This window comes from Borreliella japonica, assembly GCF_030438115.2.
Taxonomy (GTDB): domain Bacteria; phylum Spirochaetota; class Spirochaetia; order Borreliales; family Borreliaceae; genus Borreliella; species Borreliella japonica.
Genome location: NZ_CP179507.1, coordinates 55,622 through 111,347, shown reverse-complemented (window position 1 = coordinate 111,347; position 55,726 = coordinate 55,622). Strand labels below are relative to the sequence as shown.

The window sequence follows — 55,726 nt, the reverse complement described above, 5'->3', positions numbered from 1 at the left end:
TAAAAGCATAAATTGAATGATCATAGCCTTTGGGAAGTGAGTTGAATACTAAAGCCTTTTTAGATGCAGCGTATCCTTTTTTCTTTTCTCTAATTAGTATCTTTTTAGGCCTTTTCCCTTTTGCAGTACTGGGTGTAATGAATGCAGTAAAGTTTGTCTTTATTGCCCCTTTTAAAGAGATATCAATAACACCAGCTTCAGGTGTAGTAACTGAAATATCCACATTCAAAAAAGCCTTAAAAATCAGTCTAAATGACTCGTCAGTGCCAATATGTCGTAAAGCAAAAATAACACTATTGATATTGCTTGTAATACTTTGTAGAGTTTGAGTTTTTGCATAAAAAATTGATAAGACTTGAGATATCCATATGGCAATATATCTTGATTTTATATTTTCTTTTGCATCAATGGATATGAAATTGGAATTAAGTGCTTTAAGCTCATTAAGAAGTTTTTGTGCGTACTCAGTTTCTGTACTTATAAATTTTTGAACTTCAGTGGTTTTTAAAAAATTAGGTATTTTCATACTTTTTAAGTATCAATGTCAATAAGTAGTCGATCAGTTGTATTGAAAAGCAGCATTGTATCATCAGTGATAGCAATATCTTGATTTGTTTGAAAATCGCCATCACTGATTTTTGAGATACTTTCAGTGTCTGTATCTTTAACACAAACTTTAATTTCCATAAACTTAATCCCTTTTACTTCATTGACTGGAGCAAAAAAGTCTTGATATTCAAAGCTAATGCCCATATCAGAATAGTTATTTGAAATAATCCTAGAATATATGTTTCTAATTTGAGAGTCTATGTTTAAGTAGAGATAGTTTTTAAGATCAAGTTTGTACTTTACTTTCATATAAACATATTTTCTTTTTCCCAGTGATATTTTGTAGGATTTAAGTTGCCCGGTTGGGTTGAGTCCATCAATTTCTATGTCTCCATCAAGTAAAGTACCACTAGGAGTTGTTAGATATAATGTTTTCCAAAGTTTAGCTTTAAATTCAGGATTGTTAATATTAGTCTTAGCAGTGTCTAATAAATCTTCTTTAAGAATTAGATATATATTAGCTTTACCAGCTGAACTTTTAATATTAGCGTGTTCCACTCCATTAAGATTAAGTAAAGCAGCTCGAACTGCGTTGTAAGTTGTGCTTTTAGAGGAAATATGTTCTTCAATTGCAGTCCAATAAGTACCACCCGGTTTCATTTTAGAAAAAAAGAGATTAAGCTCATTAATTATTTCTTCTTCAATTAATGCTAAAGAAGATGCAATAATGTTGTAAATCGAGCTATTACTATCATCAATGTTAATTCCATAATTTATGCGTAAGTATTCTCTTTTGGATCGTACTATATCCCCAATTGTGCGCTTTAGAATACCAAAATCAGAATCAAAAACAATACTCATAAAGTAAACTCCATATTCAAAACATCACCAGAGAAAAAAAAGGATATATTTGCTTTACGGTCTTGTATTGCAATTGAAATATTGATTATATCTAAGTTAAGATCTTTAGATATTTCATAAAAATAGTTTTTTACAGCTTGAAGATTATTAATTTTTAAAAGTTTCAAAAGCAAGAAATAGTCCAGGCCCCAATTAGGAGCATAGCTTAAACTACCCCTTAAGGTTTTTAGGAATATAAATAATTTTTGTTTTTGCTCGTCAATTCCATCAACAAGCGAAAAATCATTATTAAATACCAATTCAAAATTATTTCCAATTCTTAAATCCATACTAATAATTATACCATATTTAGCAAAAATTACTTAAACAAACTGTTGATATTAGCAGAAATTCTAGCGGTCACCGCTTGTAATGCTGGATAGTTAATAGTTGTTTTTTCGTCTCCTATGATAGTTATACCGTTGATAGCACTTACAATACTTTCCAGGATTTCTTTCAAGCTAGTTGTTTGGTTGACTATTTCAATTCTACTATTCGCTTTTATCTTAACAGTATCGGAAATTAAATTTAAAGTTTTTGGACTAATTGCGCTAAGTATGTAAAAATGATGTTTGTCGAAATGAATATCGTCATTTTTATCAAAAATATTGATGCTTGATTGAAGTAGTAAAACAGCATCGCCTTTTGATAGTTCAAAATTGATATTAGAAATATTTTTTGTGTGAATTTCTAAGTCTTCAAATTCTGGTATTATAACTACAGCTTCTTGTGTTTGCTGTTTAAATTCCTTTACAGTGCCAAGTCGAGTTATGAAAATATTTGAATAAATCCAATTTTTTACGTCTTCTTGTGTTAATGTATTTCCATAAATACGCTTGTTCATTTTGTAAATTATATGCTCTAAGTCCATTTTACCCCCTTTATTATCTCATTGGTGCAAAATTAGAGGCGTCATATAGCTTAAGTGATAATGAACAATCTCCTGTATTGCTAAGCCCCGCACTTGTTTCTTGTATGGTATTTTTTATAATGTTCCCTAGTCCGTCTATAAATGAAACTTTATCACCAACTCTTAGTTTATGTGTATAAAATATTTTAGCGTTCCAATATATACGCCTTGTCTTAAATTCATGCTCGATATCAACTTCTTGTTGTGGTATAAATTCAAGCCCATAATCTTCTAATGCCTCATAGTGGGTATTTTCACCTTCCTGTTCGTAATTAGTAAATACGAAATTGCATTCAATTTCGTAATCATGATAGCCAGTATCAGTTATTACGTTATGAACGTATTTTCCTTTTATTATTTTTTCAATAAACTCTTTTGGAGTTGAGGCATAAATATTTTTGTCGATTACTTTAAGTTTATCTTTATCATTCATGTTAATGATATTGCGATTAGGAAATACAGACTCTATCGCATCTTGCACCGTCATGCCCTTAAAGTTTTTACCCACTTTTCCCTCTTTGTCCTTCAATTTGCGATTGAAGAAGTTGCTATTAGTTAATAATTTAACTTCGAGCTCGACACTAAAATCTCCACCAGGATAATCAGTGCTCATGGGGTGCTCTAAAGTGCCCGCCATTATAAAATCAAATTTTTTCTCATGAGCAAATTTCTTATAATATATTTTTACTATATCTCCAAATTTTATGTGGTCGGTAAAGTCTAGTGGCAAGTTCCAAAGTACAATTTTTGCTTGTTTGGAACTTACAGTATTTAAGTCTGCTGATAATCTATTAAATATGGAAATATCAACATGAATTCTGTCTTGTGTATTGATTATAATTTTAGGAATTTTTTTCGGAAAAGGAGTTCCATCAGTTGATTTTTTTGATTCATCTACATTGTAAAACTCAATTTTAAAATCATAACTTAGTAGTACTGTTTTAGAATCATGAGTTACTAACATATATTATCCTTTATATTTTTCTAATTTAAATGTTTTCACTACCTCCATTGACAGACTAACTTCAACTTCATCGATGAAGGGAGTGTCCTTAAACGAAAGATTTGTAATTATAGCTAATTCTTTAAATCCAAAAGTTGGACTGTAGATAGTAAAAGGAACTTGAGCCTGCAGTCTATTGGATAGTTGTTCTTTTACAAGGTGAGAGTCAAAGCGGAACAAAAAATTCTCAAAAACAGTGGTTTTAAATATTGAAAGCATATGTTTGTACATAGAAGTTAATATCCCACCACTTAATGAGATATGTTCTCCTGTCATTACGGGGTTGTAGCTTACATATTGCGCTTTTCTATCATAATAGTTGATAACTGGTCGTTTAGAATAACTAGTATTATAAGACCGTGAGATTAGCTGGGTTTTTGGTTTTATAAAAAACAATTGTGGCACATATCCAAAACCTCTAAAATCTGGTCGTGGGTATAGCAATAAAAAGTTATCTGCTCCAAAAAGAGCAAGTAGTTGAGTCCCTATATCTTTTATTAATTGAGAAGTCTCTTCACACGACATTTCCCCTTCTTTTTTATTTTCGCAATTGTCACTATTTGCATTTATAATACCCGTAGAATCCTCTTTTTCTGCAGGCGATATTGTTTTATTATTAATAATATTTTTATTGTTAATGTCCATAAGTAATTACCTTTTACTACAACTTAATTCCAACAAGCCCTGCCAATAACTTCAGAGCGGCATATGCGACTTTTGCCGCCCCTGAAGATAATCCAGATAATGAGCCTATTGCACTTTGGAACGCATTGGAAATTGCAGAACCTATAGAACTTGCAACACTTGTAGCCATTTTGCTTATAATTCCGGTAATGCCCCCTGTATTATATGTTTTTATTAAGTCTTCGACCCAATCAATTATTCTTGAAGCACCCTCAAGCACCGGTTGCATACCCGCAGCAGTCACATTCATAAGAGATTGTTCAAGTTTGGTTAAATTGCTATCAATCTTTTCTTTCTCATCAGAAAATTTTGTAAGGCCGTAACTTGCGTAATCATTTTTTATTTCTTCTAATTTCTTAAATCTAAAGTTAAAATCTGTGCCCCGAACGTTCTCTTCATAGTTATCTTTGGCTTGTACCGTATATTTTTCGCCTTTTATTGTGCCCTCCATTGTATTATAAAGGTTCCCATATCCTCTAATATGCGCGTCAACAAGTGCTGCAGCCTCTTTCATGCTAGCATGACCGCTAGATACAAGATCGGCCATCATTTCCCCCGTAAGTTTTAATCTCTCTGGAGTCAATTGTTTCATACTTGTTAGAGTGCCCTTAATAAGAGAAAATTGCCGCAGAAACTCTTCTTTTTCTAAGTCACGCTCAAATCCTTTCCTATTATTAAGAATTCCCCCGGTAATATTCCCTTCCTTATCTTTAGTTCCCATAAATAATGCCCGTTGTTTTTCTGTATAAAATGCGCTATTGAGGTGTTGTGCTTTTTTCTGTTGAGAAATTGCTTCAACTGATTTTTTAATCCAGCCGAACACAAAACCAAAAATCCCACCACTTACTCTACTAACAGCGTTGCCAATAACAGTTCCTAGAGCGCTACCTATAGCAATTTTGGCAACAAGTCCTTTCCCTTGAGAAGCCGCTAGCATTTTACTTTTTGCTTTTGATTCTTTTGCAAGCTCTTTATACTCAAGGCGCCTTTTATCTCTATCAGACATTAAAGACCTTTTGAAAGCTTCTTTTCGAGCTTTTTCAAAACCCATGCCTTGTTTCATAAGCTTTTTAGTTTGTGTAAGTCTATATTTCTCAACACGCTCTCTTAAGCTTTCAAATTTAGTTTGTTTGCTTAATTCTTTTTTCTTATCCGACAAATTACTTTTTACAATATCTTTAGTACTACCCAAACTAGATTTTTTAGGCTTAAGATATTTTTCCATTTTGGTAATATCTTGTTCGATAGCTTTTTTTGTTGCTGCATGATCAAGAACGCCCTTAAATTTAATGGTGAATTTGTCGCTCATTAATCCCTCATTTACTTAAAATTAATTCATACAATTCTTTTTCTAATTTAAGATCAGCAATACGGTTAACTTCTAAAAGCTCATCATAAGGCATTTTCTTAACATCATCGTATGAGCAAATATTCATAATTACTGGAAAATAGTATTTATCGTTTTTTATCTCTTCAATCAAGTTGAAATACTTTTTTCTAGTCTCATTAAGACTTGCAATAGCTTTGTCAATATCTTTATTTATTTTCCTCATTTAGCAACTAGTTCATTAGAATTTGATGTAAGTGAAGCAGCTACTTTTTCATAATCAAAATTATCATCGATATAATCAAAAGTAACAAAATCGCCAACATTATTTTCGTATTCACTCAAATATGCTAAAGCGGGTTTTTTAAGGTCATTATCTGCGTGAAAAGTATTGAATTGCGCGGTGTAGATAATAGCAACAAGATAGTCCTTATAATAAGAGATAAATTCTCTATTTGCATCTAGAATTACATAAAATTCGTCTAAAAACTTTGGACTTATCATTAAGCTTGTAATTTCTCTTAAGTATTTAACTTCATTAAGCTTATAAATAGCGTCGCTTTGATTAAATCCTAGTACTCTATCCCATTCGTAGACTGGTAATACTCTAAGTGGGTATTCATAGGTTTTATTTTTGGTTAAAATTTTCATTTTATATCTCATTATCATGGAAAGATTCTCCTTTTAGCTTTTATTTGGGTGTGTTTTTTGGCAATTAATAGCCCTAATCTCAAAAGTCACTTTTTCAGCTTCTGCTGAATAACTTCTTGAGGGTTCTTCAGTGAAAATTGCATGGTTAGAAATAATTTTGGTAGCAATTCTATCATTGAATGCTAAATCAAGCATTTTATCATATTTGCTAACATCCATGTTATAAAACTGATCGTCTGCAATTTCAGTTAACGCAATATAGTCATGACTGCCTAGAGTGACTTCAATGTTGAAAATATAAGTTATAGTTTTAGGGTCACGTAAGCTTATTACAGGAAATCCTTTGTCTTCAGTACTAACAACTGCTCTTGTAGTAGGCTCGCTTGTAAGCTCTAGTTTACCACTGTGCAGTTGTATACCACCGATTGAAAAGTAAACTTCCCTTAAATCATAAAATTGCATAATTTTTAACTCCTTATACGTTTAAACTATTTTGATAATCAACTATATCTTGAGAAGTAATCACTAAAGTAGCTGCATTAATACTAAAGTTGTAAGTAATATTCACGCTAAGTTCCAATTTAAGCTGTTTGGTGCCTGATAGGGTAAGCTTTAAGTCCTTGTATTCTACAAGTAGTCCCCTATCAATAAACCGTTTGAGTAGGCATTCAATTGCTGAAGTATAGGCATTATCTCTAGCGCCACTAAGTTGTAGTGCAGATAATTTACTATTTTGTCTATTGTTTTTATTCCAAATTCGAATAAGCTCAACAATAGCCTCATTTTTTATGTAGTGGTAAGTAAAAATCTCGTCTATTGCTTTACCAGAAAGATCAACACCCTCCTTAAAAGCAGATATACCGTCAAGACCAGTCTCGTTAAGAAGTGAGTAAAAGTTAATTTTTGCATCCCTTAACTTTTTAATTACAGCATCGTCAAGAAGTGGCGTAGTAGCTAATGGCATACCATATGGATTAACAGAGTGGAAAATGCTTGCTTGATGCAAATATGCACTTATAAATTTAAGGTGTAAATTATCTCTATTATTGCTATAAACAACAATATTTCTTTCTTTCTCAAGATTGCTTTTATCCTTAAATAGTTCTTTTATCTCTTGCTCTTTAGTTGAGAATACAAAAAAAGTTGAAGACATTTTAAACTTGGCATAGTCATCTTTATAAACAGTTAGTCCATCATCTGAATTGTCCCCTTCAGTATTAATAAGCACAACAAAAGAGTGCCTATACGCTTTAAGATAGTTTTTAAGTTCCTCGGGCTTATCCTTATAAATGAAAAGAACAACTGATTTTAAGGACTCTTCAGTTGAATTGAAAAAATTTGACATTGCGGTTTTCAATAGTGTTTTTTCTTTTCCAAACTGATCTTGTCCATTTCCATTATCTTTTTCTAAAGTTTCAATTTCTTTTTCATAGTTATTAACAGTCAAACTCAATGTTTTATAGTTAGCAGCATCTTTGTTAACTTTAATTTTGGCTGTTTTGTAGACCAAAAGTGGATTGTAATAGTTGGGTGTATTAGCTTGAATGCTAGAGTCTACCAAACTTACACTAATTGTATTTTCAGGCAATTACGTACTCCTCCTTTAAAATTTCAATTGCTTTTACACTAGCATTAAATGCTACAGATGCACTGTATGCATGATTGCTATATTTTGTACCTAAATTTATTAGTCCAACTGTTTGCATATTAGATGTTGGATAAATGTAAAAGTTGATTTTATTTACATACTCGGGTTGAGATTGATTTTCTAAAGCATACTTATGGACTCTATTATGTAGAAACTCGCTAAGCATACCATAAAGTATTAGCATACGCGAATTAGCATCAAAATCTTTAGCATTTAATACTACTGCAATAATATATATTTGGAAATTCACACTAAATTCCAAAGCATTTTCATAAAATGCACCAGTTTTGCAGTCATGATCAAATAGATGTTCTGTACCATCAAATTTCAATGCTATTATATTGGGGCTAGCAGCTGTAATTTTTGAAAGGTACGGATGATTGTAAGTATTTATAATATCGCATTCAAAATTATTTTCAGTTGCATAGACCTTAAAGCCTTTAAATATTTGGATTAAATGATTTAAAATCGAATCTAAAGTTACAATCATTCAAGCACCTTATAAGTTAGTTCTGATAACATTTTTGATGTATCAACAAGTGGGATTGATGCAGTGCTGCTACCTTTTCTTAATTTGCTTTTGATTGTACTATCCTTTAAACCCGGTGTAACTTGCCCTGAGAGTACATAATTCTTATAGTATCTTACAAAAGCTTCTCCAATAGCACTCATTCCTAATTTAGGCTCAATATTGAACTTAGAATTTATATAACTATTGTTGATATATTCTCTAAATTCAGAACTACCAGCAATTTTAGTTAAATGTTTTCTTACTGGCAATTTAGCGCCGCCTTTTTCGTGCATTCTAGCAATATTAGAACGACCGCCAAACCAACCAATTTCCAATTCAATTGTAAAGTCTAGTCCGTCCATATAAATTCCTTTAAAACCAGCGTAAAGTATCCTATTGAAGAGTCAATGCTAAATATTTCAAAGTAAATCAAATCTGAAATTGATATTCGGTCTTTTAGTTCAAAGTTAAGATCTTGATATGTGTAAAGTTTAGAATATCCTTGAATATCAGATATATTGGAGTCATAAAGCATTGCAAGTTCTTGTGGTTTTATGTCAATAATTACTCCAGCAAATTCGGTGTACTTATTCTTATCAAATACTCTTTGATAAGAATCGTCATTTTCAAGTTTTACAACAGTGCCTTTATAAAATCTTAAAGGGCTAGGATCCTTAAAAACGTTGATCATACGTGTAGACATATCTGAGAGTCTTTTTCTAACGCCACTCACTATACAACTCCCACACAAGAGGGTGTTGAAGTTTCTCTTTTTAGTTTTTCTAAAAATGCATCAAGTTGTGAACAAAAGTTCTTATTTGACCCACAACTTTCTCCACCACCTTCTTCGCCTCCACCACTGCTAGGATAATAATCAAGTTCAAGCTCATTGAATTTCTCTTTTTTAATCCTCTCAAATTCAAATTCTCGAACAACCCCTTGCTTTCTTAATTGACAACCCATATGATAAAAGGTAAGTAAAAATATTTGTTCATATGTAAGTGAACTAGCGTCAATACCACGTGTTACCAAAATAGCTTGAAGTAAAGATAAGTGAAGTAGAAAATTTTGCCTACTTAGTGCTAGTTGATCTATTCCTAATAGCAATAACACTTGAGAATGAAGTTTTGTTGTTAAGAGTTCTTCTTCATTTTCAGCTTGTACTTGCAAGTCCTTTTGTTCGCTCATTTTATTTGCCTTATCTTATTAACTTTGTTTAATGTTCACTTGCAAAATAGTCTTCTTGGTAGCAAGTAGACCTCCTAAAACAAAATCAATGTATGAATGCGCAATATCAGTTGAATCCTTATCAACTTGTTCATTTGGTGTAGGCAACATGTACTTGCTAGGCTTAAATTTAATAAGCGCTGAGTTTAACGGATAAATGAGTATTTGATGTTTTAGCAAATTTGAAGTTTCAATATAAACATCTTCTCGATTATTAATAGCTTTAATAGTTTGGATCAAAACATCTTCCCATTTTTCACAACTTGATGTAACAGCTTGGCCTACTGCATATGGTTTTACCAATTTCAATGAAGTTGCGGGGTCAACTATCACCATCATGGGTGTAGAAAATTCGTCGCCTAACTCTAATTTTGAAAGTCCTGCTTCAATTTTTTCAAATATTTTATCCATCTTATCCTTATCACCTTGTGCAACTTCTTCTTTTATCTGTTCCGGCATATTAAGTAGTCCGTACATATTAGGAAGTAAACGTTTTTGATTTTTTCCGTCCTTTTGAATTGAAACAGTTCCTGTTAGTACAAAGTGATTAATAAGTTTGATAATTTCACTACTTGCAAGCTTATAAGCTTGAGCAAAAGGCAATAAATTATTATTAATGTCGCCAATATATGAGTCTGAAGTGTAAAATTTTTCAGAAGTCTGCTTTAAATGTCTAAATTTATATTGTAATTTTAAATAGTTCAGTCTAACTACTTCAGAACTAAACCCAATAGTTGAGATAGTATTAACCTCATTAGCAATTGTTGTAGGATTAGCATTTAAAAACGCGTCCCATTTTACAGTTCTTTGATATCCCATTTTAAGATCAACATCTTCAATCTGATCAGGTAAAAACCATTTATACATAATGGGGTCTTTAACTTCTCCTATAATATTAGCTACAGATTTTGCATAATAATTTTCATCGTAAAGTTCCATTTAAAACCTCCTTAATTTTTTTAATTTTTACTTACAGCTTTATTTCCAAACACTGCTACTTTTATTAAATAAACATCATTACTAATTTGCTTTGCATCAGATAGCGCTATTGCATTAACAGTTGTCTTATTTTGTCCCGTGGGCTTTTCTAGAGCGCCGTCTTTATTAAAAATAAGCTTGTCTTTTGCTTTAGGTGTAGAATCTTTTGCAACCAGGTAACCCTCAAAATTATTTGTAATTGGAACAATAGTAGCTGTTTTGCTAAACTCGTCTACATCAATGCATATTCCGTATAAGTCTTCACCGCCTCCGGCCTCAACATGGGGCTCATAGTGAATTTCATCCTTTTTTTCTTCTTGAATAACTCTTTTTACTCCGCGCTTATAGGGATACCCCGAATATGGATGATTTTCCAACTTATCAAAACTACTAGTTCTAATGCCTCCAGAAGCAAAAAATTGTACGTTTTTGTCCCTAAACTCAATAGAATTACCTAGTAAACTAGTATAATGTTGTGGATTTTTCATAAACTTTTCTAGTTTACTGCGCTTTTCTTGATACTCTTTTACTAATTGCGTTGTATCTGCCATTAACTTTCCTCCTTTTAACTTCTTTAGTCTTAACCACCAGCAGCAACTACTGTTTTCTCAAGGCCTCTATTGCCAAAAATTGTAACTTTTATTAAATTAATTGAATAATCTTGTCTTATGTTTTCAGCTTGTTTATCCTTATCTTCTGATGCAAACTTGATTGTAAATGAATCAGAAAGTGCATAAGCATTAATTAATGTTGGGGGCCCACCATCAGCCTTGATAATAACTCCATCTGAATTAATGTCTAATATTTGACCCGATTTTATACTAGGATTTCTTGTAACAAGGTACCCCTCAAAGTTATTTGTAATTGGCAAAACATACGCAGTACAACTAAATTCGCATACATCAACACATATGCCATACATATCATTATCAGCACCAACCTCAACATATACGGAGTTCTCTTTTGGAACAAGTTTAACCCCACGCTTATATGGAAAACTCTTTTTTGGATCGTAGAAATATTCTTCTATTTTGTCCGTATAACTTGAACATGCAAATGTATAAGCATCAACTAGCTCATTCTTAGACTGAAAACAACCACTTGAACTGCTAAAAACCTTATTTTCAACAGAACTCATTGATTTTGCATATTTTTTGAATTTCAAAAGAATATCATCAAGTTCTTTAACCGACTCAAGATATGGATCCATTACTACATCATCTTCAGCTTGTCTTGCTTGACGCCTAGCTCTAGGAGCAGCTGGAATTTCTGCCTGCAGACCTAATTGTGGATTATCATCAACACCATCCGGAACTTGCTCTTTACCTTTTAAAGCCATTTAATTACCCTTTTAAAGCTCTATTTCCAAAAACGCTAGCAAGTCCTATATATAATTCTTCGGTTAATTTATGGACTTTTGAAAGTGCTATGGCATTAATAGTTTTATCAGAACCACTAGTCTTTTCAAGTTCTCCCTGCGCATTAAAATGCAGCTTCTCACCCGGCTTTATATCAGTTCCTGGTTTCTTAAATACTAAATATCCTGTAAAGTTGTTTGTAATTGGAATTACAGTTGCCATACCAGTAAACTCGTCTATATCAGTGCATACTCCATACAAATCATCACCACCTCCAGCCTCAACTTCAAGTTCTGATGTACCATCAGCACTAAAACTAAACTTTACTCCGCGCTTGTAGGGATACCCTTTAGCAGGATAATTTTCTATTTTGTCTTTACTACTAGTCCAAACTCCATCAGAATTAGAGTAAATTAAATTTTTATCCCTAAACTCAATAGAATTGCTAAGTAAGCTAGCATTTTGCTGGGGATTTTTCATTAATGCTTTAATTTCCTCAACTTTTTTATCAAACTCTTGTTTAATTTTTGTAATATCACTCATTAAAAACTCCTTTAAGCAATGTTTCTTCTGTTATCTCTTTTTAGATTTTCATAAAATTGAACTCGTCTTTGCTTGTAAGTATTGCTTAAAGCTTGCACAAACTCTGTGAAATTAATTGGTACAAAATTAGGATCAAGCAAACTTACTCTCTCTTCTGATTTAGCAATAATATTTCCTTTAATAACCTCAACAGAAGATGAATTGCTATTAGCATTTTTTCTTAATTTGATATTCACTTTAGCCAAAGAAACAAGTTGTTCTAGTATCTCTCCATCAATATGGCTTATGTCTGATACTTTGGAAATAGCTTTAACTTGCTCAATTGGAACAAACTTGCGAACAAGTTCTCTGCGTTGCGCCTGCATAATGTCTTTTAGAGTATATCCTTTTGCAAGTAGTACCTCTTTATTGAAATGACTGCTAAGATGCGCTTTTGCAAGTGTATCAATTTCATTAATGCGCTCTGCCTCCAGTAATAATTGCTTTTCAACACGCTCTCTCTCTTCAACTTCAGCAAGTTCTTTTGTTATTCGCTCATTTATACTTAAATCACGAGTTGTTTCTTTAGGTTTTGCATTACTTGCTTGTTCTTTTAAGCTCATATACTCTTCAAATTCCTGGGTGCTTATAACTTTAGTATCAGATTTAACTTGATGTTCTTCTTTAACTTGATCCTCAATTATTTCTTTCTTTTCATTTTCAATCACTTCTTAACTCCTTTTCTCAAAATGAGAATAATTTTTCTTTTAAAAAAGCTCGTTCCTCGTTATTGAAAGAACTGCTCTGTATAAGATCGTTATATTTGCTATAAAGCTCAATTAGCTTAATATCTCTTTCCACCTTTTGATCATCACTCAACATCACTAATGAATTGAACTTCATATCAAGTCCAAAATACTTATTAAGCTTTAAATTACAAGCATTCTGGATTTGTTCTTGTACACCTTTTAGAAAATCATAATAATTGCTCCTATCACCTTTACCATCATTTCCAAGTCCTTTAGCTTGCTCGTTGAAACTTCTTGTTAAAGGCTCCTTAGTATCAGCACCAATTTTTGCTTTAATTAATGCTAAGGCCTCTTTTAAATAGGTAAGATCGTATTTAATAACTTCTAAACTAGCACTCGGAGTAGCTGTGTAAAACATCCCCTCATTACTTAGATTGCTCTTAAGCCTAGCAAGTTCACTTGCCAATGAGTCATTAAGACTGCGTAAATTAGAAATATCTTTACTATGATTATTTGAGTTTTGTTTTCTTAGAAAGGATGATAAAAAGCTATTGCCTTTTTTATTATTACTACTCTGAGTTAGCGCACTCAAAGACGTTGTTGCGCTAGAAAGCGCGTCTTGTAGCTGCACTAAAGACTCGTCTTTGTAAAACAAAAAATTGTGGTTTTCAATACGTTTTTCTATTTCAACGTATATCTTCTCAAATAGGTAAATATCTAGCAAAAAACTTTCCGTATAACACGGAACATATCTTTTTAAGATATAATCAAAGTTTTCGTATATTATAAGTCGATTTTTGTGTATTTTGACCGTATCAAAAGAATTGCTTCCATTATTAGTTCTTACTTTGTAAGTTACATAATCAAAGTCAACCCCCAAGTCTCTTACAGATTCATAATCAAGGTATTCAAATCCAATAGGTAGCTCTATATTAACAGGTCTTTCAAGGTCTACTAGTGTATCTTTAGTTTTTACTAAAATGTATCCAATTCCATGAAAACGGAAGCTTATAATACAATTTAGTAAAGCATTTTTAAGTTGCACTTTTAATCTAGCAAGCTCGAGCTCACTAACATGACTAGTAGTATACTCAAGAATAATTCCGTTCTTAAGACAATCTTCTGCTACATTTTCTATGTAATTTCTAAAAAATATTGAATATCTATATAGTTCCAGTGAACTTATTTTATCTATCAGTTTTGCTTTTCTTAAATCATACATTTTTTACTTCTTATTCTTAATTTTCTTAATTAAATTAAATGTATAATAGCAAAAACTAATATTTTTGTCAATAAAATTTACAAAAATCTTTGATTGCCAAAATGAACACTTCTATCTCTATATCCTAAAGACAACATCAAATATGCAGCAGATATTGCATCAAGCGCGTCATCGGGAGTTTTATTATCCCCTTTATAAGCGTAAATATCGCTAAATACAGTAGAACTACTATACTTTGCAATATAAAGTTTTTTGTAGGTAAAAGGTGTAATTAACAATGCTATTCTACTAAACTTATTAGACTTTGGCTTTACTGGGGCAATTCTAAAATATTGACTCATATTCTTTCTAAGAGTCATATATTCACGCGTCAATCCTCCAGCGCCTTTAGTATTGTCTCTATCTTCTATGTAAAGCGTGTGTACATTGAAATTTTGTAAAACAGTCTTGACCATATTCATAATATAAGGGTCAATAGCCGGTCGTTGATCTTGAAATACAAAAGCATAGTACTTATCATCGACTCTCTCCATAACACATAACGCAGTATTATCACCTCCAATACTAAACGCTGGGTCTAAATATGCTATCGGGCTAGTAAATACATAGTCTTGCATAATATTAATTTGTGTGAAAATTGAGTCGGTGCTTGCTATCCACTCTCCTAGCAAAACTCTTGCCTTGTATGCTGGTATATCTTTATAGAGTTTCTCTTGAGTTTTGATAAATTCTTTACTTAGGAGAACATTATCGTAAGTTGTAAAATTATATGTCTTAAAAGTAGCTGTATTATTGATATAATCAGTTTTGAAATAATGTTCTGGATGATCTGGATTGGTATCAAAAATAATAGTTTCTTGCGCGCACCTAAGTCTTTTTAATACTTCCTCTAAAGTTTGCTTATGTAAAGTAGTAGCCTCATTTACAAAAATGAGTGCTGAATTACTACCCCTAAACCTTTCAAAATCACTTGCCTTGTCCCCTCCATATAAATTAATCCGTAGTGAATCAATCAGTATATATGAATTATTCCTATGTCTTGGAATATATGAAATATTAAGAAGTTTGCATAGCTTTTCAAATTGCCCCAAAACATTAACTTCAACTGAACGTTGAGAATTGCCTATGATGAAATTATTAGTATCACTGGAATATAACTTTTTATTTGCAATTAAACTTTTAATAAACAGATAACACGCAAGATACGTTTTGCCGCTAGCTATACCGCCACTGAGTATAATTTTCTTTTCGTTGTTCTTTTGGATACTTTTTATAACCCTATTTTGCTTTACGGTTAAATATTTCTCTTCAAACTGAGCAAAATTAACCAAAGAGTTTGTTGTTCCAAAAAATTTAGATATATCAACTCCAAACTGATTTTTGTATTCCTTTTGAAGTGTTGTAAAAAATTTTGTTTGATATAAATTCACTTGTACCCTTTACTACTTTTGTAGTTACTTTTACTCTCAACTTCATGAGCAGAAGTTAGCTTTTTCATACATTCATAGTAAAGCTCCATTTCCCTTATTGAACACTCCTTTATCAGGTCATTAAGCTCACTCTTTAACAAACTAATTTTTTCATTAACATTATTTTTCTTGTTACATTTTTTATTCAAAAAGGCAATTTCGGATTGTAAATCTTCTATTTTTAAATGCATTTTGGCTAGTTCAATGCTTGCATATTGTTTAAATGCTCGTATAAATCCTAATTCTAAATTAGAGCGCTCTAAATCTAATTCTCCCTTAATTTTTCTAGCTTTAGCTTCTGATTTAAAAGTTTGGGCTACAAGATGTTCAAAAGTATCTTCACTAATTATTACTCTAGAATTATCACCAACAGAAGTTTCCCCACTCTCCCATTTTTGTCTCATTCTCCATACATTTACTCTAGAAACTCCAAGTTTAGCTGCTATTTCTTTATCATCCAATAATCCTTCTCTAAAGTACGCAACATAATCATCAAAAGAACGTTTAACTTTTTTCAAAAAATTTCTCTAAAGTAACAAAATTAACAAATTGTTACTCTAAATAGTAAAGCAATTTAACAAATTGTTAACATAAACTGATAACTTCTTTATACCTATTGACGGGTGTTTAATATTTATTGGCTTTTATTGATTTAGCTCGCTGCTATTTCTAAATCAAAGATTATGAAAATAGCAGTTCACTAATTTATCGCATTTTAATAAAACCTGGCTCCATATGTTTTAAAATTTTTTTTATTCTTTTTATAAGATTATTACTTGTAAAAATTCCCTTGTCATAGTAGTGCATACTGGTGAATAATGTATCTATAAATGGGTTAATCACATGCAATGATTCTGGGTTTAATATTTCTTGATTAAGATTATCAAGAATAATATGAACATAAAGCAAAAAATTGGCGGATTTATCTTCTCCTAATTTCACCAAACATTCTTCTAGCATTTCTTCCCTGTAGCTAAAATCAACCTTAATATTTTGAGAATCTTTATGTTTGTCTATTACATTGTCTATTACACATTTATCCTTCAGAACGTCTTTAATAAATTTTTTTGTAGGCTTTACAATGTCATTTACTATTTCATTAATACTTTTACCAGTTTTTCTTTTGTATTCTTCTATTGCTTCATAAGTGCTATATATTCGTTTTTTTTGCCCCAAGGTTGGTTGGGTAGTTCTATAGAGCTTATGTATTTCCTTTTTTGTTTCCTTATCTAAATTATCATAAAAATCTGAAACTTTATTAGCATGCATATTGTCTATAATAATAGAGCAAAAACATAATATCTTAAACAATAATTTTTGTTATTTTTAGTTAAAAAAATCTTAAAAAAGAAAACAAGACTGGTTATTAGTCTTGTTTTTAATAATTTATGCTTTTAAAACCATTTTTTATTATTTTTTATATTCTAAACTTTTAAAATTTTTTTCAATATTTTTTGATAAATTCTTTCACTTTACTATTTACAATCATCACTTTCTGGATCAATAACACATTTTACAAGTTTCTGAATTTCCTCTTTATTAGCATTACTTTGAAGATATTCTTTTAGCTCTTTTAGCTTATCTTTTATTTTTTCTAAATCTTCTTTAATATCACTAACTTTTACAATATCTTTGTTTTTTTCAATATTACCTTCTTTTATTTTTATTTTAGCCCTTAGGCCTTTCCTAACACTTTCTAATTCCTCCTTAAGGAGATTGTGTAGCTTCTCACCATCTTCTAAAAAATTATCCCATTCATAATAAAGAGAATGCCAGTGTGAAGAACTATAATAAGTGTGGTTACCACTTGCCGTATTAGCAGTAAAATCGTCATAAATAGCGCCTGTAACTTTATCTTCAACTTCTTTTCCAGATATTTCTGTTCTCTCTTCAAAATATGATTTTGGACTTATGCTATCAATATCACTAGTTATCTTATCTATCTTTCTTGTAATTTCTAAAATTTTATTTTTAGTTACTCCCTCAAGAAAACTTTCGCCTGATTCTGATTCTCTTAATTTTCTTCTTTCTTCTCTTTGTTTTTTTCTTTCTAATCTTTTTTCTTCGTCTTTTCGATATTGCTCAATTCTTCTTCTTTTTAAGTCCTCTTCCCTTTTTTCTTTAGCTTTTTCTTCTTCTGTTTTTTCTTTAACTACTGGTTTTACTACTACTGGTAATTTTGGAATTTCTGGTAATTTTGGCTTTAATGTTTCTGCTATTTCTAATTTTGGGTCTTTATTTTCTAAAGTTATAGGTTCGGGTTTTAAAACTTTAGCATCTTCATTATCTTTTAAATCATTCTTATTAGAATCTTCTTTTTTTTCTTTATTTTCTTTTTTATCCTTTAATTCTTCTTCTTTTAATTTTTCTGCTATTTCATCTACTGTTGGATCATCACCCAGCATTAATTCTTTATTTACTTTATCTAAAAATCCATTAACTTTTTTTTCTACACCTTTTTTAATTCCCTTAGCTTGTTCTTTTAAATCTTCACTACTTGCATAATGCTTGCAAGAACTTATCAGTGCAAAAACAACACAAATAATAAACATTCTCATTTTTTTATTCATATTTTTATTCATAAGTTACTCCATAAGTCTTAAAGATAATGCAATGCCTTATAATTACAATTTTTTCAAAGATTTAACTAATTAATTTTGTTACATTTTGCGTTACAAAGTAACAAAATTCAAATGTAATTTTAACCAACTCCCAAAAATCTCTCCATTGCAAATGTTATACTCATTACAAATGACTACAAAACACATACAAATCAAATTTCAGAGTCTTTGCTATATATCACACAAAGTATTATATCTTTCTTGTGTGCACCCCTTTAAAATTGCCACTTCTGTTTACTACAGCTATTCTACAGCACGGATTTTGCTTGCAATGAGAGACACCAAAATTTGACTAAAATTTTACGTTTTTGATAAAATATAAATTGCAACTTTTATCTATTTTTATTACTTTTACTTAATTTAAAAGTAACACTTAAAAGGAGAGGATTCTATGGACTTTAATAATTATCTTAATTTAAATAAAGACACTTCGGATTTTTTCCTCAAACTCATAAAAGATCATCAAAAATTAATGGATGAAAACAAAATTCTAAAAAATTCTCTAAAAAACTCGGCTAAAAGTAAAAAAGAAAATTTAAAACCTACTCCAAAGTTCTACGTAACTCCAAAAACTAGCAAAATAATCGAAAAATGCATCAAACAATTAAAACAAATTGATCCAATATCAGGATGGTTTGTACATGTACTTTTAATAAGTGGATGTAGGGGCACTGAAATTCAAAAAGTAAAAATAGAAGATATTACCCAGTTATCAAGCAAAACCGGGGAAATTCTTTACAATATAAAAGTAAATGTAGCAAAAAAAAGAAGTATCGCCTGCATTAGAGAAATTGTTATTGACTCTAAGGAGTTTGATGCTATTCAAACAGCTCATAAAAATCATTTCGAAGAAAAAAATCTTGATACTAGAAGAACTTATCTTTTCCAAAAATCCAAACATAAGTTTAAAGATAATCAAATTGACATTATTCATATTTCTAAAAAATTCAAAAATCTTCTTAAAAAATCAGGCTTTAAAGTAAATAAATCACTTCATTTATGTAGAAATTTGTTTGTTTCAAATTTAAAATCTAATGGCTACAATTCTTTCCAAATTAAAGAACTTATGAAATATTCTTCAACCCACGAAATTGATAATATCTACGGACTCTCTTCTGCTAACAAAATTCAAGCTTATAAGTGCATCAAAAATAGCTTTAAGCTGTAGCAAGACTATCTAAGCTTAAATATGCGCTTTGAAGTTACTTTAAATAGTTTTCCATTAAGCTTTAAATCAAGTGAATCATATAATATTTCTTTCTCTTTTGTAGCAATAAAGTGTGACCCATTAACACCCTCAATTTTAACTTCACTTATTTCAAATTCATTCGCAGCCACAAAGTAATTGGAAGATTCATACCTAACACTAGTTCTAATTCCATAATAATTAAGTATCATACAAGGATCATTAATAAAACAATTTTTCTTGATGTACCCAAGTCCTAAAAATCTGCGATACGCCACATTTATTCCAAAAGCATTAAATTCAATATTCTTCAACAAACTTGTATAATAATGCAAGCATAAAAAATAACACCCCCATCTTTGTATCTCTCCAAGTAAACTCCTATTTTTTTGTTTTATTTTACTAATAAGCATTAATTAATCCTCCAATGTTAAATATTTTTTTTAATTTTTTTAGTGCCCCCATTCAAAATGGGACACTATTTGCATACGACATATTGCTTATATTGCTCGGCAAGTAAAATTTATTATTTGTTGTCGAAAGTTCCGTAAATCTATCTGCTATTGCCCTTTTCTTAGGATCGTAATTGAACACAAATTGCTTGAATCTGTAATTTACATGATTCATTAGTGGATATTTATCTAAAATTTCATTAATTTTAATTTTGAGTAGTTCTTTAATGGGTTTTTCTCTCCTTTTGTTTTCATTTTGAATTTTATCTAGTTCTGATTTTAGATTGTCAATCTCAATCAGCTTACACTCAAGATTAGCAGCAGACTCTTCGGTTTTAATCTCAAGGTCAGTGCACTCAACATACTCTACAAATTCATTTATCCAATCAAACTCAACTCCAGATTGATAAAAATCACTCTTTACTACCAATTCCTCAATCTCTTCAATGAACTTAATAAACGCATCATTATCATAATCACTTGAGATTAATAAATTAGACCCATTCTTTTCAATAATTTCGTTTCTTACGTTGAAAACTTCCCATTCACATTTTTGAACAAATTCTAAAACTTTTGATATCAAAGAGTTACTTCTTTTTATCTTACAGTTAACCGGTGCAGCGTCTATTAAGAAGAATAAATTACAATACTCAAGTCCAGTACATGCTAGCTGCATTTGTGCTTGCACATAGTACTTGAAAAAATACTTACTACTTAAAAAATTGCCATTTTTATTGTACTCGGCTATAGCACTACTCATATAATTAGAATCACTACTCTTAATCTCTAAAAGCTCTAAATCACCACCATTATTTATAAACCATCCATCAATTGTTGAGCCTACTAAAGTTGTAAAACCATCCATTTTTTTGAAATAATTATATTTATCAACACCGTTGGCATATTTATTTTTATACAAAACATCAATATTATCACCGTGAGCTTTAACAAACTCTCTAAATCCTAGATTTTCCAACTCTTTACCCTTGAGCATATACAAATTCTCTTCAAAAGGCATACTCATACCAAAATATTTAAGCACTCGATTTATCATCAAGTCTTTAAGTCCAACTCCACCAATCAGAACAGTACCCACTTCACTAGCTCCATATTTATTGAGTTTGTTTCTCTGCACGCTAAAATCAATATTTCGATTAAACTTAAAACATTCTTGACTACTTATTCCTGGTAATTTTTTGCCTATCTTGCTTAATTTGCTTTTTTCTTTAATGGGAGAGGATTTTTCCTCAAATATTTCACAACCAATAAAACTTTGTTGCTCAGTATGTATCATGTGGAATCCTCCATTTTGCATATCTTGAATATTTAAATTATTATTTTTTGAAACTTCTGTCATTTTAAGTTTCCTCCTACTTTTGTTTATAAAAAATTATATAGCAAAAACTATTTTTACCAAGTTTTTTACAAAAATTTTTGCAAAAAAAAGTGGGACTTAACGAAATTCTTTTATTAGAAAATCTGTTAAGTCCCAACCTAATTAAATTGATTTTTGATTTATGATACTAACATTTTTTTAGCTATACCTATTATATAACAATATATGTTTTTGTCAACTTTTACACAAAATTTCTTGTAAATAAAAATATGGAGAACTTATAGAATTTCTTTCGTAAGAGATTTTCTATAAATTCCCACTAATGATTTTTGGAAAATTCTAAATAATTAACCTTCGTTGGTGTTTATGCAATCAACGTTATTTGACAAATAATATAACAAAAATAGTTGTTGTCAATTTATTTGTAAAACTTTTTGTAAAAAAACAGTGGGGACTTTATTAAAATCTCTTGTTAAAAGAATTTAATAAAGTCAAGGGCTTAGCAGAATTTATTATAAAAATAATTCTACTAATTAATCATAATTCAATTTAGAATTAAAATCAAATTTGTCTTTTTACCAAAAAAAGAACTTATTTAGATTCTTTTGTTATAAAATTCAAATAAGTTCTAATTTGGAATAGATTAAAAATAAAACGTTATTTTCCAATAAAATTCATTGGTTTTAATGATATAATACTTGGAAAAGTCACATTATATAATTTTTCATTATTTGAAGCCTTGTATATATTGCATTAAAAACGAATGTATAAACGGTCCAAAAATTGCTGCTGCGATTATCATAAAATGTACTAGTCTGTTCCCCATATTAAGATCTTTACGTAAATTCTTTACTTCATTGTCTATCTTAGTATCTAAATTAGATATATCCTTTTGTAAATTCTTTACTTCATTTTCAATCTTATTAGTAAGTTCGCTTTTAACACTATCTATCTTAGTATTTAAATTCTTTTCTACATTATCTATTTTAACGTCTAAATTAGATATATCTTTTTGTAAATTTTTTTCTACAAAATCTATCTTGGTATTTACACTATCTATCTTGGTATTTACACTATCTATCTTGGTATTTAAATTCTTTTCTACAAAATCTATCTTGGTATTTAAATTCTTTTCTACATTATCTATTTTAACGTCTAAATTAGATATATCTTTTCGTAAATTCTTTTCTACACCATCTATCTTGGTATTTAAATTCTTTTCTACATTATCTATTTTAACGTCTAAATTAGATATATCTTTTCGTAAATTCTTTTCTACATCAATTATTTTCTCTTTTAAATATTCAAAGTTGTAATTATCATTATGAAGAAAAACAAAATCTATTGCCTCCTCACTAAACCCTATATTTAAAAACTCATTTTTTATGCTTTCTATATTGTATGTTCTGTGCACTAAATTGTTCATAAAATCTCCGTATTATCCTTTTAATTGTTTATATTCTTTCATAATTCTTTTAATTATTTCTTTTTCATTATTAAATAATTTGTCTAATAAAAATCCCGTGAACTTAGCATTACTTTTGTAAAAATCGTAACTTTCTTTACTTTTAAGTTGAAATCTTAACGGCTTTATTGGATTTTGTTTTGATTTTTTTATTATTGAAGTTTCTTGACCCTCTATTAAATCAAGAGAATCGTAAATACCATTCTCAATTATATAATCTTCATTAAGGATTCCTGCTTGTAATGCTTTTGCTAATTTTAAATATATGTAAACTTGAGTTCTTGCTAATTTATAATCTCTTATAAAAGCATCAAAACTTTTATATCCATCTAATTTATAGTATTCATTATCCTTAATTTCTTTTAAAATCCTAATACTTTCTACTTTATAAAAAATTTTCTTTTTTATATTGGTCTTTAGCCTATTTTTTAAATCATTGTAATGAGCAAATATCTCCTCTTTGGTAATTAATTTTTTTTCACCGTCAGGATCGGACACCCCTGGTAAAACCCTCTTATTTAATTCTATTTCCATAATAAACCTCTTTTATTTATAATCCGTACGGATCCGCACGGATTTATTTAACATATTTATCATACATAATGAAAAATCTTGACAACACTTCTTTATATTCATAAATATAATCTTTGGTCATATCAAATTCATCATTTCTAGCAATTTTTTTATTTAAATCTTCTCGTTCATGGATAAACCCCAAAAATCCTGTCTTAGAACCAACATGCTGTAACAATTGCTTATGAGTATTGTTTTTCTTAAATCGTGTTATAATCAAAAATATTGGAATTTTTATTTTTAAATTGTTCATGTGGAATTCCAATAATTCTAAACTCTCAACTGCCCATTTTTCCGCAGTCATTGGAACTATTATACAATTACTAGTCATTAAAGCATTTGACAAAGTGAAATCTAAACTAGGATTAGTATCTATTATTACATAATGATACTTCTGCTTTAAAAATTCTAAATTGTTTTGCAACCTTAACTCTTTTAACGGGATGGATTCACTTAAAAATTTATTTAAAGTTAAATAACTGGGAATTAAGTCTAAATTTTCTTTAATATTTACAATTGCATCATTTATGTCTAATTTTTCTTTTAACACTCTATAAACATTGATATTCATAATATCAATGTTTTGATTTGAAATTTTTTTATAAAAATAACTTGTAGTGGATGCTTGTGTATCCATATCTATCAAAAGCACTTTATTATCTTTTGCAAGCAATGTTGCAAGTATAATAGCACTTGTACTTTTACCAACACCGCCTTTAATTGACGCGATTGTAATTATTTTAGGTTTTTTATTATCCATTTCGTTAGTGGTCCTTGTTCTGGGTATTTTTTCCCATAAAATTCATATATCTGTTTTTCTAAATCTGTAAACATACTAAATAATATCTTATTGTAGTGATTATTCATTCTTTCTTTATATAATAAGCGGTATAATCCCTTGAAATAAAAAAACACGCTGCCTGCTTTAAATCTAACTTCCATATAATATGCCCTTGCAAAGCCGTAGGATTTTCTAGTTCCGTTTTTTTCATACTTTATAATTGCCTTTTTTATTGGTTTTCTAAAGCCGTAATAAATTCCTAAAAATTTATCTCCTTCTTTAATAGGGTATAAATGTGTTTCTTCAACAATTCTTTCTCCATTAAATAAGACCCTCAGTGATACTCGGAATTCATTTTTTTTCTTTTTTTTATTCTCATAAACTCCAAATTTATAAACGTCCATCATTATTTTTGTATGGTACATTGCTTTACCATTTTCTTTTTGAATCAAAATAAACCGTTCTTTATTTTTGCACTCAACTTTACATTTACCTTTTTTTATTGGCTCAGGTGCAGTTTCCATATTTAATCCTTATATAACCTTTTTACTAAATTCTTCTATCGTTAAAGAATTTCTTATTATCTCTAATAAATCATTATAATACGTGTTAAATACTTTATTGTATTCTAATTTCTTTTTACTACTTAAATAGGCTTTTACAATTGGTTTTAGGGCTTCAATATCTGTCGTATTGTTTAGTCGCTCAATAAGTATATTGAAAGTGTTTATCTTCAAATTCTCATAATTTTTTGAAGAATTTTCTTTTTTTATCTCAATTATTTTTTCTAATTTGAGAGTTATTTTGCTTAAATCGTTATATTTTTGATGTTCAATTATAAAATGGGGCTTATTTTTGTAATTTTCATATATTTTTTTAAATTCTGTTTCCAATTGTTTTGGATTATATCCTTTTTTTTCCAATTCTTTTTGAGTATTGTTTAAAGTTTCTTTCAATTTGTTTTGCTTTTCTTTGAAAGAAATTTTGTTAAAATGTATATTTTTACTTTTTGTTGTTTTAATTTCAAATCTTTTTAAAGCTTTAATTAGTTCAATTTTTTTATCTTTACTAATATCTAATTTTATTAAAATTAGAAGAAATTCTTTATTTTTAAAGTTACATTTATTGTAATAGTTTATTACTTGAAAATTTTCTATCTGTTTATTTCTTTCTTCTTTTTTATTATTATTTTTATTACTTAAACACTCCTTAAAATTTACACTCCCATTTTTAGTAAATTTCTCTTTAAGGCCTATTTCAACCCTTTTTTCAAATCTTGATTGTTTTTTTTCTTGAAAGTATTGGTTGATTTTAAAGTGGCACTCATTTTTTTTAAAATTAAGTTGATAGTATATTTCAGTCCCAAAATTCACCCCTAAGTGTTTGTGATAATTAGTTGTGACTTTAAATTTTTTTTCTAATTCGTAAAGATAATTTTGCAGAGTTTTTAGTTTAACGGGCGCCAGACCATTTCGTTTTAGATTTTTATTAAAGTAATAAAGTATGTTTTGTTGAGTGTATTTTTTATATTTTTTGTTTATGTAGTCTAATGTTGAGATAAGAACTATTAATTTATGTTGATGTTTGTTGTGGCAATTTGGATTTTTTGTGTTATTTAGAAAATCTTTCATATTTTCTCTCCTACTTTTGTTTAATAATAATTATAATTAATAATGCATAATTTAGATTTAAAAGTAAATACTTTTCTAAAAAAATATTAAATTTTAATTATTAATTACATTAATTTAATACACTTTTTGTAATTTAAAGAAAGTAAATTGATTTTAATTTTAAAATGGGCTAGACTACAAATAGCGTAGTTATTTGAATGAATTTCAGTTTGACTACCTACTTTTGTTAATTTGCAAAAATGATAATATGGGAACCGAACTAAGTTCTTTAAGTAGAGGATTTAGCTAAGTTCCCACTTTTTTTGCAAAAAATACAAATTGTTTTTAATGATAAGTTAGACTATACTACAAGTATCGTAGTTATTAAAACATTTTCATGTATTTAAACTACCGATTATAAGATAATTTGCAAGAAATGCAATGTAAGGGTTTAGCTTAGTTCTTTAACAAGAGAATCTAGCTAAGCCCTCATTTTTTGTTGTAAGGCTTAAAATTGATTTTAAGTTTAAGTTAGACTATACTACAAATAACGTAGGGAAACTTTTTTATAGGTTGCCTACCTTGTTTGTTAATTTGCAAAAAAATAAAAGAAAGAGCTTAGCTTAGTTCTTTTAGAAAGAGAATCTAGCTAAGCTCTATTTTTTTGCAAAAATTTTTGTAAAAAACTTGGTAAAAATAGTTTTTGCTATATAATTTTTTATAAACAAAAGTAGGAGGAAACTTAAAATGACAGAAGTTTCAAAAAATAATAATTTAAATATTCAAGATAATATGCAAAATAATATTCAAGCAGAAATTAAATTCTTAAACGATATGGATATCCTACTCAGGAATTTACCACGCATTGATAAAAGTCTTCCGGGACATAAGTATATGTATCAAGATTTCAATGACATAGTAGAAGAAATTTATAGTGTTATTGAAAAGCATAATTTGGATCTTATGTTTAGGCAATTTCCAATCTCTATAGAAGGTCAATATGGTATATTTGATTATATTAGAACTACATTCTTCAGTAAAAGTACTGGGTACAGAGAGTCTTTTGATACGCGAATTCATATAGATGGGTCTAAAAATATGAATTCAATACCACAACAAGTTGGTTCAGCCATTACTTATTTCAAAAGGTACGCTTTAGTTGCATGTCTTAACATAAGAAGTGAAGTTGATACTGATGCAGACCCTAATTACAATAATTATGAAAACAAAAATTTTACACCTAATAGACAAGTTAGTTTTAATCGCAAGCAAGAACAAAAACAAGAGATTAATTACAATCAGAAAAAAACAATAATTCAGAACAACAAAACTACACCATTCAAAAACCAGAAAAAAGATAGTTTTTATCATTATGGAATTTTTAAAGAAGCGTTGTCTAACATAAAAAATTGGGTAAATGACTTTGAAACAAAAGATAATATAAACTCAATTATTCAAAAAATAAGCTTTATTCAGAATATAGACCCCAATGATGATGATATCAAGAAAATTGAAGACGATTTAAAGGCGTTTATTACTAAAAATGCTGAACTTAAGAGTCCAATGTTTTGGGCGGGAATTATAAGAAACCATTTTAAAAAAACCAATAGATTAAAGGATTTAAAAGATTTTGATGAAAGGTTTACGCCGTCTGATCAGCGTGATTATAACGACAGCCCATTAATATTCTTTGACTCGATAAAAGAAGATAAACAATTTGATTATATATTTGCATCATAGCAATATGTTTAAAGCCCCCAAATAAGGGGGCTAGTATATTAATTATTGCACGTACTACTTGCATTGCTTGCAAAATTATCTATATCTTTGCCTCCGTTAAGAGCGCCTTGAACTACAGTTTTGAAAGTATTTTTCTGTTCAGCTTTATCCCCAGTGCAATTCTCAAGTTCTTTTTTTATGTGTTCAAGTGCTGTTTTTATTTTGGATTCATCATGTTGTAAAAATGTATCAAATTCTCCATCACTAGTTAAAGCGGTTTTTAACCAGTCAAGTTGTGTTTTTTGATCATCATCCAACTTTTCTCTAAGTAATTCTTCTTTAGATTTAGGCTTTTCTTTTTGTGTTTCTTGTTGGTCTAAATCACGCTTTTTTCTACTTTGTGATTGTTTGGCATTGTTTTTTAAAGTGTCATTATTATTGGAATTACAGCTGTTTAATACGAGTAAAAATACGCAAAATACTATACTAATAATTTTCATTTTTATTCCTTTTTTATTATTAACCACCATTGTTGCATGTGCTATTTGCTTGATCTGTAAAATTATCTATACCCTCACCAAGCGCACCTTTAACCACCTCTTTAAAAGTGTTTTTTCCTTCATCATTTCCATTACATTTAGCAAGTTCAGTTTTTATGTGTTCAAGTGCTGATTTTATTTTGGATTCATCATGTTGTAAAAATGTATCAAATTCTCCATCACCAGTTAAAGCGGTTTTTAACCAGTCAAGTTGTGTTTTTTGAGCATCAGTTAGCTTTTCTCTAAGAAGTTCTTCTTTAGATTTAGGTTTTTCTTGTTGTGACTCTTTTTGTTCTAAATCACGTTTTTTTCTACTTTTTACTTGCTGAGTATGAGTATCATTAGAATTACAGCTATTTAGAACAAGTAAAAACAAACAAAATAATATATTTATAATTTTCATTATTACTCCTTTTTTTTATCTTCAGTACAATACATTAAGTAACAAAAAAGTTTATTCTTGTAAGTATATATCCTATTTTGAGAAATATTGATGTCTATAAGGGGTATTTAAAAATGGTAAATTATGTGTCTAGTATTTTTTGTAATTTCTATTTGAAAAATTTAGTAATTAGCGATACAACAACAGTCGTTATTATAGATATAGCAATTGGAACTACTACCGCTGTTACAATAGTTATTGTTCTGTTGCTTATCTTAAGTTTTTCCAACAATAATTGGTTATTAGTTTCTATTTTCTCCAATAATAATTGATTATTAATTTGTATATCTTTTCGTAAATTATTTTCTACATTATCAATCTTAGCGTTTAAGTTGGATATATCCTTTTGTAAATTCTTTTCTACAGAATTAATCTGGTAAATAAGACTATCAAACTTTATATCAAATTGTTTTTCTAAATTTTCTAAATCTCTATATGTAAGTTCATTGTGATAATATCTTTTGGATAAATCTTGTGCTATTAATTGTTCCATTCCCAATCTTATAAATTCGTTATATATTTGTTCTTCACTTACAGTATTTGTTAGCACGGTTTTCATAATATTTTTTCTTTATAGTTCTATTGTACACTATTTTGGGTTAATAGGGGTTGTCTATTAACAATATAAAGTATAATTTCTTGCAAGAAAAAACTTTTTGTAATTTACATTTTTAATCTTGAATACTGATTATAGACTTTTTTTGCTATGGGTTTTGTTTTTTGAATGTATTCTAAAAGTAGTTTGATATTATGTTTTACTGAAGTCATTGTGTGTTCGTCTTTTAGTGTTGATAAATCTGGATAAGTAAATTCTGGATAATTTGGATCATTAACTTTAACTTTTGTTTTAGCTAAAAATGTTACAAGGTACATAACATAATCTGATAATTGAGCCTCATATTTAGCTAAAGCGCCTAGTGTTTTAATAATTGGTGGTTTTGGCTCGTCTGGTAGGCTAGCAATGGTACTACAACATAGTAGTAAAGTAAGTAATAAGTAGCTTACTAGTTTAAGCATTATCACCCCTTTTAAGTATATTGACGTATTCCCGCATGATTTTGTTGCGTTTTGCTTTTAATGAGGAGATAATTTTATTACTTTTACTGCTAGAGATAGCTTCTATTATCTCAAGATTGTATTTTAAGATATCTTGTATTTCTTCAAATATTTTAGTTGATTCGGCCGTTTCCATAGATTTTAATGTTCCAATATATGTTTTATAGAAAAAATCTATTACCCTATTAAAAGTATTAATGTAGTTATGATCTATGTTTGTATCAGTTTTAGCTATGTTAGTTAAGTTGGATAGTAAATTAAGTCCTAAACCAATAGTGTTATTTTGCATTATTTGTTCTTTCCTTATAGATAGGTTTTCCTTCTTGATTGAATTTTAGATTATTAGATATTTTTAGATTTTTTTCATCAGAATTAACTAGATCAATACATTGATTGATTTTCTCATTTATTGGAGCGAGTATTTTTAATATTGTTGGAGTTAATGCACTTTCAAGTCTTTCCATATTTGCTGTATATATTAATTGATAATGAGAATACAGCTCATAAACCAAAAAGAATCCCTTATGTGCCATTTCATCAAATTCATCTTCAAATTTAGAAAATATATCAATAAGGTTTGATAAAGACGTAAGTCCAAGCTCAACATTATCTTTAGATAATTTCATAAATTAATCTCGTTTTTTAATATGATTGTTGCCATTTCCATTTTTAAAAATCTTGCCTATTGCTATAGATAATATGTCTTTTAGCAACGGCTTGAGAAGAATTAACACCCCTAAAACTATTACTGTTACAAAAATCATTACGGCTATTAGTTTAATTTCATTTAGATTAATAAGAAGTTCGGTTATTTTAATATCCATTTTTCAATCCCTCATTTTAATTTTTGATATATATATTATATATCAAAACTGTAATTTTTGCTAAAAAATTTTACAGCTTTAATAGAACTGGGACGTTCACCCATCTTTTTTGGACATACCATCCTTTGTACAGTGAGATTACACCAGTGAAAGTTTCGCTTGAAAAAACTAAATTTCGGTTATTTGTACTATCAGGTTCATCTGAATATCTTAGATATAAGGATCTACCTTCTCCTTTGTTTTGATCTATGTCAAGTTCTATATCAAGATAAATGGGGGTATCGTCATAGCTTTTATAAAAAATAAGAGTTGCACCTCTTGATTGGTCCAAATCTACTTGCAGTCTTTGATTTTTGTAGTCAGACGGATACAGTATGGTGTCAACAGGAGTGCTCAGATAAGCACTAAAGTCTGACGGCACCCCAAGGAACTGTTTTGGAACAGGTGTTTTTTGAATAGTTGAAGAAGACATTATCAAAAGATCGTCATATTTAGATAGAGTGGCTGATGATATGCTACTTGTTAGGCGCGATTTAATTTTGCTAAAAAGGTTAGAAAGCTTATCAGAATCATTGCCAATTAGCTTGTCTATTACTTTAGCGTAAATTTTTTTTACAAACTCTTCATCAGCTGCAAGTTCAGTAGCGATTGTGGACTTAATTATCTCTTTAAACTCGCCCAGCTCTTCCCCTTTAAATGTTTGATGGTTTACGGTTTTCAAAAAGTTTTTAAAGGTGATAGCGTTGCTACTTGCAACTCCATCATCAAGTAGTAAAAGATCAGTGTTTTTAACAGTCGTAACCTTATTTAAATCTTTGATTTGGACTGTTTCTTCCTCATCAATTAATAATTTTTCTTCTTCTCCAGCCATATAGCCTCCTTAATTGTTAAAAGTAATAATATTGTTACCAGTTTCATTATTAATTTTGAGAACTCTACCAATAGGAATAATCCCCTTTATAAAAGCATAAATTGAATGATCATAGCCTTTGGGAAGTGAGTTGAATACTAAAGCCTTTTTAGATGCAGCGTATCCTTTTTTCTTTTCTCTAATTAGTATCTTTTTAGGCCTTTTCCCTTTTGCAGTACTGGGTGTAATGAATGCAGTAAAGTTTGTCTTTATTGCCCCTTTTAAAGAGATATCAATAACACCAGCTTCAGGTGTAGTAACTGAAATATCCACATTCAAAAAAGCCTTAAAAATCAGTCTAAATGACTCGTCAGTGCCAATATGTCGTAAAGCAAAAATAACACTATTGATATTGCTTGTAATACTTTGTAGAGTTTGAGTTTTTGCATAAAAAATTGATAAGACTTGAGATATCCATATGGCAATATATCTTGATTTTATATTTTCTTTTGCATCAATGGATATGAATTGGAATTAAGTGCTTTAAGCTCATTAAGAAGTTTTTGTGCGTACTCAGTTTCTGTACTTATAAATTTTTGAACTTCAGTGTTTTTAAAAAATTAGGTATTTTCATACTTTTTAAGTATCAATGTCAATAAGTAGTCGATCAGTTGTATTGAAAAGCAGCATTGTATCATCAGTGATAGCAATATCTTGATTTGTTTGAAAATCGCCATCACTGATTTTTGAGATACTTTCAGTGTCTGTATCTTTAACACAAACTTTAATTTCCATAAACTTAATCCCTTTTACTTCATTGACTGGAGCAAAAAAGTCTTGATATTCAAAGCTAATGCCCATATCAGAATAGTTATTTGAAATAATCCTAGAATATATGTTTCTAATTTGAGAGTCTATGTTTAAGTAGAGATAGTTTTTAAGATCAAGTTTGTACTTTACTTTCATATAAACATATTTTCTTTTTCCCAGTGATATTTTGTAGGATTTAAGTTGCCCGGTTGGGTTGAGTCCATCAATTTCTATGTCTCCATCAAGTAAAGTACCACTAGGAGTTGTTAGATATAATGTTTTCCAAAGTTTAGCTTTAAATTCAGGATTGTTAATATTAGTCTTAGCAGTGTCTAATAAATCTTCTTTAAGAATTAGATATATATTAGCTTTACCAGCTGAACTTTTAATATTAGCGTGTTCCACTCCATTAAGATTAAGTAAAGCAGCTCGAACTGCGTTGTAAGTTGTGCTTTTAGAGGAAATATGTTCTTCAATTGCAGTCCAATAAGTACCACCCGGTTTCATTTTAGAAAAAAAGAGATTAAGCTCATTAATTATTTCTTCTTCAATTAATGCTAAAGAAGATGCAATAATGTTGTAAATCGAGCTATTACTATCATCAATGTTAATTCCATAATTTATGCGTAAGTATTCTCTTTTGGATCGTACTATATCCCCAATTGTGCGCTTTAGAATACCAAAATCAGAATCAAAAACAATACTCATAAAGTAAACTCCATATTCAAAACATCACCAGAGAAAAAAAAGGATATATTTGCTTTACGGTCTTGTATTGCAATTGAAATATTGATTATATCTAAGTTAAGATCTTTAGATATTTCATAAAAATAGTTTTTTACAGCTTGAAGATTATTAATTTTTAAAAGTTTCAAAAGCAAGAAATAGTCCAGGCCCCAATTAGGAGCATAGCTTAAACTACCCCTTAAGGTTTTTAGGAATATAAATAATTTTTGTTTTTGCTCGTCAATTCCATCAACAAGCGAAAAATCATTATTAAATACCAATTCAAAATTATTTCCAATTCTTAAATCCATACTAATAATTATACCATATTTAGCAAAAATTACTTAAACAAACTGTTGATATTAGCAGAAATTCTAGAGGTCACCGCTTGTAATGCTGGATAGTTAATAGTTGTTTTTTCGTCTCCTATGATAGTTATACCGTTGATAGCACTTACAATACTTTCCAGGATTTCTTTCAAGCTAGTTGTTTGGTTGACTATTTCAATTCTACTATTCGCTTTTATCTTAACAGTATCGGAAATTAAATTTAAAGTTTTTGGACTAATTGCGCTAAGTATGTAAAAATGATGTTTGTCGAAATGAATATCGTCATTTTTATCAAAAATATTGATGCTTGATTGAAGTAGTAAAACAGCATCGCCTTTTGATAGTTCAAAATTGATATTAGAAATATTTTTTGTGTGAATTTCTAAGTCTTCAAATTCTGGTATTATAACTACAGCTTCTTGTGTTTGCTGTTTAAATTCCTTTACAGTGCCAAGTCGAGTTATGAAAATATTTGAATAAATCCAATTTTTACGTCTTCTTGTGTTAATGTATTTCCATAAATACGCTTGTTCATTTTGTAAATTATATGCTCTAAGTCCATTTTACCCCCTTTATTATCTCATTGGTGCAAATTAGAGGCGTCATATAGCTTAAGTGATAATGAACAATCTCCTGTATTGCTAAGCCCCGCACTTGTTTCTTGTATGGTATTTTTTATAATGTTCCCTAGTCCGTCTATAAATGAAACTTTATCACCAACTCTTAGTTTATGTGTATAAAATATTTTAGCGTTCCAATATATACGCCTTGTCTTAAATTCATGCTCGATATCAACTTCTTGTTGTGGTATAAATTCAAGCCCATAATCTTCTAATGCCTCATAGTGGGTATTTTCACCTTCCTGTTCGTAATTAGTAAATACGAAATTGCATTCAATTTCGTAATCATGATAGCCAGTATCAGTTATTACGTTATGAACGTATTTTCCTTTTATTATTTTTTCAATAAACTCTTTTGGAGTTGAGGCATAAATATTTTTGTCGATTACTTTAAGTTTATCTTTATCATTCATGTTAATGATATTGCGATTAGGAAATACAGACTCTATCGCATCTTGCACCGTCATGCCCTTAAAGTTTTTACCCACTTTTCCCTCTTTGTCCTTCAATTTGCGATTGAAGAAGTTGCTATTAGTTAATAATTTAACTTCGAGCTCGACACTAAAATCTCCACCAGGATAATCAGTGCTCATGGGGTGCTCTAAAGTGCCCGCCATTATAAAATCAAATTTTTTCTCATGAGCAAATTTCTTATAATATATTTTTACTATATCTCCAAATTTTATGTGGTCGGTAAAGTCTAGTGGCAAGTTCCAAAGTACAATTTTTGCTTGTTTGGAACTTACAGTATTTAAGTCTGCTGATAATCTATTAAATATGGAAATATCAACATGAATTCTGTCTTGTGTATTGATTATAATTTTAGGAATTTTTTTCGGAAAAGGAGTTCCATCAGTTGATTTTTTTGATTCATCTACATTGTAAAACTCAATTTTAAAATCATAACTTAGTAGTACTGTTTTAGAATCATGAGTTACTAACATATATTATCCTTTATATTTTTCTAATTTAAATGTTTTCACTACCTCCATTGACAGACTAACTTCAACTTCATCGATGAAGGGAGTGTCCTTAAACGAAAGATTTGTAATTATAGCTAATTCTTTAAATCCAAAAGTTGGACTGTAGATAGTAAAAGGAACTTGAGCCTGCAGTCTATTGGATAGTTGTTCTTTTACAAGGTGAGAGTCAAAGCGGAACAAAAAATTCTCAAAAACAGTGGTTTTAAATATTGAAAGCATATGTTTGTACATAGAAGTTAATATCCCACCACTTAATGAGATATGTTCTCCTGTCATTACGGGGTTGTAGCTTACATATTGCGCTTTTCTATCATAATAGTTGATAACTGGTCGTTTAGAATAACTAGTATTATAAGACCGTGAGATTAGCTGGGTTTTTGGTTTTATAAAAAACAATTGTGGCACATATCCAAAACCTCTAAAATCTGGTCGTGGGTATAGCAATAAAAGTTATCTGCTCCAAAAAGAGCAAGTAGTTGAGTCCCTATATCTTTTATTAATTGAGAAGTCTCTTCACACGACATTTCCCCTTCTTTTTATTTTCGCAATTGTCACTATTTGCATTTATAATATCCGTAGAATCCTCTTTTTCTGCAGGCGATATTGTTTTATTATTAATAATATTTTTATTGTTAATGTCCATAAGTAATTACCTTTTACTACAACTTAATTCCAACAAGCCCTGCCAATAACTTCAGAGCGGCATATGCGACTTTTGCCGCCCCTGAAGATAATCCAGATAATGAGCCTATTGCACTTTGGAACGCATTGGAAATTGCAGAACCTATAGAACTTGCAACACTTGTAGCCATTTTGCTTATAATTCCGGTAATGCCCCTGTATTATATGTTTTATTAAGTCTTCGACCCAATCAATTATTCTTGAAGCACCCTCAAGCACCGGTTGCATACCCGCAGCAGTCACATTCATAAGAGATTGTTCAAGTTTGGTTAAATTGCTATCAATCTTTTCTTTCTCATCAGAAATTTTGTAAGGCCGAAACTTGCGTAATCACGATGCATTTCTGCAAGTTTCTTAAATCTAAAGTTATAATCATTGCCCCGAGCGTCTCTTCATAGTTATCTTTGCTTGTACCGTATATTTTTCGCCTTTTATTGTGCCCTCCATTGTATTATAAAGGTTCCCATATCCTCTAATATGCGCGTCAACAAGTGCTGCAGCCTCTTTCATGCTAGCATGACCGCTAGATACAAGATCGGCCATCATTTCCCCCGTAAGTTTTAATCTCTCTGGAGTCAATTGTTTCATACTTGTTAGAGTGCCCTTAATAAGAGAAAATTGCCGCAGAAACTCTTCTTTTTCTAAGTCACGCTCAAATCCTTTCCTATTATTAAGAATTCCCCGGTAATATTCCCTTCCTTATCTTTAGTTCCCATAAATAATGCCCGTTGTTTTTCTGTATAAAATGCGCTATTGAGGTGTTGTGCTTTTTTCTGTTGAGAAATTGCTTCAACTGATTTTTTAATCCAGCCGAACACAAACCAAAAATCCCACCACTTACTCTACTAACAGCGTTGCCAATAACAGTTCCTAGAGCGCTACCTATAGCAATTTTGGCAACAAGTCCTTTCCCTTGAGAAGCCGCTAGCATTTTACTTTTTGCTTTTGATTCTTTTGCAAGCTCTTTATACTCAAGGCGCCTTTTATCTCTATCAGACATTAAAGACCTTTTGAAAGCTTCTTTTCGAGCTTTTTCAAAACCCATGCCTTGTTTCATAAGCTTTTTAGTTTGTGTAAGTCTATATTTCTCAACACGCTCTCTTAAGCTTTCAAATTTAGTTTGTTTGCTTAATTCTTTTTTCTTATCCGACAAATTACTTTTTACAATATCTTTAGTACTACCCAAACTAGATTTTTTAGGCTTAAGATATTTTTCCATTTTGGTAATATCTTGTTCGATAGCTTTTTTGTTGCTGCATGATCAAGAACGCCCTTAAATTTAATGGTGAATTTGTCGCTCATTAATCCCTCATTTACTTAAAATTAATTCATACAATTCTTTTTCTAATTTAAGATCAGCAATACGGTTAACTTCTAAAAGCTCATCATAAGGCATTTTCTTAACATCATCGTATGAGCAAATATTCATAATTACTGGAAAATAGTATTTATCGTTTTTTATCTCTTCAATCAAGTTGAAATACTTTTTTCTAGTCTCATTAAGACTTGCAATAGCTTTGTCAATATCTTTATTTATTTTCCTCATTTAGCAACTAGTTCATTAGAATTTGATGTAAGTGAAGCAGCTACTTTTTCATAATCAAAATTATCATCGATATAATCAAAAGTAACAAAATCGCCAACATTATTTTCGTATTCACTCAAATATGCTAAAGCGGGTTTTTTAAGGTCATTATCTGCGTGAAAAGTATTGAATTGCGCGGTGTAGATAATAGCAACAAGATAGTCCTTATAATAAGAGATAAATTCTCTATTTGCATCTAGAATTACATAAAATTCGTCTAAAAACTTTGGACTTATCATTAAGCTTGTAATTTCTCTTAAGTATTTAACTTCATTAAGCTTATAAATAGCGTCGCTTTGATTAAATCCTAGTACTCTATCCCATTCGTAGACTGGTAATACTCTAAGTGGGTATTCATAGGTTTTATTTTTGGTTAAAATTTTCATTTTATATCTCATTATCATGGAAAGATTCTCCTTTTAGCTTTTATTTGGGTGTGTTTTTTGGCAATTAATAGCCCTAATCTCAAAAGTCACTTTTTCAGCTTCTGCTGAATAACTTCTTGAGGGTTCTTCAGTGAAAATTGCATGGTTAGAAATAATTTTGGTAGCAATTCTATCATTGAATGCTAAATCAAGCATTTTATCATATTTGCTAACATCCATGTTATAAAACTGATCGTCTGCAATTTCAGTTAACGCAATATAGTCATGACTGCCTAGAGTGACTTCAATGTTGAAAATATAAGTTATAGTTTTAGGGTCACGTAAGCTTATTACAGGAAATCCTTTGTCTTCAGTACTAACAACTGCTCTTGTAGTAGGCTCGCTTGTAAGCTCTAGTTTACCACTGTGCAGTTGTATACCACCGATTGAAAAGTAAACTTCCCTTAAATCATAAAATTGCATAATTTTTAACTCCTTATACGTTTAAACTATTTTGATAATCAACTATATCTTGAGAAGTAATCACTAAAGTAGCTGCATTAATACTAAAGTTGTAAGTAATATTCACGCTAAGTTCCAATTTAAGCTGTTTGGTGCCTGATAGGGTAAGCTTTAAGTTCTTGTATTCTACAAGTAGTCCCCTATCAATAAACCGTTTGAGTAGGCATTCAATTGCTGAAGTATAGGCATTATCTCTAGCGCCACTAAGTTGTAGTGCAGATAATTTACTATTTTGTCTATTGTTTTTATTCCAAATTCGAATAAGCTCAACAATAGCCTCATTTTTTATGTAGTGGTAAGTAAAAATCTCGTCTATTGCTTTACCAGAAAGATCAACACCCTCCTTAAAAGCAGATATACCGTCAAGACCAGTCTCGTTAAGAAGTGAGTAAAAGTTAATTTTTGCATCCCTTAACTTTTTAATTACAGCATCGTCAAGAAGTGGTGTAGTAGCTAATGGCATACCATATGGATTAACAGAGTGGAAAATGCTTGCTTGATGCAAATATGCACTTATAAATTTAAGGTGTAAATTATCTCTATTATTGCTATAAACAACAATATTTCTTTCTTTCTCAAGATTGCTTTTATCCTTAAATAGTTCTTTTATCTCTTGCTCTTTAGTTGAGAATACAAAAAAAGTTGAAGACATTTTAAACTTGGCATAGTCATCTTTATAAACAGTTAGTCCATCATCTGAATTGTCCCCTTCAGTATTAATAAGCACAACAAAAGAGTGCCTATACGCTTTAAGATAGTTTTTAAGTTCCTCGGGCTTATCCTTATAAATGAAAAGAACAACTGATTTTAAGGACTCTTCAGTTGAATTGAAAAAATTTGACATTGCGGTTTTCAATAGTGTTTTTTCTTTTCCAAACTGATCTTGTCCATTTCCATTATCTTTTTCTAAAGTTTCAATTTCTTTTTCATAGTTATTAACAGTCAAACTCAATGTTTTATAGTTAGCAGCATCTTTGTTAACTTTAATTTTGGCTGTTTTGTAGACCAAAAGTGGATTGTAATAGTTGGGTGTATTAGCTTGAATGCTAGAGTCTACCAAACTTACACTAATTGTATTTTCAGGCAATTACGTACTCCTCCTTTAAAATTTCAATTGCTTTTACACTAGCATTAAATGCTACAGATGCACTGTATGCATGATTGCTATATTTTGTACCTAAATTTATTAGTCCAACTGCTTGCATATTAGATGTTGGGTAAATGTAAAAGTTGATTTTATTTACATACTCGGGTTGAGATTGATTTTCTAAAGTATACTTATGGACTCTATTATGTAGAAACTCGCTAAGCATACCATAAAGTATTAGCATACGCGAATTAGCATCAAAATCTTTAGCATTTAATACTACTGCAATAATATATATTTGGAAATTCACACTAAATTCCAAAGCATTTTCATAAAATGCACCAGTTTTGCAGTCATGATCAAATAGATGTTCTGTACCATCAAATTTCAATGCTATTATATTGGGGCTAGCAGCTGTAATTTTTGAAAGGTACGGATGATTGTAAGTATTTATAATATCGCATTCAAAATTATTTTCAGTTGCATAGACCTTAAAGCCTTTAAATATTTGGATTAAATGATTTAAAATCGAATCTAAAGTTACAATCATTCAAGCACCTTATAAGTTAGTTCTGATAACATTTTTGATGTATCAACAAGTGGGATTGATGCAGTGCTACTACCTTTTCTTAATTTGCTTTTGATTGTACTATCCTTTAAACCCGGTGTAACTTGCCCTGAGAGTACATAATTCTCATAGTATCTTACAAAAGCTTCTCCAATAGCACTCATTCCTAATTTAGGCTCAATATTGAACTTAGAATTTATATAACTATTGTTGATGTATTCTCTAAATTCAGAACTACCAGCAATTTTAGTTAAATGTTTTCTTACTGGTAATTTAGCGCCGCCTTTCTCGTGCATTCTAGCAATATTAGAACGACCTCCAAACCAACCAATTTCCAATTCAATTGTAAAGTCTAGTCCGTCCATATAAATTCCTTTAAAACCAGCGTAAAGTATCCTATTGAAGAGTCAATGCTAAATATTTCAAAGTAAACCAAATCTGAAATTGATATTCGGTCTTTTAGTTCAAAGTTAAGATCTTGATATGTGTAAAGTTTAGAATACCCTTGAATATCAGATATATTGGAGTCATAAAGCATTGCAAGTTCTTGTGGTTTTATGTCAATAATTACTCCAGCAAATTCGGTGTACTTATTCTTATCAAATACTCTTTGATAAGAATCGTCATTTTCAAGTTTTACAACAGTGCCTTTATAAAATCTTAAAGGGCTAGGATCCTTAAAAACGTTGATCATACGTGTAGACATATCTGAGAGTCTTTTTCTAACGCCACTCACTATACAACTCCTACACAAGACGGCGTTGAGGTTTCTCTTTTTAGTTTTTCTAAAAATGCATCAAGTTGTGAACAAAAGTTCTTATTTGACCCACAACTTTCTCCACCACCTTCTTCGCCTCCACCACTGCTAGGATAATAATCAAGTTCAAGCTCATTGAATTTCTCTTTTTTAATCCTCTCAAATTCAAATTCTCGAACAACCCTTGCTTTCTTAATTGACAACCCATATGATAAAAGGTAAGTAAAAATATTTGTTCATATGTAAGTGAACTAGCGTCAATACCACGTGTTACCAAAATAGCTTGAAGTAAAGATAAGTGAAGTAGAAAATTTTGCCTACTTAGTGCTAGTTGATCTATTCCTAATAGCAATAACACTTGAGAATGAAGTTTCGTTGTTAAGAGTTCTTCTTCATTTTCAGCTTGTACTTGCAAGTCCTTTTGTTCGCTCATTTTATTTGCCTTATCTTATTAACTTTGTTTAATGTTCACTTGCAAAATAGTCTTCTTGGTAGCAAGTAGACCTCCTAAAACAAAATCAATGTATGAATGCGCAATATCAGTTGAATCCTTATCAACTTGTTCATTTGGTGTAGGCAACATGTACTTGCTAGGCTTAAATTTAATAAGCGCTGAGTTTAACGGATAAATGAGTATTTGATGTTTTAGCAAGTTTGAAGTTTCAATATAAACATCTTCTCGATTATTAATAGCTTTAATAGTTTGGATCAAAACATCTTCCCATTTTTCACAACTTGATGTAACAGCTTGGCCTACTGCATATGGTTTTACCAATTTCAATGAAGTTGCGGGGTCAACTATCACCATCATAGGTGTAGAAAATTCGTCGCCTAACTCTAATTTTGAAAGTCCTGCTTCAATTTTTTCAAATATTTTATCCATCTTATCCTTATCACCTTGTGCAACTTCTTCTTTTATCTGTTCCGGCATATTAAGTAGTCCGTACATATTAGGAAGTAAACGTTTTTGATTTTTTCCGTCCTTTTGAATTGAAACAGTTCCTGTTAGTACAAAGTGATTAATAAGTTTGATAATTTCACTACTTGCAAGCTTATAAGCTTGAGCAAAAGGCAATAAATTATTATTAATGTCGCCAATATATGAGTCTGAAGTGTAAAATTTTTCAGAAGTCTGCTTTAAATGTCTAAATTTATATTGTAATTTTAAATAGTTCAGTCTAACTACTTCAGAACTAAACCCAATAGTTGAGATAGTATTAACCTCATTAGCAATTGTTGTAGGATTAGCATTTAAAAACGCGTCCCATTTTACAGTTCTTTGATATCCCATTTTAAGATCAACATCTTCAATCTGATCAGGTAAAAACCATTTATACATAATGGGGTCTTTAACTTCTCCTATAATATTAGCTACAGATTTTGCATAATAATTTTCATCGTAAAGTTCCATTTAAAACCTCCTTAATTTTTTTAATTTTTACTTACAGCTTTATTTCCAAACACTGCTACTTTTATTAAATAAACATCATTACTAATTTGCTTTGCATCAGATAGCGCTATTGCATTAACAGTTGTCTTATTTTGTCCTCCTGAGACCTTTTCTAGAGCGCCGTCTTTATTAAAAATAAGCTTGTCTTTTGCTTTAGGTGTAGAATCTTTTGCAACCAGGTAACCCTCAAAATTATTTGTAATTGGAACAATAGTAGCTGTTTTGCTAAACTCGTCTACATCAATGCATATTCCGTATAAGTCTTCACCGCCTCCGGCCTCAACATGGGGCTCATAGTGAATTTCATCCTTTTTTTCTTCTTGAATAACTCTTTTTACTCCGCGCTTATAGGGATACCCCGAATATGGATGATTTTCCAACTTATCAAAACTACTAGTTCTAATGCCTCCAGAAGCAAAAAATTGTACGTTTTTGTCCCTAAACTCAATAGAATTGCCTAGTAAACTAGTATAATGTTGTGGATTTTTCATAAACTTTTCTAGTTTACTGCGCTTTTCTTGATACTCTTTTACTAATTGCGTTGTATCTGCCATTAACTTTCCTCCTTTTAACTTCTTTAGTCTTAACCACCAGCAGCAACTACTGTTTTCTCAAGGCCTCTATTGCCAAAAATTGTAACTTTTATTAAATTAATTGAATAATCTTGTCTTATGTTTTCAGCTTGTTTATCCTTATCTTCTGATGCAAACTTGATTGTAAATGAATCAGAAAGTGCATAAGCATTAATTAATGTTGGGGGCCCACCATCAGCCTTGATAATAACTCCATCTGAATTAATGTCTAATATTTGACCCGATTTTATACTAGGATTTCTTGTAACAAGGTACCCCTCAAAGTTATTTGTAATTGGCAAAACATACGCAGTACAACTAAATTCGCATACATCAACACATATGCCATACATATCATTATCAGCACCAACCTCAACATATACGGAGTTCTCTTTTGGAACAAGTTTAACCCCACGCTTATATGGAAAACTCTTTTTTGGATCGTAGAAATATTCTTCTATTTTGTCCGTATAACTTGAACATGCAAATGTATAAGCATCAACTAGCTCATTCTTAGACTGAAAACAACCACTTGAACTGCTAAAAACCTTATTTTCAACAGAACTCATTGATTTTGCATATTTTTTGAATTTCAAAAGAATATCATCAAGTTCTTTAACCGACTCAAGATATGGGTCCATTACTGCATCATCTTCAGCTTGTCTTGCTTGACGCCTAGCTCTAGGAGCAGCTGGAATTTCTGCCTGCAGACCTAATTGTGGATTATCATCAACACCATCCGGAACTTGCTCTTTACCTTTTAAAGCCATTTAATTACCCTTTTAAAGCTCTATTTCCAAAAACGCTAGCAAGTCCTATATATAATTCTTCAGTCAATTTATGTGTCTTTGAAAGTGCTATGGCATTAATAGTTTTATCAGAACCACTAGTCTTTTCAAGTTCTCCCTGCGCATTAAAATGCAGCTTCTCACCCGGCTTTATATCAGTTCCTGGTTTCTTAAATACTAAATATCCTGTAAAGTTGTTTGTAATTGGAATTACAGTTGCCATACCAGTAAACTCGTCTATATCAGTGCATACTCCATACAAATCATCACCACCTCCAGCCTCAACTTCAAGTTCTGATGTACCATCAGCACTAAAACTAAACTTTACTCCGCGCTTGTAGGGATACCCTTTAGCAGGATAATTTTCTATTTTGTCTTTACTACTAGTCCAAACTCCATCAGAATTAGAGTAAATTAAATTTTTATCCCTAAACTCAATAGAATTGCTAAGTAAGCTAGCATTTTGCTGGGGATTTTTCATTAATGCTTTAATTTCCTCAACTTTTTTATCAAACTCTTGTTTAATTTTTGTAATATCACTCATTAAAAACTCCTTTAAGCAATGTTTCTTCTGTTATCTCTTTTTAGATTTTCATAAAATTGAACTCGTCTTTGCTTGTAAGTATTGCTTAAAGCTTGCACAAACTCTGTGAAATTAATTGGTACAAAATTAGGATCAAGCAAACTTACTCTCTCTTCTGATTTAGCAATAATATTTCCTTTAATAACCTCAACAGAAGATGAATTGCTATTAGCATTTTTTCTTAATTTGATATTCACTTTAGCCAAAGAAACAAGTTGTTCTAGTATCTCTCCATCAATATGGCTTATGTCTGATACTTTGGAAATAGCTTTAACTTGCTCAATTGGAACAAACTTGCGAACAAGTTCTCTGCGTTGTGCCTGCATAATGTCTTTTAGAGTATATCCTTTTGCAAGTAGTACCTCTTTATTGAAATGACTGCTAAGATGCGCTTTTGCAAGTGTATCAATTTCATTAATGCGCTCTGCCTCCAGTAATAATTGCTTTTCAACACGCTCTCTCTCTTCAACTTCAGCAAGTTCTTTTGTTATTCGCTCATTTATACTTAAATCACGAGTTGTTTCTTTAGGTTTTGCATTACTTGCTTGTTCTTTTAAGCTCATATACTCTTCAAATTCCTGGGTGCTTATAACTTTAGTATCAGATTTAACTTGATGTTCTTCTTTAACTTGATCCTCAATTATTTCTTTCTTTTCATTTTCAATCACTTCTTAACTCCTTTTCTCAAAATGAGAATAATTTTTCTTTTAAAAAAGCTCGTTCCTCGTTATTGAAAGAACTGCTCTGTATAAGATCGTTATATTTGCTATAAAGCTCAATTAGCTTAATATCTCTTTCCACCTTTTGATCATCACTCAACATCACTAATGAATTGAACTTCATATCAAGTCCAAAATACTTATTAAGCTTTAAATTACAAGCATTCTGGATTTGTTCTTGTACACCTTTTAGAAAATCATAATAATTGCTCCTATCACCTTTACCATCATTTCCAAGTCCTTTAGCTTGCTCGTTGAAACTTCTTGTTAAAGGCTCCTTAGTATCAGCACCAATTTTTGCTTTAATTAATGCTAAGGCCTCTTTTAAATAGGTAAGATCGTATTTAATAACTTCTAAACTAGCACTCGGAGTAGCTGTGTAAAACATCCCCTCATTACTTAGATTGCTCTTAAGCCTAGCAAGTTCACTTGCCAATGAGTCATTAAGACTGCGTAAATTAGAAATATCTTTACTATGATTATTTGAGTTTTGTTTTCTTAGAAAGGATGATAAAAAGCTATTGCCTTTTTCATTATTACTACTCTGAGTTAGCGCACTCAAAGACGTTGTTGCGCTAGAAAGCGCGTCTTGTAGCTGCACTAAAGACTCGTCTTTGTAAAACAAAAAATTGTGGTTTTCAATACGTTTTTCTATTTCAACGTATATCTTCTCAAATAGGTAAATATCTAGCAAAAAACTTTCCGTATAACACGGAACATATCTTTTTAAGATATAATCAAAGTTTTCGTATATTATAAGTCGATTTTTGTGTATTTTGACCGTATCAAAAGAATTGCTTCCATTATTAGTTCTTACTTTGTAAGTTACATAATCAAAGTCAACCCCCAAGTCTCTTACAGATTCATAATCAAGGTATTCAAATCCAATAGGTAGTTCTATATTAACAGGTCTTTCAAGGTCTACTAGTGTATCTTTAGTTTTTACTAAAATGTATCCAATTCCATGAAAACGGAAGCTTATAATACAATTTAGTAAAGCATTTTTAAGTTGCACTTTTAATCTAGCAAGCTCGAGCTCACTAACATGACTAGTAGTATACTCAAGAATAATTCCGTTCTTAAGACAATCTTCTGCTACATTTTCTATGTAATTTCTAAAAAATATTGAATATCTATATAGTTCCAGTGAACTTATTTTATCTATCAGTTTTGCTTTTCTTAAATCATACATTTTTTACTTCTTATTCTTAATTTTCTTAATTAAATTAAATTTATAATAGCAAAAACTAATATTTTTGTCAATAAAATTTACAAAAATCTTTGATTGCCAAAATGAACACTTCTATCTCTATATCCTAAAGACAACATCAAATATGCAGCAGATATTGCATCAAGCGCGTCATCGGGAGTTTTATTATCCCCTTTATAAGCGTAAATATCGCTAAATACAGTAGAACTACTATACTTTGCAATATAAAGTTTTTTGTAGGTAAAAGGTGTAATTAACAATGCTATTCTACTAAACTTATTAGACTTTGGCTTTACTGGGGCAATTCTAAAATATTGACTCATATTCTTTCTAAGAGTCATATATTCACGCGTCAATCCTCCAGCGCCTTTAGTATTGTCTCTATCTTCTATGTAAAGCGTGTGTACATTGAAATTTTGTAAAACAGTCTTGACCATATTCATAATATAAGGGTCAATAGCCGGTCGTTGATCTTGAAATACAAAAGCATAGTACTTATCATCGACTCTCTCCATAACACATAACGCAGTATTATCACCTCCAATACTAAACGCTGGGTCTAAATATGCTATCGGGCTAGTAAATACATAGTCTTGCATAATATTAATTTGTGTGAAAATTGAGTCGGTGCTTGCTATCCACTCTCCTAGCAAAACTCTTGCCTTGTATGCTGGTATATCTTTATAGAGTTTCTCTTGAGTTTTGATAAATTCTTTACTTAGGAGAACATTATCGTAAGTTGTAAAATTATATGTCTTAAAAGTAGCTGTATTATTGATATAATCAGTTTTGAAATAATGTTCTGGATGATCTGGATTGGTATCAAAAATAATAGTTTCTTGCGCGCACCTAAGTCTTTTTAATACTTCCTCTAAAGTTTGCTTATGTAAAGTAGTAGCCTCATTTACAAAAATGAGTGCTGAATTACTACCCCTAAACCTTTCAAAATCACTTGCCTTGTCCCCTCCATATAAATTAATCCGTAGTGAATCAATCAGTATATATGAATTATTCCTATGTCTTGGAATATATGAAATATTAAGAAGTTTGCATAGCTTTTCAAATTGCCCCAAAACATTAACTTCAACTGAACGTTGAGAATTGCCTATGATGAAATTATTAGTATCACTGGAATATAACTTTTTATTTGCAATTAAACTTTTAATAAACAGATAACACGCAAGATACGTTTTGCCGCTAGCTATACCACCACTAAGTATAATTTTCTTTTCGTTGTTCTTTTGGATACTTTTTATAACCCTATTTTGCTTTACGGTTAAATATTTCTCTTCAAACTGAGCAAAATTAACCAAAGAGTTTGTTGTTCCAAAAAATTTAGATATATCAACTCCAAACTGATTTTTGTATTCCTTTTGAAGTGTTGTAAAAAATTTTGTTTGATATAAATTCACTTGTACCCTTTACTACTTTTGTAGTTACTTTTACTCTCAACTTCATGAGCAGAAGTTAGCTTTTTCATACATTCATAGTAAAGCTCCATTTCCCTTATTGAACACTCCTTTATCAGGTCATTAAGCTCACTCTTTAACAAACTAATTTTTTCATTAACATTATTTTTCTTGTTACATTTTTTATTCAAAAAGGCAATTTCGGATTGTAAATCTTCTATTTTTAAATGCATGTTGGCTAGTTCAATGCTTGCATATTGTTTAAATGCTCGTATAAATCCTAATTCTAAATTAGAGCGCTCTAAATCTAATTCTCCCTTAATTTTTCTAGCTTTAGCTTCTGATTTAAAAGTTTGGGCTACAAGGTGTTCAAAAGTATCTTCACTAATTGTTACTCTAGAATTATCACCAACAGAAGTTTCCCCACTATCCCATTTTTGTCTCATTCTCCATACATTTACTCTAGAAACTCCCAGTTTCGATGCTATTTCTTTATCATCCAATAATCCTTCTCTAAAGTACGCAACATAATCATCAAAAGAACGTTTAACTTTTTTCAAAAAATTTCTCTAAAGTAACAAAATTAACAAATTGTTACTCTAAATAGTAAAGCAATTTGTTAATTTATTAACACAAACTGTTAACTTCTTTATACCTATTGACGGGTGTTTAATATTTATTGGCTTTTATTGATTAAAAATATCAGTTTATTAAAGTTAATTTTCCATTTTCATCCGGTCCATAGATTTCTATTATTTCTATATTAATAATGCCTTCTTGAACTTCAAAAAACTTTAATTTTAATAAATATTGTGTATTTTTTGTAAGTTTATTAATAATATTTTTAATATCTTTGCTTTCACGGTTTTTAACCTTAAATACAACTCCTCCGTCAAGATCTCTACTATGAGGATTATTCCGAAACTTTAAATTTGAGGCTTTAATCTCGTAAAAATATCCTTCAAAATAAATTATGTCATTATTTTTAATGTCGCCTTTCTCTTCAAAAGAATAACGAATACTTTGTATAGAAAATGGATTATTTTTAACACGTCCATGGGATTTCTCATATTCCATTTTCTTTTTCTTTACTTTATTTTCAATTATTTCTAAACTTTCTTGTTGAAATTTATATTGTTTAATACTTTGATTGTTAACTCTAACTAAATAATATACGGGTATATGATCTATATAATCCATATTTTGATATCGCAAAAAAATATAACCATATTTATCAAAATCTTTCGTGACAAGTTCATGATTTTGTAAAATTCTGATCATAGTTTGCTTTTCAAATAAATATAGATATGTAGAATGAATATTGTGTTCATATTCTTTGGCAAATTCATCTAAATTAAATTTGTAAATTTTAGATATGTTGCCTCTATAGTATTCATACTCTTCTTTAGATAATTCTTTTTCGGTCAATTCCTCTTTCAATTTGTAGTCTTCTGTGATTGATTTAACTGGCTCTTCTTCAAATATCAATGCTAATAAAAAACATGATTGAAATAATATTATTATAGGAATAAAAAAGTATAAATTAAATTTTGTTTGATAAGTTGGTTTAAATGCAATAAAACAACTTATTTTTTGGTAATTTACGCTTTTGAAAACCATTTTTATTCTTTTTTATCTTCTCTAAAATCTTCTATACTATTGTTAAGTTCTTCTTCAATCTTTTTAAGTGCACCCTCTATTATTCCACTTGACATATCACTAGTATCAGTATCATTAGAATAACTTACATTTAAACCTAAATCTTTAGCTTCTTTCCAAGCTTGTTGCCCACCGCCCCTTTGATTTCCAACTTGTGCACCATAAGTTTCTCCAGTTGCACTATCAACTTGCCTTTTATACCCTTCAAATTTTGTCTTAGCATCTTCTAAAGCCTTTTTTCTTTTCTCTTTTTTATCTTTTAAAGTTTTCTCAAGTTCTTTTAATTCCTTTTCAAGTTTTTCTTTATCTTCTTTTTTATCTTTAAGTTTATCTTCTAATTCTTTTTCTAATTTCTCTAATTCTTCTTCATAACCAGAATATGTTCCAAGAGTAGTTTTATCATCAGTTTTTTCTATTTTCTTCTTTAAATCCTCTAATTTTTTCTCTAATTCTTCTACTTTTTGATTTTTGTGATTTTCATTATTAACATCTTGACCTACTTGTTCTTGAACTTGCCCTTGTGGCTCATCAGCTTGCATTAATTCTTCTTTAACTTTTGAAGAAACTTCTGATCCGAGCTTTTTAATGCCTTCAGTCAACTCTTCTTTTTTTGTATCTAAAAATCCCTTAACTTGTTGTTTTGCACTTTCCACTGAACTTTCTAAATCTTTACTACTTGCATAATTCTTGCAAGAACTTATCAATGCAAAAACAGCACAAATAATAAACATTTCTATCTTTTTATTCATAAGTTACTCCTACTCCATAAGCCTCAAAGATAATGCAACCTCCAATAAATTCAATTTTTTAAAGATTTAACTAATTGATTTTGTTACATTTTGCGTTACAAAGTAACAAAATTAAAATGTAATTTTAACCAACTCCCAAAAATCTCTTCATTGCAAATGTTATACTCATTTCAAAAGACTACAAAACACATACAAATCAAATTTCAGAGTCTTTGCTATATATCAGTTAAAGTATAGTATCTTTCTTGGGTGCACCCCTTAGAAATCGACACTTCTGTTTATTACAGCTACTCTACAGCACGGATTTTGCTTGCAATGAGAGATACCAAAATTTGACTAAAATTTTACGTTTTTGATAAAATATAAATTGCAATTTTTATCTATTTTTATTACTTTTACTTAATTTAAAAGTAACACTTATAAGGAGAGGATATTATGGACTTTAATAATTATCTTAATTTAAATAAAGACACTTCGGATTTTTTCCTCAAACTCATAAAAGATTATCAAAAAGTAATAGATGAAAACAAAATTCTAAAAAATACCATAAAAAATTCATCTAAAACTAAAAAAGAAAATCTAAAACCCAGTCTTAAGTTTTATATAACTCCAAAAACTAGAAAACTAATTGAAAAATGTATCAAACAATTAAAACAAATTGATCCAATATCTGGTTGGTTTGTATATTTACTTTTAATAAGTGGATGTAGGGGCACTGAAATTCAAAAAGTAAAAATGCAAGATATTACCCAGTTATCAAACAAAACTGGTGAAATTTATTACAATATAAAAGTAAATGTAGCAAAAAAAAGAAGTATCACTTGTATTAGAGAAATTGTCATTGACGCTAATGAATTTGCGGCTATTGAAATAGCGCACAAAAATCATTTTGAAGAAAAAAATCTTGATACTAGAAGAACTTATCTTTTCCAAAAAACCAAACATAAGTTTAAAGATAATCAAATTGATATTACTCATATTTCTAAAAAATTCAAAAATCTTCTTAAAAAATCGGGATTTAAGGTAAATAAATCACTCCATTTATGTAGAAATTTATTTATTTCAAATTTAAAATCTAATGGCTACAATTCTTTCCAAATTAAAGAACTTATGAAATATTCTTCAACTCATGAAATTGATAATATCTACGGACTCTCTTCTGCTAACAAAATTCAGGCTTATAAGTGCATCAAAAATGGCTTAAAGCTGTAGCAAGACTATCTAAGTTTAAATATGCGCTTTGAAGTTACTTTAAATAGTTTTCCATTAAGCTTTAAATCAAGTGAATCATATAATATTTCTTTCTCTTTTGTAGCAATAAAGTGTGACCCATTAACACCCTCAATTTTAACTTCACTTATTTCAAATTCATTAGCAGCCACAAAGTAATTGGAAGATTCATATCTAACACTAGTTCTAATTCCATAATAATTAAGTATCATACAAGGATCATTAATAAAACAATTTTTCTTGATGTACCCGAGTCCTAAAAATCTGCGATACGCCACATTTATTCCAAAAGCATTAAATTCAATATTCTTCAACAAACTTGTATAATAATGCAAGCATAAAAAATAACACCCCCATCTTTGTATCTCTCCAAGTAAACTCCTATTTTTTTGTTTTATTTTACTAATAAGCATTAATTAATCCTCCAATGTTAAATATTTTTTTTTAATTTTTTTAGTGCCCCCATTCAAAAGGGGACACTATTTGCATACGACATATTGCTCATATTGCTAGGCAAGTAAAATTTATTATTTGTTGTCGAAAGTTCCGTAAATCTATCTGCTATTGCCCTTTTCTTATGATCGTAATTGAACACAAATTGCTTGAATCTGTAATTTACATGATTCATTAGTGGATATTTATCTAAAATTTCATTAATTTTAATTTTGAGTAGTTCTTTAATGGGTTTTTCTCTCCTTTTGTTTTCATTTTGAATTTTATCTAGTTCTGATTTTAGATTGTCAATCTCAATCAGCTTACACTCAAGATTAGCAGCAGACTCTTCGGTTTTAATCTCAAGGTCAGTGCACTCAACATACTCTACAAATTCATTTATCCAATCAAACTCAACTCCAGATCGATAAAACTCACTCTTTACTACCAACTCCTCAATCTCTTCAATGAACTTAATAAACGTATCATTATCATAATCACTTGCAATTAATAAATTAGCCCCATTCTTTTCAATAATTTCGTTTCTTACGTTGAAAACTTCCCATTCACATTTTTGAACAAATTCTAAAACTTTTGATATCAAAGAGTTATTTCTTTTTATCTTACAGTTAACCGGTGCAGCGTCTATTAAAAAGAATAAATTACAATACTCAAGTCCAGTACATGCTAGCTGCATTTGTGCTTGCACATAGTATTTGAAAAAATACTTGCTACTTAAAAAATTGCCATTTTTATTGTACTCGGCTATAGCACTACTCATATAATTAGAATCACTACTCTTAATCTCTAAAAGCTCTATATCGCCATCCTTATTTATAAACCATCCATCAATTGTTGAGCCTACTAAAGTTGTAAAACCATCCATTTTTTTGAAATAATTATATTTATCAACACCGTTGGCATATTTATTTTTATACAAAACATCAATATTATCACCGTGAGCTTTAACAAACTCTCTAAATCCTAGATTTTCCAACTCTTTACCCTTGAGCATATACAAATTCTCTTCAAAAGGCATACTCATACCAAAATATTTAAGCACTCTGTTTATCATCAAGTCTTTAAGTCCAGCTCCACCAATCAGAACAGTACCCACTTCACTAGCTCCATATTTATTGAGTTTGTTTCTCTGCACGCTAAAATCAATATTTCGATTAAACTTAAAACATTCTTGACTGCTTATTCCTGGTAATTTTTTGCCTATCTTGCTTAATTTGCTTTTTTCTTTAATGGGAGAGGATTTTTCCTCAAATATTTCACAACCAATAAAACTTTGTTGCTCAAAATTCATCATGTTGGATACTCCGTTTTGCATATTATCTTGAATATTTAAATTATTATTTTTGTGTGACACATTGTTCATAATGTACTCCTTATTATTGATTAATAATCATTATATAGCAAAAACTATTTTTACCAAGTTTTTTACAAAAATTTTTGCAAAAAAAGTGGGACTTAACGAAATTCTTTTATTAGAAAATCTGTTAAGTCCCAACCTAATTAAATTGATTTTTGATTTATGATACTAACATTTTTTTAGCTATACCTATTATATAATAGTATATGTTTTTGTCAACTTTTACACAAAATTTCTTGTAAATAAAAATATGGAGAATTTATAGAAAATCTCTTACGAAAGAAATTCTATAAATTCCCACTAATGATTTTTGGAAAATTCTAAATAATTAACCTTCGTTGGTGTTTATGCAATCAACGTTATTTGACAATAATATAACAAAAATAGTTGTTGTCAATTTATTTGTAAAACTTTTTGTAAAAAAACAGTGGGAACTTTATTAAAATCTCTTAACAAGAGATTTTAATAAAGTCAAGGGTTTAGCAGAATTTATTATAAAAATAATTCTACTAATTAATCATAATTCAATTTAGAATTAAAATCAATTTGTTTTTTTACCAAAAAAAGAACTTATTTAAATTTTTTTGTTATAAAATTCAAATGAGTTCTAATTTAAAACAAATCTAAAATATAATATTACTTTTTAGTCATGTTTATTAGAAAAATAACATTCTTCTTAAAAAGTAAATTGTGCATTATCTTATTATTTAATGAATTGTAAATATTTCATAAATAAAGCATTTAAAATTGGTCCAAGAATTGCTGCTGTTAGTATCATGAGATGTATCATTCTATTACCCATATTAAGATCTTTTCGTAAATTTTTTACTTCATTGTCTATTTTAAAATTTAAATTCTTTTCTACATTATCTATTTTAACGTCTAAATTAGATATATCTTTTCGTAAATTTTTTTCTACAAAATCTATCTTGGTATTTACACTATCTATCTTGGTATTTAAATTCTTTTCTACATTATCTATTTTAACGTCTAAATTAGATATATCTTTTCGTAAATTCTTTTCTACAAAATCTATCTTGGTATTTACACTATCTATCTTGGTATTTAAATTCTTTTCTACATTATCTATTTTAACGTCTAAATTAGATATATCTTTTCGTAAATTCTTTTCTACAAAATCTATCTTGGTATTTACACTATCTATCTTGGTATTTAAATTCTTTTCTACATTAATTATTTTCTCTTTTAAATATTCAAAGTTGTAATTATCATTATGAAGAAAAACAAAATCTATTGCCTCCTCACTAAACCCTATGTTTAAAAATTCATTTTTTATACTTTCTATATTGTATGTTCTATATGCTAAATTGTTCATAAAATTCTCTTATTACCCTTTTAATTGTTTATACCTTTTTAAAAGTTTATTAACTAAATCTCTTTGACTTTCAAAAAGTTCATCTAATAAAAACCCCGTAAATTTAGCATTACTTTTGTAAAAATCATAACTTTCCTTACTTTTAAGTTGAAATCTTAACGGCTTTATTGGGTTTTGTTTAGATTTTTTAACTGTATCTGAATTACTATTCCTTAAAAAGATTATAGTTTCTTTAATTCCATTTTCTAATAAAAAAAGTTCTTCTATGACACCATTTTCTATAGCTGATGCTATCTTTAAATATTCGTAAGTTTGACTTTTAGCTAACTTATAATTTTTTATAAAAGCATCAAAAGTTTTATAACCATCAAGCTTGTAGTATTCATTATCTTTTATTTCTTTTAAAATCTTCATACTTTCTATCTTATTATAAATTTCCTTTTGGAAATTAGATTTTAAACGTTCTTTTAATAAATTATAATGTTTTAATATTTCATCCTTGCTATTTAATTCCTTTTTTATTTCTTTTTTTGATATTACCCTATCATTTATTTTTATTCCTGCATCCATAATTAAACTCCTATGATTTTTGTTAAGTAAATTCATCCAACTATCGGACAAATTTCATATTTTTGAAATAAACTTATTTAAAACGTTAATATACTCCTTTATATAATCTCTGTCTAGATCAAATCTATCGTTTTTTGCTATTCTTCTATTCAAATCTTCACGCTCTGATATTATCCCTAAAAATTTTTCTTTTTTTTGCAACATTTCTAATAAATCTTTGTGCGTTTTATTTTTTTTAAATTTTGTTACAAATAAAAATATTTTTGGCTTCAACTTTAATTTATCTGTAAAAAATTCCAAGAGCTGTAAACTCTCAATAGTCCATTTTTCTGCAGTCATTGGCACTATGACATGTTTACTAACAACTAAAGCATTGGATAATGTTGAATCCAAATGAGGATTGGTATCAAGGATTATAAAATCATATTTAAATTTTAAATATTTGAAACTATCTTTCAGTCTATGTTCCTTATAAGGCAGAGGTTCTTCGCTAAAGGTATGCAAACTTAAGTAGCTTGGTAACAAGTCAAATCCATTGTCAACATTAATAATTGCATCATTTACTAATTGATTTCCTTTTAAAACCTCATATATATTTTTCTCAAGCAAATCAAATTCACTTTCTATTATTTTTTTATAAAAATAACTAGTAACTGAGGCTTGAGTGTCCATATCTATTAAAAGCACTTTATTATCTTTTGCAAGTAATGTTGCAAGTATAATAGCACTTGTGCTTTTACCAACACCACCTTTAATTGACGCGATTGTAATTATTTTAGGTTTTTTATTATCCATTTTGTTAGTGGTCCTTGTTCGGGGTATTTTTTCCCATAAAATTCATATATCTGTTTTTCTAAATCTGTAAACATACTAAATAATATCTTATTGTAGTGATTATTCATTCTTTCTTTATATAATAAGCGGTATAATCCCTTGAAATAAAAAAACACGCTGCCTGCTTTAAATCTAACTTCCATATAATATGCCCTTGCAAAGCCGTAGGATTTTCTAGTTCCGTTTTTTTCATACTTTATAATTGCCTTTTTTATTGGTTTTCTAAAGCCGTAATAAATTCCTAAAAATTTATCCCCTTCTTTAATAGGGTATAAATGTGTTTCTTCAACAATTCTTTCTCCATTAAATAAGGCCCTCAGTGATACTCGGAATTCATTTTTTTTCTTTTTTTTATTCTCATAAACTCCAAATTTATAAACGTCCATCATTATTTTTGTATGGTACATTGCTTTACCATTTTCTTTTTGAATCAAAATAAACCGTTCTTTATTTTTGCACTCAACTTTACATTTACCTTTTTTTATTGGCTCGGGTGCAGTTTCCATATTTAATCCTTATATAACTTTTTTACTAAATTCTTCTATCGTTAAAGAATTTCTTATTATCTCTAATAAATCATTATAATACGTGTTAAATACTTTATTGTATTCT

General features: G+C 29.5%; 72 protein-coding genes and 5 pseudogenes (2 of these 77 cut by a window edge). 3 read left to right on the top strand and 74 right to left on the bottom strand.

Translation table 11 applies throughout. The features are described 5' to 3' along the window. The 25 genes from QIA21_RS07385 to QIA21_RS07265 all read right to left on the bottom strand — a co-directional run. Positions 1 to 526: the 5' portion of a DUF735 family protein gene (locus QIA21_RS07385; RefSeq protein WP_418905744.1), read on the bottom strand. 80 nt of this gene lie to the left of the window's left edge; the window shows 526 of its 606 coding nt (coding positions 1-526); it begins with the start codon at positions 524 to 526; the stop codon falls past the left edge of the window. Positions 527 to 531: 5 nt separating this feature from the next. Then, complete coding sequence (locus tag QIA21_RS07380; protein WP_418905820.1) at positions 532 to 1,410, bottom strand: DUF276 domain-containing protein; 879 nt, start codon at positions 1,408 to 1,410, stop codon at positions 532 to 534. After that, positions 1,407 to 1,739 (bottom strand): contractile injection system sheath initiator, encoded by a 333-nt coding sequence (locus QIA21_RS07375; protein WP_418905666.1) that lies wholly within the window; start codon positions 1,737 to 1,739, stop codon positions 1,407 to 1,409. The genes QIA21_RS07380 and QIA21_RS07375 overlap by 4 nt, the downstream gene beginning before the upstream one ends. A gap of 29 nt (positions 1,740 to 1,768) precedes the next feature. Continuing rightward, on the bottom strand, positions 1,769 to 2,320 hold the full coding sequence (locus tag QIA21_RS07370) for a DUF777 family protein (RefSeq protein ID WP_418905836.1): 552 nt from the start codon (positions 2,318 to 2,320) through the stop codon (positions 1,769 to 1,771). A 13-nt stretch (positions 2,321 to 2,333) separates the two neighbouring features. Continuing rightward, a complete protein-coding gene (locus tag QIA21_RS07365) occupies positions 2,334 to 3,323 on the bottom strand; it encodes a DUF693 family protein (protein ID WP_418905741.1) in 990 nt (329 codons plus the stop codon). A 3-nt stretch (positions 3,324 to 3,326) separates the two neighbouring features. Next, positions 3,327 to 4,007: a DUF792 family protein gene (locus QIA21_RS07360; protein WP_418905740.1), complete on the bottom strand. Its 681-nt coding sequence runs from the start codon at positions 4,005 to 4,007 to the stop codon at positions 3,327 to 3,329. 16 nt (positions 4,008 to 4,023) lie between these two features. Further along, positions 4,024 to 5,355 carry a DUF759 family protein gene (locus QIA21_RS07355; RefSeq protein WP_418905835.1) on the bottom strand — a complete coding sequence of 444 codons (1,332 nt, stop codon included), beginning with the start codon at positions 5,353 to 5,355 and terminating at the stop codon, positions 4,024 to 4,026. Positions 5,356 to 5,362: 7 nt separating this feature from the next. Further along, positions 5,363 to 5,599 (bottom strand): DUF1322 family protein, encoded by a 237-nt coding sequence (locus QIA21_RS07350; protein ID WP_418905738.1) that lies wholly within the window; start codon positions 5,597 to 5,599, stop codon positions 5,363 to 5,365. Continuing rightward, positions 5,596 to 6,042 (bottom strand): DUF1473 family protein, encoded by a 447-nt coding sequence (locus QIA21_RS07345; RefSeq protein ID WP_418905737.1) that lies wholly within the window; start codon positions 6,040 to 6,042, stop codon positions 5,596 to 5,598. Before QIA21_RS07345 ends, QIA21_RS07350 begins: the two co-directional genes overlap by 4 nt. Before the next feature lie 15 nt (positions 6,043 to 6,057). Continuing rightward, complete coding sequence (locus tag QIA21_RS07340) at positions 6,058 to 6,486, bottom strand: DUF1463 family protein (protein WP_006434231.1); 429 nt, start codon at positions 6,484 to 6,486, stop codon at positions 6,058 to 6,060. Positions 6,487 to 6,499: 13 nt separating this feature from the next. Further along, positions 6,500 to 7,612, bottom strand: a complete 1,113-nt coding sequence (locus tag QIA21_RS07335) for a DUF787 family protein (protein WP_418905802.1) — start codon at positions 7,610 to 7,612, stop codon at positions 6,500 to 6,502. Beyond that, positions 7,605 to 8,162: a DUF764 family protein gene (locus QIA21_RS07330; protein WP_418905735.1), complete on the bottom strand. Its 558-nt coding sequence runs from the start codon at positions 8,160 to 8,162 to the stop codon at positions 7,605 to 7,607. Before QIA21_RS07330 ends, QIA21_RS07335 begins: the two co-directional genes overlap by 8 nt. Beyond that, positions 8,159 to 8,545, bottom strand: coding sequence for a hypothetical protein (locus QIA21_RS07325; protein ID WP_418905734.1), 387 nt, complete (start codon positions 8,543 to 8,545; stop codon positions 8,159 to 8,161). Before QIA21_RS07325 ends, QIA21_RS07330 begins: the two co-directional genes overlap by 4 nt. Continuing rightward, positions 8,533 to 8,916: a DUF1506 family protein gene (locus QIA21_RS07320; RefSeq protein ID WP_418905801.1), complete on the bottom strand. Its 384-nt coding sequence runs from the start codon at positions 8,914 to 8,916 to the stop codon at positions 8,533 to 8,535. The genes QIA21_RS07325 and QIA21_RS07320 overlap by 13 nt, the downstream gene beginning before the upstream one ends. After that, complete coding sequence (locus QIA21_RS07315; protein ID WP_418456171.1) at positions 8,916 to 9,371, bottom strand: DUF3890 domain-containing protein; 456 nt, start codon at positions 9,369 to 9,371, stop codon at positions 8,916 to 8,918. Before QIA21_RS07315 ends, QIA21_RS07320 begins: the two co-directional genes overlap by 1 nt. Before the next feature lie 18 nt (positions 9,372 to 9,389). Then, positions 9,390 to 10,349: a hypothetical protein gene (locus QIA21_RS07310; RefSeq protein ID WP_418905732.1), complete on the bottom strand. Its 960-nt coding sequence runs from the start codon at positions 10,347 to 10,349 to the stop codon at positions 9,390 to 9,392. A 20-nt stretch (positions 10,350 to 10,369) separates the two neighbouring features. Continuing rightward, complete coding sequence (locus QIA21_RS07305) at positions 10,370 to 10,939, bottom strand: DUF228 domain-containing protein (protein WP_418905731.1); 570 nt, start codon at positions 10,937 to 10,939, stop codon at positions 10,370 to 10,372. Between the two features lie 29 nt (positions 10,940 to 10,968). Beyond that, a complete protein-coding gene (locus QIA21_RS07300) occupies positions 10,969 to 11,727 on the bottom strand; it encodes a DUF228 domain-containing protein (RefSeq protein WP_418905834.1) in 759 nt (252 codons plus the stop codon). A gap of 4 nt (positions 11,728 to 11,731) precedes the next feature. After that, the gene (locus QIA21_RS07295) at positions 11,732 to 12,289 is read right to left on the bottom strand and encodes a DUF228 domain-containing protein (RefSeq protein ID WP_418905833.1); all 558 of its coding nucleotides are present in this window, start codon (positions 12,287 to 12,289) and stop codon (positions 11,732 to 11,734) included. Between the two features lie 11 nt (positions 12,290 to 12,300). Beyond that, entirely contained in the window at positions 12,301 to 12,996 is a 696-nt protein-coding gene (locus QIA21_RS07290) for a DUF1357 family protein (protein WP_418905728.1), read from the bottom strand. Positions 12,997 to 13,012: 16 nt separating this feature from the next. Then, entirely contained in the window at positions 13,013 to 14,239 is a 1,227-nt protein-coding gene (locus QIA21_RS07285) for an anti-CBASS protein Acb1 family protein (protein WP_418905832.1), read from the bottom strand. A 77-nt stretch (positions 14,240 to 14,316) separates the two neighbouring features. Beyond that, the gene (locus QIA21_RS07280; RefSeq protein WP_418905782.1) at positions 14,317 to 15,669 is read right to left on the bottom strand and encodes a PBSX family phage terminase large subunit; all 1,353 of its coding nucleotides are present in this window, start codon (positions 15,667 to 15,669) and stop codon (positions 14,317 to 14,319) included. Continuing rightward, on the bottom strand, positions 15,666 to 16,226 hold the full coding sequence (locus QIA21_RS07275; protein WP_418905799.1) for a DUF603 domain-containing protein: 561 nt from the start codon (positions 16,224 to 16,226) through the stop codon (positions 15,666 to 15,668). The genes QIA21_RS07280 and QIA21_RS07275 overlap by 4 nt, the downstream gene beginning before the upstream one ends. 187 nt (positions 16,227 to 16,413) lie before the next feature. Continuing rightward, complete coding sequence (locus QIA21_RS07270) at positions 16,414 to 16,977, bottom strand: DUF643 domain-containing protein (protein ID WP_418905831.1); 564 nt, start codon at positions 16,975 to 16,977, stop codon at positions 16,414 to 16,416. A gap of 206 nt (positions 16,978 to 17,183) precedes the next feature. After that, positions 17,184 to 18,278 carry a hypothetical protein gene (locus tag QIA21_RS07265; protein WP_418905842.1) on the bottom strand — a complete coding sequence of 365 codons (1,095 nt, stop codon included), beginning with the start codon at positions 18,276 to 18,278 and terminating at the stop codon, positions 17,184 to 17,186. A gap of 442 nt (positions 18,279 to 18,720) precedes the next feature. Here QIA21_RS07265 and QIA21_RS07260 point away from each other — a divergent pair, with 442 nt between their 5' ends. Beyond that, positions 18,721 to 19,497, top strand: a complete 777-nt coding sequence (locus tag QIA21_RS07260) for a tyrosine-type recombinase/integrase (protein WP_418905723.1) — start codon at positions 18,721 to 18,723, stop codon at positions 19,495 to 19,497. A gap of 5 nt (positions 19,498 to 19,502) precedes the next feature. Here QIA21_RS07260 and QIA21_RS07255 read toward each other — a convergent pair whose 3' ends face one another. From QIA21_RS07255 to QIA21_RS07225, 7 genes are all read right to left on the bottom strand, one after another. Further along, complete coding sequence (locus QIA21_RS07255; protein WP_418905722.1) at positions 19,503 to 19,928, bottom strand: DUF261 domain-containing protein; 426 nt, start codon at positions 19,926 to 19,928, stop codon at positions 19,503 to 19,505. Between the two features lie 52 nt (positions 19,929 to 19,980). Beyond that, complete coding sequence (locus QIA21_RS07250; RefSeq protein ID WP_418905830.1) at positions 19,981 to 21,324, bottom strand: DUF244 domain-containing protein; 1,344 nt, start codon at positions 21,322 to 21,324, stop codon at positions 19,981 to 19,983. A 706-nt stretch (positions 21,325 to 22,030) separates the two neighbouring features. Further along, entirely contained in the window at positions 22,031 to 22,729 is a 699-nt protein-coding gene (gene bdr / locus QIA21_RS07245) for a Bdr family repetitive protein (protein WP_418905829.1), read from the bottom strand. 12 nt (positions 22,730 to 22,741) lie between these two features. Next, positions 22,742 to 23,302 (bottom strand): chromosome replication/partitioning protein, encoded by a 561-nt coding sequence (locus tag QIA21_RS07240; RefSeq protein ID WP_418905828.1) that lies wholly within the window; start codon positions 23,300 to 23,302, stop codon positions 22,742 to 22,744. A 43-nt stretch (positions 23,303 to 23,345) separates the two neighbouring features. Continuing rightward, positions 23,346 to 24,101 carry a ParA family protein gene (locus QIA21_RS07235; RefSeq protein ID WP_418905827.1) on the bottom strand — a complete coding sequence of 252 codons (756 nt, stop codon included), beginning with the start codon at positions 24,099 to 24,101 and terminating at the stop codon, positions 23,346 to 23,348. Beyond that, the gene (locus QIA21_RS07230) at positions 24,077 to 24,646 is read right to left on the bottom strand and encodes a DUF226 domain-containing protein (protein WP_418905826.1); all 570 of its coding nucleotides are present in this window, start codon (positions 24,644 to 24,646) and stop codon (positions 24,077 to 24,079) included. Before QIA21_RS07230 ends, QIA21_RS07235 begins: the two co-directional genes overlap by 25 nt. Positions 24,647 to 24,655: 9 nt before the next feature. Next, entirely contained in the window at positions 24,656 to 25,753 is a 1,098-nt protein-coding gene (locus QIA21_RS07225; RefSeq protein WP_418905825.1) for a plasmid maintenance protein, read from the bottom strand. 726 nt (positions 25,754 to 26,479) lie between these two features. Here QIA21_RS07225 and QIA21_RS07220 point away from each other — a divergent pair. Then, positions 26,480 to 27,472: an ERF family protein gene (locus QIA21_RS07220; protein ID WP_418905824.1), complete on the top strand. Its 993-nt coding sequence runs from the start codon at positions 26,480 to 26,482 to the stop codon at positions 27,470 to 27,472. A 38-nt stretch (positions 27,473 to 27,510) separates the two neighbouring features. Here QIA21_RS07220 and QIA21_RS07215 read toward each other — a convergent pair whose 3' ends face one another. From QIA21_RS07215 to QIA21_RS07045, 35 genes and pseudogenes are all read right to left on the bottom strand, one after another. Continuing rightward, entirely contained in the window at positions 27,511 to 27,951 is a 441-nt protein-coding gene (locus QIA21_RS07215; protein ID WP_418905823.1) for an Mlp family lipoprotein, read from the bottom strand. A gap of 19 nt (positions 27,952 to 27,970) precedes the next feature. Further along, on the bottom strand, positions 27,971 to 28,393 hold the full coding sequence (locus QIA21_RS07210) for an Mlp family lipoprotein (RefSeq protein WP_418905822.1): 423 nt from the start codon (positions 28,391 to 28,393) through the stop codon (positions 27,971 to 27,973). A gap of 148 nt (positions 28,394 to 28,541) precedes the next feature. Continuing rightward, positions 28,542 to 28,991, bottom strand: a complete 450-nt coding sequence (bdr, locus tag QIA21_RS07205) for a Bdr family repetitive protein (RefSeq protein WP_418905821.1) — start codon at positions 28,989 to 28,991, stop codon at positions 28,542 to 28,544. 104 nt (positions 28,992 to 29,095) lie between these two features. Continuing rightward, a complete protein-coding gene (locus QIA21_RS07200) occupies positions 29,096 to 29,449 on the bottom strand; it encodes a BBA14 family lipoprotein (RefSeq protein ID WP_418905805.1) in 354 nt (117 codons plus the stop codon). Continuing rightward, positions 29,442 to 29,777, bottom strand: a complete 336-nt coding sequence (locus QIA21_RS07195) for a BlyB family putative holin accessory protein (protein WP_418905789.1) — start codon at positions 29,775 to 29,777, stop codon at positions 29,442 to 29,444. Before QIA21_RS07195 ends, QIA21_RS07200 begins: the two co-directional genes overlap by 8 nt. Beyond that, on the bottom strand, positions 29,767 to 30,114 hold the full coding sequence (locus QIA21_RS07190; protein WP_418905712.1) for a BlyB family putative holin accessory protein: 348 nt from the start codon (positions 30,112 to 30,114) through the stop codon (positions 29,767 to 29,769). The genes QIA21_RS07195 and QIA21_RS07190 overlap by 11 nt, the downstream gene beginning before the upstream one ends. A gap of 3 nt (positions 30,115 to 30,117) precedes the next feature. After that, positions 30,118 to 30,312 carry a BlyA family holin gene (locus tag QIA21_RS07185; protein WP_418905746.1) on the bottom strand — a complete coding sequence of 65 codons (195 nt, stop codon included), beginning with the start codon at positions 30,310 to 30,312 and terminating at the stop codon, positions 30,118 to 30,120. Positions 30,313 to 30,382: 70 nt separating this feature from the next. Further along, the gene (locus tag QIA21_RS07180) at positions 30,383 to 31,183 is read right to left on the bottom strand and encodes a DUF685 domain-containing protein (protein WP_418905745.1); all 801 of its coding nucleotides are present in this window, start codon (positions 31,181 to 31,183) and stop codon (positions 30,383 to 30,385) included. Positions 31,184 to 31,192: 9 nt separating this feature from the next. Further along, a pseudogene (locus QIA21_RS07175) lies at positions 31,193 to 31,796 on the bottom strand (DUF735 family protein). A gap of 5 nt (positions 31,797 to 31,801) precedes the next feature. After that, positions 31,802 to 32,680: a DUF276 domain-containing protein gene (locus QIA21_RS07170; protein ID WP_418905820.1), complete on the bottom strand. Its 879-nt coding sequence runs from the start codon at positions 32,678 to 32,680 to the stop codon at positions 31,802 to 31,804. After that, on the bottom strand, positions 32,677 to 33,009 hold the full coding sequence (locus tag QIA21_RS07165; RefSeq protein WP_418905666.1) for a contractile injection system sheath initiator: 333 nt from the start codon (positions 33,007 to 33,009) through the stop codon (positions 32,677 to 32,679). The genes QIA21_RS07170 and QIA21_RS07165 overlap by 4 nt, the downstream gene beginning before the upstream one ends. Before the next feature lie 29 nt (positions 33,010 to 33,038). Beyond that, a pseudogene (locus QIA21_RS07160) lies at positions 33,039 to 33,589 on the bottom strand (DUF777 family protein). Positions 33,590 to 33,607: 18 nt separating this feature from the next. Further along, positions 33,608 to 34,591, bottom strand: coding sequence for a DUF693 family protein (locus tag QIA21_RS07155; protein ID WP_418905819.1), 984 nt, complete (start codon positions 34,589 to 34,591; stop codon positions 33,608 to 33,610). A gap of 3 nt (positions 34,592 to 34,594) precedes the next feature. Next, positions 34,595 to 35,121 (bottom strand): annotated as a pseudogene (locus QIA21_RS07150) (DUF792 family protein); the annotation flags it as partial. Between the two features lie 5 nt (positions 35,122 to 35,126). Continuing rightward, positions 35,127 to 35,273, bottom strand: coding sequence for a hypothetical protein (locus tag QIA21_RS07145; protein ID WP_418905818.1), 147 nt, complete (start codon positions 35,271 to 35,273; stop codon positions 35,127 to 35,129). A 16-nt stretch (positions 35,274 to 35,289) separates the two neighbouring features. Continuing rightward, positions 35,290 to 35,442 (bottom strand): hypothetical protein, encoded by a 153-nt coding sequence (locus QIA21_RS07140; protein ID WP_418905843.1) that lies wholly within the window; start codon positions 35,440 to 35,442, stop codon positions 35,290 to 35,292. Between the two features lie 34 nt (positions 35,443 to 35,476). Next, positions 35,477 to 36,613 (bottom strand): annotated as a pseudogene (locus QIA21_RS07135) (DUF759 family protein); the annotation flags it as partial. 7 nt (positions 36,614 to 36,620) lie between these two features. Next, on the bottom strand, positions 36,621 to 36,857 hold the full coding sequence (locus QIA21_RS07130) for a DUF1322 family protein (protein ID WP_418905738.1): 237 nt from the start codon (positions 36,855 to 36,857) through the stop codon (positions 36,621 to 36,623). After that, positions 36,854 to 37,300 carry a DUF1473 family protein gene (locus QIA21_RS07125; RefSeq protein ID WP_418905737.1) on the bottom strand — a complete coding sequence of 149 codons (447 nt, stop codon included), beginning with the start codon at positions 37,298 to 37,300 and terminating at the stop codon, positions 36,854 to 36,856. The genes QIA21_RS07130 and QIA21_RS07125 overlap by 4 nt, the downstream gene beginning before the upstream one ends. A 15-nt stretch (positions 37,301 to 37,315) precedes the next feature. After that, entirely contained in the window at positions 37,316 to 37,744 is a 429-nt protein-coding gene (locus tag QIA21_RS07120; RefSeq protein WP_006434231.1) for a DUF1463 family protein, read from the bottom strand. 13 nt (positions 37,745 to 37,757) lie between these two features. Then, positions 37,758 to 38,870 (bottom strand): DUF787 family protein, encoded by a 1,113-nt coding sequence (locus QIA21_RS07115; RefSeq protein ID WP_418905817.1) that lies wholly within the window; start codon positions 38,868 to 38,870, stop codon positions 37,758 to 37,760. Continuing rightward, the gene (locus QIA21_RS07110; RefSeq protein ID WP_418905784.1) at positions 38,863 to 39,420 is read right to left on the bottom strand and encodes a DUF764 family protein; all 558 of its coding nucleotides are present in this window, start codon (positions 39,418 to 39,420) and stop codon (positions 38,863 to 38,865) included. The genes QIA21_RS07115 and QIA21_RS07110 overlap by 8 nt, the downstream gene beginning before the upstream one ends. Beyond that, positions 39,417 to 39,803 carry a hypothetical protein gene (locus QIA21_RS07105; RefSeq protein ID WP_418905762.1) on the bottom strand — a complete coding sequence of 129 codons (387 nt, stop codon included), beginning with the start codon at positions 39,801 to 39,803 and terminating at the stop codon, positions 39,417 to 39,419. The genes QIA21_RS07110 and QIA21_RS07105 overlap by 4 nt, the downstream gene beginning before the upstream one ends. Further along, on the bottom strand, positions 39,791 to 40,174 hold the full coding sequence (locus QIA21_RS07100; RefSeq protein WP_418905733.1) for a DUF1506 family protein: 384 nt from the start codon (positions 40,172 to 40,174) through the stop codon (positions 39,791 to 39,793). Before QIA21_RS07100 ends, QIA21_RS07105 begins: the two co-directional genes overlap by 13 nt. Next, positions 40,174 to 40,628 (bottom strand): annotated as a pseudogene (locus QIA21_RS07095) (DUF3890 domain-containing protein). The gene QIA21_RS07100 and the pseudogene QIA21_RS07095 overlap by 1 nt, the downstream one beginning before the upstream one ends. Positions 40,629 to 40,646: 18 nt before the next feature. Then, the gene (locus QIA21_RS07090; protein ID WP_418905732.1) at positions 40,647 to 41,606 is read right to left on the bottom strand and encodes a hypothetical protein; all 960 of its coding nucleotides are present in this window, start codon (positions 41,604 to 41,606) and stop codon (positions 40,647 to 40,649) included. Between the two features lie 20 nt (positions 41,607 to 41,626). Then, complete coding sequence (locus tag QIA21_RS07085; RefSeq protein WP_418905783.1) at positions 41,627 to 42,199, bottom strand: DUF228 domain-containing protein; 573 nt, start codon at positions 42,197 to 42,199, stop codon at positions 41,627 to 41,629. A 29-nt stretch (positions 42,200 to 42,228) separates the two neighbouring features. Then, entirely contained in the window at positions 42,229 to 42,987 is a 759-nt protein-coding gene (locus QIA21_RS07080) for a DUF228 domain-containing protein (protein WP_418905730.1), read from the bottom strand. A 4-nt stretch (positions 42,988 to 42,991) separates the two neighbouring features. Beyond that, a complete protein-coding gene (locus QIA21_RS07075) occupies positions 42,992 to 43,549 on the bottom strand; it encodes a DUF228 domain-containing protein (RefSeq protein ID WP_418905729.1) in 558 nt (185 codons plus the stop codon). An 11-nt stretch (positions 43,550 to 43,560) separates the two neighbouring features. Next, positions 43,561 to 44,256: a DUF1357 family protein gene (locus QIA21_RS07070; protein ID WP_418905728.1), complete on the bottom strand. Its 696-nt coding sequence runs from the start codon at positions 44,254 to 44,256 to the stop codon at positions 43,561 to 43,563. Positions 44,257 to 44,272: 16 nt separating this feature from the next. Continuing rightward, on the bottom strand, positions 44,273 to 45,499 hold the full coding sequence (locus tag QIA21_RS07065) for an anti-CBASS protein Acb1 family protein (RefSeq protein WP_418905727.1): 1,227 nt from the start codon (positions 45,497 to 45,499) through the stop codon (positions 44,273 to 44,275). 77 nt (positions 45,500 to 45,576) lie between these two features. Then, a complete protein-coding gene (locus QIA21_RS07060; protein WP_418905782.1) occupies positions 45,577 to 46,929 on the bottom strand; it encodes a PBSX family phage terminase large subunit in 1,353 nt (450 codons plus the stop codon). Then, a complete protein-coding gene (locus tag QIA21_RS07055; protein WP_418905816.1) occupies positions 46,926 to 47,486 on the bottom strand; it encodes a DUF603 domain-containing protein in 561 nt (186 codons plus the stop codon). The genes QIA21_RS07060 and QIA21_RS07055 overlap by 4 nt, the downstream gene beginning before the upstream one ends. A 142-nt stretch (positions 47,487 to 47,628) precedes the next feature. Further along, on the bottom strand, positions 47,629 to 48,414 hold the full coding sequence (locus QIA21_RS07050; RefSeq protein WP_418905781.1) for a hypothetical protein: 786 nt from the start codon (positions 48,412 to 48,414) through the stop codon (positions 47,629 to 47,631). A gap of 134 nt (positions 48,415 to 48,548) precedes the next feature. Further along, positions 48,549 to 49,334: a hypothetical protein gene (locus tag QIA21_RS07045; protein ID WP_418905815.1), complete on the bottom strand. Its 786-nt coding sequence runs from the start codon at positions 49,332 to 49,334 to the stop codon at positions 48,549 to 48,551. 435 nt (positions 49,335 to 49,769) lie between these two features. Here QIA21_RS07045 and QIA21_RS07040 point away from each other — a divergent pair, with 435 nt between their 5' ends. Continuing rightward, positions 49,770 to 50,546: a site-specific integrase gene (locus QIA21_RS07040; RefSeq protein WP_418905814.1), complete on the top strand. Its 777-nt coding sequence runs from the start codon at positions 49,770 to 49,772 to the stop codon at positions 50,544 to 50,546. A 5-nt stretch (positions 50,547 to 50,551) separates the two neighbouring features. On the opposite strand, the gene QIA21_RS07035 is transcribed toward QIA21_RS07040, so the two are convergent. The 7 genes from QIA21_RS07035 to QIA21_RS07005 form a co-directional block, all read right to left on the bottom strand. Further along, positions 50,552 to 50,977, bottom strand: coding sequence for a DUF261 domain-containing protein (locus tag QIA21_RS07035; RefSeq protein ID WP_418905722.1), 426 nt, complete (start codon positions 50,975 to 50,977; stop codon positions 50,552 to 50,554). Positions 50,978 to 51,030: 53 nt separating this feature from the next. Further along, positions 51,031 to 52,380: a DUF244 domain-containing protein gene (locus QIA21_RS07030; protein WP_418905813.1), complete on the bottom strand. Its 1,350-nt coding sequence runs from the start codon at positions 52,378 to 52,380 to the stop codon at positions 51,031 to 51,033. Between the two features lie 697 nt (positions 52,381 to 53,077). Beyond that, positions 53,078 to 53,710: a Bdr family repetitive protein gene (gene bdr, locus QIA21_RS07025; RefSeq protein ID WP_418905812.1), complete on the bottom strand. Its 633-nt coding sequence runs from the start codon at positions 53,708 to 53,710 to the stop codon at positions 53,078 to 53,080. A gap of 12 nt (positions 53,711 to 53,722) precedes the next feature. Continuing rightward, entirely contained in the window at positions 53,723 to 54,280 is a 558-nt protein-coding gene (locus QIA21_RS07020; protein ID WP_418905811.1) for a chromosome replication/partitioning protein, read from the bottom strand. Between the two features lie 54 nt (positions 54,281 to 54,334). Further along, entirely contained in the window at positions 54,335 to 55,075 is a 741-nt protein-coding gene (locus QIA21_RS07015) for a ParA family protein (RefSeq protein ID WP_091974015.1), read from the bottom strand. Next, complete coding sequence (locus QIA21_RS07010) at positions 55,051 to 55,620, bottom strand: DUF226 domain-containing protein (RefSeq protein ID WP_418905793.1); 570 nt, start codon at positions 55,618 to 55,620, stop codon at positions 55,051 to 55,053. Before QIA21_RS07010 ends, QIA21_RS07015 begins: the two co-directional genes overlap by 25 nt. A 9-nt stretch (positions 55,621 to 55,629) precedes the next feature. Further along, positions 55,630 to 55,726, bottom strand: partial view of a plasmid maintenance protein gene (locus tag QIA21_RS07005; RefSeq protein ID WP_418905810.1) — the 3' portion only. It continues 1,001 nt past the right edge of the window; the window shows 97 of its 1,098 coding nt (coding positions 1,002-1,098); its start codon lies beyond the right edge, outside the window; the stop codon is at positions 55,630 to 55,632.

Bases quoted from the DNA above. Each gene is read 5' to 3' on its own strand.
- QIA21_RS07110 (WP_418905784.1), bottom strand. From the start codon at position 39,420: ATGATTGTAACTTTAGATTCGATTTTAAATCATTTAATCCAAATATTT.
- QIA21_RS07215 (WP_418905823.1), bottom strand. From the start codon at position 27,951: ATGAAAATTATTAGTATAGTATTTTGCGTATTTTTACTCGTATTAAAC.
- QIA21_RS07360 (WP_418905740.1), bottom strand. From the start codon at position 4,007: ATGGACATTAACAATAAAAATATTATTAATAATAAAACAATATCGCCT.
- QIA21_RS07300 (WP_418905834.1), bottom strand. From the start codon at position 11,727: ATGGCTTTAAAAGGTAAAGAGCAAGTTCCGGATGGTGTTGATGATAAT.
- QIA21_RS07125 (WP_418905737.1), bottom strand. From the start codon at position 37,300: ATGATAATGAGATATAAAATGAAAATTTTAACCAAAAATAAAACCTAT.
- QIA21_RS07065 (WP_418905727.1), bottom strand. From the start codon at position 45,499: ATGTATGATTTAAGAAAAGCAAAACTGATAGATAAAATAAGTTCACTG.
- bdr (WP_418905829.1), bottom strand. From the start codon at position 22,729: ATGAACAATTTAGTGCACAGAACATACAATATAGAAAGCATAAAAAAT.
- QIA21_RS07345 (WP_418905737.1), bottom strand. From the start codon at position 6,042: ATGATAATGAGATATAAAATGAAAATTTTAACCAAAAATAAAACCTAT.
- QIA21_RS07260 (WP_418905723.1), top strand. From the start codon at position 18,721: ATGGACTTTAATAATTATCTTAATTTAAATAAAGACACTTCGGATTTT.
- QIA21_RS07325 (WP_418905734.1), bottom strand. From the start codon at position 8,545: ATGGACGGACTAGACTTTACAATTGAATTGGAAATTGGTTGGTTTGGC.
- QIA21_RS07315 (WP_418456171.1), bottom strand. From the start codon at position 9,371: ATGAGCGAACAAAAGGACTTGCAAGTACAAGCTGAAAATGAAGAAGAA.
- QIA21_RS07035 (WP_418905722.1), bottom strand. From the start codon at position 50,977: ATGCTTATTAGTAAAATAAAACAAAAAAATAGGAGTTTACTTGGAGAG.
- QIA21_RS07130 (WP_418905738.1), bottom strand. From the start codon at position 36,857: ATGAGGAAAATAAATAAAGATATTGACAAAGCTATTGCAAGTCTTAAT.
- QIA21_RS07165 (WP_418905666.1), bottom strand. From the start codon at position 33,009: ATGGATTTAAGAATTGGAAATAATTTTGAATTGGTATTTAATAATGAT.
- QIA21_RS07240 (WP_418905828.1), bottom strand. From the start codon at position 23,302: ATGGAAATAGAATTAAATAAGAGGGTTTTACCAGGGGTGTCCGATCCT.
- QIA21_RS07195 (WP_418905789.1), bottom strand. From the start codon at position 29,777: ATGCAAAATAACACTATTGGTTTAGGACTTAATTTACTATCCAACTTA.
- QIA21_RS07230 (WP_418905826.1), bottom strand. From the start codon at position 24,646: ATGGAAACTGCACCTGAGCCAATAAAAAAAGGTAAATGTAAAGTTGAG.
- QIA21_RS07190 (WP_418905712.1), bottom strand. From the start codon at position 30,114: ATGAAATTATCTAAAGATAATGTTGAGCTTGGACTTACGTCTTTATCA.
- QIA21_RS07340 (WP_006434231.1), bottom strand. From the start codon at position 6,486: ATGCAATTTTATGATTTAAGGGAAGTTTACTTTTCAATCGGTGGTATA.
- QIA21_RS07015 (WP_091974015.1), bottom strand. From the start codon at position 55,075: ATGGATAATAAAAAACCTAAAATAATTACAATCGCGTCAATTAAAGGT.
- QIA21_RS07295 (WP_418905833.1), bottom strand. From the start codon at position 12,289: ATGAGTGATATTACAAAAATTAAACAAGAGTTTGATAAAAAAGTTGAG.
- QIA21_RS07180 (WP_418905745.1), bottom strand. From the start codon at position 31,183: ATGGCTGGAGAAGAAGAAAAATTATTAATTGATGAGGAAGAAACAGTC.
- QIA21_RS07010 (WP_418905793.1), bottom strand. From the start codon at position 55,620: ATGGAAACTGCACCCGAGCCAATAAAAAAAGGTAAATGTAAAGTTGAG.
- QIA21_RS07140 (WP_418905843.1), bottom strand. From the start codon at position 35,442: ATGGCTACAAGTGTTGCAAGTTCTATAGGTTCTGCAATTTCCAATGCG.
- QIA21_RS07285 (WP_418905832.1), bottom strand. From the start codon at position 14,239: ATGTATGATTTAAGAAAAGCAAAACTGATAGATAAAATAAGTTCACTG.
- QIA21_RS07310 (WP_418905732.1), bottom strand. From the start codon at position 10,349: ATGGAACTTTACGATGAAAATTATTATGCAAAATCTGTAGCTAATATT.
- QIA21_RS07090 (WP_418905732.1), bottom strand. From the start codon at position 41,606: ATGGAACTTTACGATGAAAATTATTATGCAAAATCTGTAGCTAATATT.
- QIA21_RS07170 (WP_418905820.1), bottom strand. From the start codon at position 32,680: ATGAGTATTGTTTTTGATTCTGATTTTGGTATTCTAAAGCGCACAATT.
- QIA21_RS07375 (WP_418905666.1), bottom strand. From the start codon at position 1,739: ATGGATTTAAGAATTGGAAATAATTTTGAATTGGTATTTAATAATGAT.
- bdr (WP_418905821.1), bottom strand. From the start codon at position 28,991: ATGAAAACCGTGCTAACAAATACTGTAAGTGAAGAACAAATATATAAC.
- QIA21_RS07120 (WP_006434231.1), bottom strand. From the start codon at position 37,744: ATGCAATTTTATGATTTAAGGGAAGTTTACTTTTCAATCGGTGGTATA.
- QIA21_RS07080 (WP_418905730.1), bottom strand. From the start codon at position 42,987: ATGGCTTTAAAAGGTAAAGAGCAAGTTCCGGATGGTGTTGATGATAAT.
- QIA21_RS07370 (WP_418905836.1), bottom strand. From the start codon at position 2,320: ATGGACTTAGAGCATATAATTTACAAAATGAACAAGCGTATTTATGGA.
- QIA21_RS07380 (WP_418905820.1), bottom strand. From the start codon at position 1,410: ATGAGTATTGTTTTTGATTCTGATTTTGGTATTCTAAAGCGCACAATT.
- QIA21_RS07045 (WP_418905815.1), bottom strand. From the start codon at position 49,334: ATGAATAAAAAGATAGAAATGTTTATTATTTGTGCTGTTTTTGCATTG.
- QIA21_RS07185 (WP_418905746.1), bottom strand. From the start codon at position 30,312: ATGGATATTAAAATAACCGAACTTCTTATTAATCTAAATGAAATTAAA.
- QIA21_RS07085 (WP_418905783.1), bottom strand. From the start codon at position 42,199: ATGGCAGATACAACGCAATTAGTAAAAGAGTATCAAGAAAAGCGCAGT.
- QIA21_RS07145 (WP_418905818.1), bottom strand. From the start codon at position 35,273: ATGGACATTAACAATAAAAATATTATTAATAATAAAACAATATCGCCT.
- QIA21_RS07200 (WP_418905805.1), bottom strand. From the start codon at position 29,449: ATGCTTAAACTAGTAAGCTACTTATTACTTACTTTACTACTATGTTGT.
- QIA21_RS07030 (WP_418905813.1), bottom strand. From the start codon at position 52,380: ATGAACAATGTGTCACACAAAAATAATAATTTAAATATTCAAGATAAT.
- QIA21_RS07235 (WP_418905827.1), bottom strand. From the start codon at position 24,101: ATGGATAATAAAAAACCTAAAATAATTACAATCGCGTCAATTAAAGGC.
- QIA21_RS07220 (WP_418905824.1), top strand. From the start codon at position 26,480: ATGACAGAAGTTTCAAAAAATAATAATTTAAATATTCAAGATAATATG.
- QIA21_RS07040 (WP_418905814.1), top strand. From the start codon at position 49,770: ATGGACTTTAATAATTATCTTAATTTAAATAAAGACACTTCGGATTTT.
- QIA21_RS07265 (WP_418905842.1), bottom strand. From the start codon at position 18,278: ATGAATAAAAAAATGAGAATGTTTATTATTTGTGTTGTTTTTGCACTG.
- QIA21_RS07105 (WP_418905762.1), bottom strand. From the start codon at position 39,803: ATGGACGGACTAGACTTTACAATTGAATTGGAAATTGGTTGGTTTGGA.
- QIA21_RS07250 (WP_418905830.1), bottom strand. From the start codon at position 21,324: ATGACAGAAGTTTCAAAAAATAATAATTTAAATATTCAAGATATGCAA.
- QIA21_RS07355 (WP_418905835.1), bottom strand. From the start codon at position 5,355: ATGAGCGACAAATTCACCATTAAATTTAAGGGCGTTCTTGATCATGCA.
- QIA21_RS07330 (WP_418905735.1), bottom strand. From the start codon at position 8,162: ATGATTGTAACTTTAGATTCGATTTTAAATCATTTAATCCAAATATTT.
- QIA21_RS07255 (WP_418905722.1), bottom strand. From the start codon at position 19,928: ATGCTTATTAGTAAAATAAAACAAAAAAATAGGAGTTTACTTGGAGAG.
- QIA21_RS07020 (WP_418905811.1), bottom strand. From the start codon at position 54,280: ATGGATGCAGGAATAAAAATAAATGATAGGGTAATATCAAAAAAAGAA.
- QIA21_RS07155 (WP_418905819.1), bottom strand. From the start codon at position 34,591: ATGTTAGTAACTCATGATTCTAAAACAGTACTACTAAGTTATGATTTT.
- QIA21_RS07350 (WP_418905738.1), bottom strand. From the start codon at position 5,599: ATGAGGAAAATAAATAAAGATATTGACAAAGCTATTGCAAGTCTTAAT.
- QIA21_RS07270 (WP_418905831.1), bottom strand. From the start codon at position 16,977: ATGCATGCTAATAAAGTTTCAGATTTTTATGATAATTTAGATAAGGAA.
- QIA21_RS07210 (WP_418905822.1), bottom strand. From the start codon at position 28,393: ATGAAAATTATAAATATATTATTTTGTTTGTTTTTACTTGTTCTAAAT.
- bdr (WP_418905812.1), bottom strand. From the start codon at position 53,710: ATGAACAATTTAGCATATAGAACATACAATATAGAAAGTATAAAAAAT.
- QIA21_RS07075 (WP_418905729.1), bottom strand. From the start codon at position 43,549: ATGAGTGATATTACAAAAATTAAACAAGAGTTTGATAAAAAAGTTGAG.
- QIA21_RS07225 (WP_418905825.1), bottom strand. From the start codon at position 25,753: ATGAAAGATTTTCTAAATAACACAAAAAATCCAAATTGCCACAACAAA.
- QIA21_RS07365 (WP_418905741.1), bottom strand. From the start codon at position 3,323: ATGTTAGTAACTCATGATTCTAAAACAGTACTACTAAGTTATGATTTT.
- QIA21_RS07305 (WP_418905731.1), bottom strand. From the start codon at position 10,939: ATGGCAGATACAACGCAATTAGTAAAAGAGTATCAAGAAAAGCGCAGT.